This window comes from Microbacterium ginsengiterrae, from assembly GCF_014205075.1.
Classification (GTDB): Bacteria; Actinomycetota; Actinomycetes; order Actinomycetales; family Microbacteriaceae; genus Microbacterium; species Microbacterium ginsengiterrae.
This window is the reverse complement of sequence record NZ_JACHMU010000001.1, coordinates 1,519,653-1,576,967: the sequence shown is the minus strand read 5'-3', so window position 1 is coordinate 1,576,967 and position 57,315 is coordinate 1,519,653. Positions and strand designations below refer to the sequence as shown.

Genomic DNA, 57,315 nt, shown 5'->3' with positions numbered 1-57,315 from the left:
CACGCGGCCCTCCCCAGGTGTCGACAGATGCCGACAGAGCGCATGTGAACCCAAGTATGGTGGGGCCGCACAGCGGATGTCCAGCGGACTCACAGATAACTCCTGGTCCGTTACACACTCGCGACACGCGAGCGCACCCGGGGCGGAGTCTCTGCGTCAGTTCGCGGCGATCACGGCGAGCACGGAATCGCCGTACGCTTCGCGCTTCTTCTCGCCGATTCCGGTAATGCCTTCGAGGTCGCTCACGGACGCCGGACGCAGTTCCGCGAGAGCACGCAGAGTCGCGTCTCCGAAGACGATGTACGCCGGCTTTCCGATCTCGCGCGCGGTCTCCGCACGCCACACGCGCAGCGCCTCGAACAGCGACCGATCGCCCTCGGCAACCGCTTCTGAGGCCGCTGATGTCTTGCGCGCACGGCTCGTGCTGACGCGCCCCATGGTGTCTTTCCGCAGCGGAACGGGGGTCTCGCCCCGCAGGACGCCGCCCGCTGCCTCACCCGGGGCGAGGGTGCCGTAGTCCCCTTGTGCGACGAGGATGCCGCGAGCGAGAAGCTGACGCACGACGCTGCGCCAGTCCTGATCGGAGAGGTCACTGCCGATGCCGTAGGTGGCGAGGCCGTCGTGCCGCTGCTGCCGGATGCGGTCGTTCGAGGACCCACGGAGGATGTCGATCAGGTGCCCGGCACCGAAGGCCTGATTGCGCTCGCGCTTGAGTCGCACGATCGTGGAGAGGAGCTTCTGCGCGGGCACGAGCCCGTCGAAGGTGTCGGGTTTCTCCAGACATGTGTCGCAGTTGCCGCAGGGCCCTGACTCCTGCCCGAAGTAGTTCAGAAGATTCTGACGGCGACACTCGACCGTCTCGCACAGGGCGAGCATCGCGTCGAGGTGCTGCCCCATCCGCATCTTGAACGTGCGGTCACCGGGGCTCTGATCGATCAGCCGCCGCTGCTGCACGACGTCGCCGAGACCGTACGCCATCCACGCGACCGATGGCTCACCGTCTCGACCGGCGCGACCGGTCTCCTGGTAGTACCCCTCGACGGATTTCGGCAGGTCGATGTGCGCGACGAACCGCACGTCCGGCTTGTCGATCCCCATGCCGAACGCGATGGTGGCGACCATCACGACGCCGTCCTCGCGGAGGAACCGCGACTGGTTCGCCGCTCTGACCTCTGCGGGCAGACCCGCGTGATAGGGCAGCGCGTCGAATCCCTGCGCGGCGAGGTACGTCGCGGTCTGCTCGACGGACTTGCGACTGAGCGCATAGACGATGCCGGCGGAGCCGTCGGGCATCGAGCGGATGAACGAGACGAGCTGCTTGCGCGGATCGACCTTCGGCACGATGCGGTACTGGATGTTCGGCCGGTCGAAGCTCGCCACGAAATGCTTCGCGCCTTCGAGACGCAACCGCTCGGTGAGCTCGCGGTGCGTGGCGCGGGTCGCGGTGGCTGTGAGGGCCATCCGCGGCACACCGGGGAATCGCTCGCCGAGATCACCCAATGCCAGGTAGTCCGGGCGGAAGTCGTGACCCCACTGCGACACGCAGTGCGCCTCATCGATCGCGATGACGCTCAGCACACCGCGCTGCAGCAGACGCGTCGTCGCGGGAGACGACAGCCGCTCCGGCGCGACGTAGATGAGGTCGAGCTCACCGGCCAGGTAGGCGCGCTCGACCTCGGCGCGCTCAGCGGGCGCCTGCGTGGAGTTGAGATACGCCGCGTTCACACCGTTGGCACGCAGCGCATCGACCTGATCGTGCATGAGTGCGATGAGCGGACTGATGACGAGTCCGGTGCCCTCGCGCACGAGCGCGGGCACTTGATACGTGATGCTCTTGCCGCCACCGGTCGGCATGAGCACGACGGCATCCCCGCCGCCGATCACCTGCTCGACGATCTGCGCCTGATCGGCACGGAACGCCTCATACCCGAAGACGGTGTGCAGCGCCTCGGCAGCACTCGGGTACTTCGACGGAGCGGCTTTGCGAGCAGACGCCGTCGCCACGGCGCCGACGGAAGTCTGCGGGCCCTCCCCCCAGTCGAGCGGGGGCTCGTACCCGGATCCCTGCGGGGTCCAGTCCATCTCCTCCGGCGGCGGGGCGTCCTCCCACGGCTCGTCCGGCCAGGGCAGATCCTCGTACGGGTCACCAGGATTCTGCGGCATCCCTCCAGCGTAACGACCCCGGCCGACACCGGCCGCCCTAGTGTGGAACGAGAGCAAGGGAGCAGCCATGACCGAAGAGCCCACTGTCACCCGAAACGATGCCGCATCGCGCTACGAGATCCGCGTCGGCGACACCCTCGCCGGCTTCGCCGAGTTCAAGGAACGCCGCGGGGAGATCCTCTTCACCCACACCGAGGTCGACCCGGCCTTCCAGGGCAAGGGCCTGGCCCCGATCCTGGCCTCCCGCGCCCTCGCCGACGCCGTGGCATCCGGCACGACGATCGTCCCGTACTGCCCGTACATCGCCCGTTACCTCACGCGCAACGAGGTCGATGGGGCGGACATCCGCTGGCCGCAGCTTCCGACCGATCCCGCTGCGTCATCATGATCGGTCAACGGACCCTCCTGCTCGAACCGCGGGAGGTGCCGCTGGGCGGCGTCCGCGCCATGAGCGTGCTGCGGACGCTTCCGAACCGCGACATCCCGACGGTCGGCGCCTGGTGCTTCCTCGACCGGTTCGGCCCCGACGAGGTGCGCATGCGGGTCGATCCGCATCCGCACATCGGTCTTCAGACCGTCACATGGCCACTGGTCGGGCGCATCCGCCACCGGGACTCGGAGGGCAACGACGTCACCCTCGAGCGCGGCCAGCTCAATCTCATGACGGCGGGCGACGGCATCTCGCATTCGGAGTACTCCGTGGGGGACGACCCGATCCCCCTCGACGCCCTGCAGCTGTGGGTCGTGCTGCCCGACTCCGCGCGCGCCGGCGCGGCGGGATTCGAGCAGCACACGTCCCTGCCCTCGGTGACGGTGCCGGCGGAGACCGGTGCGAACGCCGCCGGCACAGTGGTCCTCGGGGAGTTCGCCGGTGTCCGTTCCCCCGCGACCGTGTACACACCCATCGTCGGCGCGGAGTTCGCGCTGGCTCCCGCCAGTCGTGTCGTCCTGCCACTCGACCCGGCCTGGGAGCACGCCGTCGTCCTCATCGACGGTGACCTGACCGTCGATGACCGGATGCCGGCACCCGACGAGATGCTCTACCTCGGCGACTCTCGATCCGGAGTGACGCTCTCGACGACAACGGGCGCGCGGATCTTCCTGCTCGGCGGAGAACCCTTTGAAGAAGACCTCGTGATGTGGTGGAACTTCGCCGCGCGGACGCACGACGAGATCGAGCGGGCGCGTGAGGACTGGGAGTCGGCGGAGGCCGCGGCGCGGTTCGGGCGGGTCGTCGACCACGGTGAGGAGCGGATTCCGGCCCCTGAACTCCCCCACGTCACGCTGAAACCCCGGCGCCGCTCGATCTGAGCACGCAAGAGGGGCACCCGCGAGAACGCAGGTGCCCCTCCCCCACCGGTTCCTACTCGGTGTCGACCGTGACGATCGTCCGCACGGCGGAGTCGCCGTACTGGACCACGCCGAGGTACCGCGTGCCGGCGGTGAGACCGGACCAGCTCAGCTCGAACGCGGTCTGCTCCCCCTGCACGACAGGAAGCGGGTTCGGCGAGGCGGCGAAGCCGCCCTCACCGTCCGCGGCCACATTGGCGTAGGTCATGTCCCACGTCATCGGCCCCGACGTGGAGTAGACGTTCGCGACGACGAGGTAGGTGCCGGTCGCCGGGGTCGGGATCGTGACCTGCTCGTCCGCCGACACGGTCGCCGACTGCCACATCTCGTAGTACCGCAGGTCATCCGCGGACACCACCCGGTACACGGTCAGATCGAGGTCGCTGCCCTCGTCATCCGAGGAGTCCAGGTCGAAGCGGGACAGCGCGGTGCCCTCCGGCACCTCGACGATCCATGCGACGTCCTTGTTCGCGTCACCGGAGTTCTCGTCGCCGGTGTGCCCGTCGACGGGGTTGTCCGGGTCCGTCAGCAACTCGAACGGCGTGAGACCGGCCGTCGTCAGCGGCAGCTCACCGTCGACCCCTGGAATGATCTCGACGACCGTCGATCCGTCCGCACCCGTACCCGACGTCTCCGCCGGAGCGTCGGCGGTCACCGGGAACACCGCGATCGGCGTGCGCACTGCTCGCGATTCGCTCGACCAGGTGAGCGACCCCGTCGCCCACTGCTCGACCGCGGCGCTGTCGTTGGCGAACGTGACGGTGTAGGTCGCCGTCTCACCCGGACCACCGAAGGAGAGCGTCGACGGCTCGACCGTGACGTCCACACCGGGCATGTCCACGGAGGCCGTGAACGCCCCCGCTTCGGTCGATGTGACCGTGCGGGTCACGGACTGCGCACTGGCCAGCGTGCCGATGGAGATCGACGCGAGGTTCAGGTCGCTGCCGTCGATCGGCTCGACGCCGTCGAAGTCCGCCAACCCCTTGCCCTCGAGGAACGCCAACCAGTCCGTCACACCGTTGAGGTACAGCATCCCCGGCTCGAAGAACCGCGTCGGGTCCACGTGGCCGGCACCCTGTGCGAACGGATCGCGGTTCGCCGAGCCGTCGGCGTTCACCGTGTCGTAGGCGGTCGTCATCATGGCCGACTTGATCTCCGCGGGTGAGGCGTTCGGACGCTCGCCGAGGTACAGCGCACCGAGTCCGGCGACGTGCGGTGCCGCCATCGACGTCCCCGAGAGGATGCCGAAGGTCGGAGCGTCCTTTCGGCCGCTGTTCGTGGCGGCGAGGATCGCCACACCGGGTGCGGCGATGTCCGGCTTCATCACGTCGCTGCCGTCCGCCTGCATCGGGCCACGGCTGGAGAACCCGGCGATCTGCGGAACCGGGGTCGTCTGGTCGGTCGTGTTCTCGCCGGTCAGAGTGATCGGACGATCCGTGCCGCCTCGCACGTAGGCGAGAACGGCCTCACGGTTCGCGGCCGCGAGGTGCACGGTCGGGATGACGTGGAAGTCGTTGTCGAGCGAGTCGGCCTCACCGGGGACGTTGACGAGCACGACACCGATCCCGCCGGCATCCGCCACGACCTGTGACTTCTCCGCGCGGGCGTTCACCCCGCGGTCGCACACGACGATGCGACCGGCGACCTTGGCCGGATCGAGCGTGCCGGGCATGCACAGAGCCGCGTCCGCCGCGCCGGCGGCCGCCGCGTCGCCGGCATAGATCGACGGGCCGGTGATGGTCTCGCCGAACGGCACGGAGACCGATGCCCCGGCCTGCGCGAATCCGTCGAAGCTGACCGTGCCCTCCCACGTGGGGATCGTGGATGCCGCGACCGTGGTGTACCAGGGCGACGCGTGGTCGGCCGTCACGGGATCGGGACCCGAGTTGCCGGCACTCACCGAGACGAAGACACCGGCGGCCGCCGCGTTGAGGAAGGCGATGTCGTCCGGCTCGAGGACGGAGGTGGCCGCCCCTCCACCGATCGAGTAGTTGATCACGTCGACGCCGTCGGCGACGGCCTGGTCGATCGCGGCGACGAGGTCGCTGAGGGCGCAGATGTCGTCGGAGCTGACGAGCGGGTCCGGTCCGACGAAACAGGCCTTGTACGCGGCGACCTTGGCCGCCGGCGCGACTCCGGAGATCGTGCCGAGACCGGTACCCTCGACGGTCGCCTCCACGCCGAACTCACCGGCCGCGGTGCTCGCGGTGTGAGACCCGTGACCGTCGCCGTCGCGGGGCGACAGGTAGTCGGACGAGAAGTCGTATCCGGCCGCCGCGGCGCCGGTCGAGAAGTACTGTCCGCCGACGAGCTTGGTCGTGTAGTCGTGCTTGTCCCAGTCCTGGCCCTGCACGATCTTGCTGCGGAACTGGGTCCCGTCGGACTTGTCGAAGTACACGTAGGAGCCGTCGGTGTACGGCTGTCCCTCGCTCTTCTTGTTGTTCTTCTTCTTGAGCTTGTCACCGGCGAAGGACGGATGCTCCGGGGCGATCCCGGTGTCGATGACGCCCACGACCACGCCCTCACCTGCACGGTCGACTCCACCGGTGGCTTCCCAGACGCCCCCGGCACCGGCCGTGTCGTCGCCGAGCCCGAGGAAGTCCGTCGAGGACTGCGCGTCAGGGTGCCGGATCTCATCGGGGAACACCTCGAGCACGTCCTTCGACGCACGAAGGGCATCGACCTGCTCGCCGCTGAGGTCGGCGCTGAAGCCGTTGAGCGTCACCTGGTACGTCGTGTCAGGGGTGACCCCCTCTGCCTTGGCGAGCTTGCGTTGTTCGTTCTCGAGGTGCGCGATGTACTTCTGCGAATCAGGGGACTGCGCGTCGAGCTGGGAGCCCTGATCGGGCTTCGTGCGCCGAAGGCCCTTCGTGTCGCCCTCGTAGGTGGCCAGCGGGTCGGCCTTCATGACGACGATGTAGTGTCCTGGCGTCCCGTCGACCGGGGTCGGATGCGTCACCTCCTCGACGCCGGCGAAGCTTGCAGTTGCCGAGGTTCCGATGACCAGTGCGGCGAGTGTCGCGCCGACTGTCAACCGGAGAGGTGATCGACCCATGTATGTCATCTCCGTTGATCGCGATGCACGGCGTCGTGGCCGCACAATCGATCAAGGTAATCCGCGATCACGGACCGCACCATTGGACTATTCGCCACTCGAAGGGCGATGTTCGGCAGGGTCGGCGCCGGAGGAGCGACCAGGTGGGCGCCCCTCTGCGCGCTCCGGCGTGTGCAGCCGCGCAAGGAATCGATCGGCGCGCGAAGGCGCGGCTCCGCCCCCCAGCAGCGAGACGCCGACGGTCACCGCGGTCGCGAGCGGAATGGTCCACGCGGCCGGCTGCGCGAGGAAGGGGGCGGCGGCCCCGACACCGCCGACGGCGGTGTGGACGAGCAGCGCGAGGGCCGGGGCGAGACCGCCGGTGACCATCCCCGCGACAGCGCCGCGCGCCGTGAGACCGGCCCACCAGACGCCGAGCAGCACGACGGGCGAGAGCATGGATGCGGCGAAGACGAACACCATCCCCACACTCGAGCCCAGCCCTGCCGGGCTCGTGAGCAGCGCGACCGCGAGTGGCACCGCGGCGCACAGGACCGCGGAGAGGCGGAACGCGCGTACCGACCCTGAGAAGACGTCCTGACTGATCACGCCGGCCAGCGACACGATCAGTCCTGCGGATGTCGCCAGGAACGCCGCGAACGCACCGGCGACCACCAGCGCCGTGAGGAGTTCACCGAACAGGCCGGGGAACACGCGTGCCGGCAGGACGAGCGCCGCCGTGTCCGCGACGGCGGGATCGGCCAAGTCGGGGGCGACGATGCGGGACACGAGGCCCATACCGCTGGAGACAGCGTAGAACGCGCTCACCATCACGATCACCAGCACCGTCGTCTGCCGTGCGGAGACGCCCGTCGGGCTGGTGTAGAAGCGCACCAGGACGTGCGGCAGCCCCATCGTCCCGAGCACCAGCGCGAGCATGAGCGACATGGTCTCGTACAGCTCGAAACCGGCAGGACCGGCCTCGGCGGGGAAGATCAGCACCGGGTCGACATCACGCGGTCCGCCGGTGAGCGCGAAGACGATGCACACCAGTGGCACGAGCAGCGCGAAGAGCTTCAACCAGTACTGGAAAGCCTGCACATACGTGATCGCGCGCATGCCACCGGCGGCGACTGAGCCCGCGACGAGGACAGCGACCGCGACCTCGCCCACCCACTCCGGGAGGCCGGCCACGACACTCAGAGTGAGACCGGCACCATGCAGCTGCGGCACGATGTACAGCCACCCGATGATCAGGACCGCCGCGCTCGTCACGCGTCGTGCACGCACACTCTCGAGCCTCGCCTCGATGAAGTCGGGAATCGTGTACGCACCGCTGCGGCGAAGGGGCGCGGCGACGAAGACGAGCACGAGCAGGTAGCCCGCGGCGTAGCCGATCGGGAACCAGAACCCTCTGGCGCCTTCGAGCAGCACGAGTCCTGACAGGCCGAGGAAGGTCCCGGCAGACAGGTATTCGCCGCTGATCGCGGAGGCGTTCCACACCGGACGCACGGTGCGCGATGCGACGAAGAAGTCGCTGGTGGTGCGGGAGACTCGAAGCCCGTACACGCCGATCAGCAGCGTCGCGACGATGACAAGACCCACGCCGATGAGGTCGAAGATCGGGTTCATTCCCGGTCCTCGAGTGTGCGATATGCGCTCTCGTTGCGGGCGGCACCGCGCAGGTACAGCACCGCGAACACGATGATCACCGGGTAGAAGCCGAACGCGTGCAGGATCCACGACAGCGGCAGACCCGCGACCACGATGTCGTCGACCGCGGGGATGAGCGCGATGGCCAGAGTCAGTGCGGCGGTGACCACAACGAAACCGACGACCGTGCCGAGGGCGAGCCGCAGCTGGCTGCGCCGAAGCGCTCGGGAGTAGACGGCATCCGCATCGTCGACGGGGGAACCCGGCAACGCGATCCCTCTGGTCTGTGCGCGCGAGCCGGGCGCCGGTGCGCGCGTCGCCGGGGTGTCGGCCGTCACGCGCACCCGGCGCGGCGGGGGCGTCGTCATCGCGCGCCATCCCGTCGCACGAGCGCTTCGCGAACGGCGGGCAGCAGTCGCCGGCTCACCGGCAGCACCACCGACCCGACCGTTACCGAAGGCTCTCCGCCCGACAGTGTCGCCTCGTCGATCGCGGACGCGGCGACGAGGTACGAGCGGTGCACACGGACGTAGCCGGCATCGGCCCAGCGCTGCTCGAGTTCCGATATCGGGATGCGGACGAGGTGTCCTGCGCCGTCGACGGTGTGCAGGCGCGAATAGTCGCCCTGCGCCTGCACCCAGCGCACGTCGTTGCGCGACACGAAGCGCACGCTGGACCCGACGGTGACGGTGAGGATCTCGCCCTCCGAGGAAGCGGCGGAGCCGCAGAGCTCGCCGACCCGGTCGATGGCCTGACGCAGCCGCTCCTGGCGCACGGGCTTCAGCAGATAATCGGCCGCCCTGATGTCGAACGCGTCGACGGCTCTGGCATCGTCGGCGGTGACGAACACGACGGCGGGAGGCCGGGCGAGCCCGGCGAGAGAGCGGGCGAGTTCCATGCCGCCGAGCCCGGGCATGTGGATGTCGAGGAACGCGATGGACACGATCCGTTCGGTGAGCATGCGCAGAGCCTGCGCACCCGACACGGCGGTGAGGATCTCGCCGATGCGAGGATCACGCCGCAGGAGGTGGGCGAGCTCGTCACGCGCCGGCTGCTCGTCATCGGCGACGAGGACATCCATCACCGCGCTGCTCCCTTCCACGCTCAGTCGCGTTCGGGGTCGTGCAGCGGCTGCGACTTCGGTATCCGCATCCGGACCAGCGTACCCGCGCCGGCATTCGTCTCCACGACCAGGCCGCCCCCGCTTCCGTACATCTGCCGCAACCGGGTGTCGACATTGCGCAGTCCGACGTGAGCGCCGTCGACCGCCGTCGTCAGCAGGGTGCGCAGCGTCTCAGGGTCCATGCCGACGCCGTCGTCCTCCACGGTGATCTCGGTATGCGTGCCGTCATCGCTCGATTCGATCCTGATCGACCCGCCGCCCTCGCCGGGCTCGACACCGTGCCGCACCGCATTCTCGACCAGCGGCTGCACCGACAGGAACGGGATGACCGTCGACAGGGTCTCCGGTGCGACACGCAGGGTCACCTCGAGCCGGTCGCCGAAGCGCGCCCGCTCGAGCGCCAGATACGAGTGGATGCTCTGCAGCTCCTCTGCGAGCGTCGTGAACTCGCCCTGCCTGCGGAACGAGTAGCGGGTGAAGTCGGCGAACTCGAGCACGAGATCGCGTGCTCGCTCCGGGTCCACGTGGATGAAGGAGGCGATCGCGGTGAGGGCGTTGTAGATGAAATGCGGCGAGATCTGCGCGCGCAGCGAGCGCAGCTCGGCCTCGGCGAGCGCCGTGCGCGATGCATCCAGGTCTCCGAGCTCGACCTGCGCAGCACACCAGTCGGCGACCTCTCCGGTCGCACGCACGAGCGCAGCGCGGACCCGCGTCGCGAAGGCGATGACGACACCGGATACCTGACCGTCGACGACGATCGGTGCGCCGACGGCCTCGATGTCGTCGCCGTCCGGATGCCGGAACACCTGACGCCGGCCGGACTCGCGGATGCGCCGAGAGATCCGCACCGCCGAGGAATCCAGTCCTTCGGTCGCTCCGTCGACGGAGACGGTGCCGTCCTGGCTGACGATCGCGATCGCCGCGCTGCCGAGCAGCGCGCGGAAATGCCTCGCAGCGCGAGCGACCTCCGGTCCGTCCAACCCGCCGCGCAGGTGCCGGGCAGCGAGGCTCGCCCGGTGCATCGCCTCGTACGACGCCCGCTCCGCGGCGCTTCCCAGATCCGCCGAGCCGCGGGCCAGGCGCCGGGCCAGGAGGAGCAGCACGGTGAGCACGACGCCGCCGAGCGCGCCGAGCACAGCGGCGAGCACGACGGCGTCGGTCATGGCGACAGCCTAGAACCCGCGCCGCAGCTCAACAGCAGCGCGCGCCCGGATTGCGATCCTGTTCATCCATCCGGTCGCGCCAGAACTGCCGCTCACTCATGGGCTCGCGGTCCGGATGCTGACGGCGCTCATGCGCGAGGTACGTCTCGTAGGCCGAGTCGCCCATGAGGTTGCGCATGTACCAGCGGATGCCGCGGCCGGCCCTGACCGTCCACCCGGCGAGCGCGCGGAGCGGGCCGGTCACGGCATCCGTCTGATTCGTCATGGCAGGCGATCCTCTCTCAGTGGTGCGCCGTGGAGCGGCGCTCCTCGTCGACGATCGGCTCCCACTCCTTCTCGAGCTCACGCTCTGCACGGGTGGGGATGAAGCCGGCCGGTGCATAGCGGTTCGACGCGACCGGGGCATCCTCGGTGTTCTCCCCGCCGCCGTTCCTGATCGCCTTGATCGTGACGATGACGGCGACGATCATCACGATGATCGCGAGGACGACGAAGATGATCGACAGCGTGCCCTGCACCGCGGTGTTGCGGATGACCGCCTCCACGACCGCGGTGTCACCGAGGCTCGTGTCGCCGCTGGCCAGCGCCTCCTGGTACTTGAAGTTGTTCGCCCAGTAGCCGATCGCGGGCACCGGGGAGAAGATCTTGTACATCGAGGCGGTGATGGTGATCACCGCGGTGAACGCGAGCGGAGCCGCGACGATCCACAACCAGCGCAGGTAGTTCTTGCCGCGCTTGGCCACGATCGCCATGACGACCGCCAGGGCGATGGCCGCCAGAAGCTGGTTCGCGATACCGAACAGCGGGAAGAACGTGTTGATGCCGCCCAGAGGGTCGGTCACGCCGAGGATGAGGATGTACCCCCAGCCCGCGACCATGATCGCCGTGCAGATCCAGACCCCGGGGCGCCACGAGACGTCGCGGAACTTCGGGAACCATGCGCCGATCGTGTCCTGCAGCATGAAGCGGGCGACGCGCGTGCCGGCGTCGACGGCCGTGAGGATGAACAGCGCCTCGAACATGATCGCGAAGTGGTACCAGAACGCCATGAGCGCCTGTCCGCCGAGGGCCTGCTGCATGATGTGGGCGAGTCCGAGCGCAAGCGTCGGTGCGCCGCCGGTGCGCGAGACGATCGACGGCTCGCCGACGTCGGCAGCGGTCCCGGTGAGCATGTCGGGGGTGAGGTTGACCCCGGTCAGCCCGAGCGAGTTCACGAACGCGACCGCCCCCTCGGCCGTTCCGCCGGTGAGCGCCGCCGGGGAGTTCATCGCGAAGTAGATGCCCTGGTCGATCGAGATCGCCGCCACCAGCGCCATGATCGCGACGAAGGACTCCATGAGCATTCCGCCGTATCCGATGAAGCGCGTCTGCCGCTCCTTCTCGATGAGCTTCGGCGTCGTGCCGGACGAGATCAGCGCGTGGAATCCGGACAGCGCACCGCAGGCGATCGTCACGAACAGGAACGGGAACAGCGGACCGGAGAAGACCGGCCCCATGCCGTTCTCCCCGAAGACCGTCACGGCCGGAACGGTGATCTCCGGGCGCACGATGACGATGGCGCCCGCGAGCATGACGATCACACCGATCTTCATGAAGGTGGACAGATAGTCGCGCGGGGCGAGCAGCAGCCACACGGGGAGGATCGCGGCGATGAAGCCGTAGGCGATGATTCCCCACGCGATGACCTCGCGGTCGAGGTGGAACATCGCCGCACCCCACTCGGTTCCGGCGACCCAGCCGCCGCCGATGATCGCCGCCATCAGCAGCACGAAACCGATGATCGAGACCTCGGTCACCTTGCCGGGGCGCAGGAAGCGCAGGTACACGCCCATGAAGAGCGCGATCGGGATGGTCATCGCCACCGAGAACACACCCCACGGGCTCTCGCCGAGGGCGTTGACCACGACGAGGGCGAGGATCGCGACGATGATGATCATGATGAGGAGCGCGGCGATGATCGCCGCCGTTCCGCCGATCCTGCCGAGCTCCTGGCGAGCCATCTGACCGATGGTGCGTCCGCCGCGGCGCATCGAGAAGAACAGCACCGTGTAGTCCTGCACCGCGCCGGCGAGGACGACTCCGACGATGATCCAGATCGTGCCGGGCAGGTACCCCATCTGCGCGGCGAGGACGGGGCCGACCAGCGGTCCTGCACCGGCGATGGCCGCGAAGTGGTGCCCGTAGAGCACGCGGCGATCGGTGGGGACGTAATCCTTGCCGTCCTGCTTGACCTCGGCCGGAGTCGCGCGCCGGTCGTTCGGGCGGGTGATGTACCGCTCGATGACCTTCGAGTAGAAGCGGTATCCGATCAGGTAGGTGCAGACCGCCGCGAACACGAACCAGATGGCGTTGACCGTCTCGCCTCTGACGATGGCGAGCATCGTCCAGGCCACTGCCCCGAGGAGCGCGATCGCGACCCAGAGCACGATCTTCGGCACGGTCCAGCGCGATTCCTTCGCGTGCTGCTCCGGTGTCAGCGCGGTGGGTGGCAGATTCGGATCACTGACGAGATCGGGTTCGCCGTCGATGACAGCGCCGGCTCGCGACTGCGAGCGGCGCGACGAGGATGATGACATGGGGTCTCCTTGTGTGCGCATCATTGCGTTTCCCCACGCTAGGAAGAGCGCGCCCAGGCCTCCGGCTCTTCGACGGGTCGATGCGACGAGCGGCATCTCGGGGGAGACGAGCGGCGGTTTTTCCCGCTCGACGCCGGGTCCCGGGGCCCGGGGGCGCCGCTAGGCTGATGGCGTGCCGAAGAACCGTGTGCTCGCGACCCGCACGCTGCTTGTCTGCGCGGCTGTCGGCGTCGCCACCGGCCTGGTCTCGGCGGGATGGGCGGGCCTGCACATCATCGCCGCGAGCGGCGCCATCCCCCTCTACGGACTCGTCCTCGGCTTCCACGTCCTCCCCGGTGTGATCGCGCAGCAGGTGCTGCGCGCGCCGTGGGTGGCGCTGATCACGCACGCCATCGCCGCCCTCATCGGCATCGCGTTCGTGCCGGCCATGGCGGGGCGTTACCTGCTCGCTGCCGTGGTCTTCGGCGGCGTCCAGGAGGCCGTCTCCGCCGCCACCCGATACCGGCACTGGGAGCCGTGGCGGTTCTTCCTGTCGTCGGCCATCACGGGGCTCGTCATCGCCGTCCCGCTGTGGTTCGCCTTCCACGTCTCCAGCCTCCCGCTCTGGGGCGCCATCGGATTCGGGGTGCTGTTCGTGATCGGACCGGTGGCCTGGACCGTCATCGGACTCGCGATCGGGTCGGCCCTGCGCCGCGCCGGCGTCATCCGCGTCTGAGCGTCGACGTGCGGCGCAGGTAAGGGCGGACTAACCTGGACGGGTACCCGTCCGAGTCTGACCTTCGTCGAGAGCGAGTGTCAGCCAGTCGAAGTGAAGGGCTGCCGTGCGCACATCCGCGCCCCTGCTTCGCGTGCGCGACCTCTCGATCACGCACGCCGGGGCCGGCCTCCCCAGCCCGCGCGGCGTCAGCTTCGACGTGCAGCCCGGCGAGGTCGTCCTCGTGCTGGGTCCGAGCGGATCCGGCAAGTCCACCCTCACCCTTGCCCTCAACGGACTGATCCCGCAGTCGGTGCCCGGCGAGGTCACCGGGACGGTCGAGGTCGACGGTCGCAGCACCGCGGACACCCCGGTGGCGGAGCTCAGCGGACACGTGGCGATGGTGTTCCAGGATCCGGACGCGCAGCTGGTCACGGGCACCCTGCTGGACGAGGTCGCCTTCGCGCTGGAGAACCTGCTGTTCCCCGTCGATGCGGTGCTCGCCCGCGCCGAGCGCGCGCTGCGCCGGGTGGGACTGTGGGAGCGCCGTAACGAGAATCCCGACCGGCTCTCCGGCGGAGGGCGCCAGCGTCTCGCGATCGCCTGCGCCATCGCGATGGGGTCACGGCTCATCGTGCTCGACGAGCCGACCGCGAATCTCGACGCGCAGGGCATCGACGACGTCTACGACGCGCTCATGGACCTCACCGCGACGGGGGACCGCGCCGTCATCCTCGTCGAGCACAACCTGGATGCCGCGATGCGCTTCGCGACCCGCACGATCGTCCTCGACCAGCAGGGCCGGATCGCATGCGACGGACCCATCAGAGAAGTCCTGCAGGAGCACACCGACGAGCTCCTCGCCATGGGCGTGTGGCTCCCCGCGGCGACTGTCGCCGGCAGGACGCTGCGTGCACGCGGCATCCTGCCCGACACGATCCCGCTGCCGCTCACCCCCGACGAGCTCGCCGCCGCCCTGGCATCCGCCCCCACCTCCCCCTCCGCCACGCCCTCCCTCTCCGCCGATCCCGTCCCTCCCCGCGCCACGGACCCGCTCCCGACCGCACGGATGCAGGGCGCGGGCACGGATGCAGGGCGACACGCCGCCGATCCGGCCGACACCCGTGCCTCGGCCCTGCATCCGTCCGGCGCTCCGGCGGCCGCCGCGACCGCGGAGCCGCCGGCGATCGTCCGGGCGCGCGGGCTGACCGTCCGGCGCGGGCGCACGGAGATCCTGCACGGCATCGACCTGGACATTCCGGCCGGCTCCCTGACGGCGATCGTCGGGGCGAACGGGGCGGGCAAGACGACGCTCATCCAGTCGCTCGCCGGCGTCGTCCCTCCTCCTCGAGGGCAGGTCACCGTCGACGGCGTGGACCCCGGCCGCGCCTCTCCCCACGACCTCGCCGCGCGCATCGGCTTCGTCTTCCAGAATCCCGAGCATCAGTTCATCGCACACACCGTCTTCGACGAGCTGGCGCACGGACTCCGTCTGCGCGGAACAGCGGATGCCGAGGTCCATGAGCGCGTCGGCGACATGCTCGCCCGCTTCGGCCTGACGGACAAGGCCGACACGCATCCCTTCCTCCTGTCCGGCGGCGAGAAGCGGCGGCTGTCGGTCGGCACCGCCCTCATCTCGCACCCCGGCGTCCTCGCCCTGGACGAGCCGACCTTCGGTCAGGACCGCGCCCGCGCCGCCGAGCTGCTGCGGCTGCTCGCCGACGTGCGGGCCGAGGGCACGACGATCCTCCTCGTCACGCACGATCTGCAGCTCGTCGCCGACCACACGACGCACACGGTCGTCCTCGCCGACGGTCGCGTCCACGCGACCGGACCCACGGCGGAGCTGCTCGCGACCGACGGGCTGTTCGAGTCCGCCGGACTCCGACTTCCCGCGCTGCACCGCGCCCTGACTCCCGAGCAGCGCGGCATGGTGACCGAGGTCGCCTCATGACCGCGCCCGTCCCGACGGTCGATCCATATGCGCCCGGCTCCTCGGCATCCGGCGGCCGTCTCCTCATCACGCTCAATCCGCTGGCCAAGATCGCCGCCGTCCTCCCCGCAGTGGTCGTGCTCGTCTTCGTCCGCGACCTCATCACCCCGCTGTGCATGATCGCCCTCGCCTACGCGGTGATCCTCATCGGCGCACGCCTCACGACCCGGACGGTCATGCTGCTGTTCCTCGTCATCCCGCTCGGCATCGTCGCGATCGGCTTCGGGTTCTCGATCTGGGTGGATGCCGCGGGCGTCGACACCACCGCGCCGTTCCTGCAGATCGGCGGGTGGACGCTGTTCACCGGGGCGGTGCAGATCGGTTTCACCACCGCTCTGCGCCTCGCCGCCATCCTCGCCCTCACCCTGATCGGCGGGCTCACCACCACCGGCCCCGACCTCGTCCGCGCCGGCATCCAGCACCTCAGGGTGCCGTACCGCATCGGCTACACCGCGCTGGCTGCCTATCGGTTCGTGCCGCGCTTCGGCTACGAGCTCAGTGTGATCCGTGCCGCGCATCGCGTGCGCGGTCACCACGGCGGACGCGGACCGTTCGCGAGGATCGCACGCGGCTGGGGCTACATCGTCCCGCTGCTGGCCAGCGCGATCCGCCACGCCGAACGCGTCGCCCTGGCGATGGACGCTCGCGCCTTCGGTGCGCACCCCACGCGCACCGAGCGGTACACGGTGCCCTTCCGGGTCCGCGACACGGTGTTCATCGTGCTGTTCATCGCGGCATCCGGGGCGATCCTCGCCCTCACGTTCCCCTGGCAGCCCTGACGTCGCGCCCCGCACAGCATGATGCCCGCCCTCCGGAGTGGAGAGCGGGCATCATGCGTCGTCGTCAGCGCTTGCCGGCGATCTGACGCGACACGATGTCGCGCATGATCTCGTTCGTGCCGCCGTAGATGCGGTGGACGCGCGCGTCGAGGAACGCACGGGCGATGGGGTACTCGGTGATGTAGCCGTATCCGCCGTGCAGCTGCACACAGGTGTCGAGGATCTCCCACTCCCGCTCGGTGGTCCAGAACTTCACCTTCGCGGCCTCCTCGGCCGTGAGCTTCTTGTCCTTGTACGCGAGCAGCGCGCGGTCGAGGTACGCCCACATGACGTCGACCGTGGTGGCGACGTCGGCGAGCTTGAACCGGGTGTTCTGGAAGTCGATGATCCGCTCGCCGAACGCCTCGCGGTCCTTCGTGTAGTCGACCGTCCAGGTCAGCGCGGCCTGCGAGGCCGCGGCGGCCGCGATCCCGATCGACAGGCGCTCGAGCGGAAGGTTCATCATCAGCTGGATGAACCCCTGCCCCTCCTTGCCGCTGATGAGGTTCTCCTCGGGGACGAACACGTCGCTGAACGACAGCTCGGCGGTGTCGTGCCCGTGCGAGCCCATCTTGTTGAGCTTCTTGCCGTGCTCGAAGCCCTCCATGCCGTTCTCGATGATGAGAAGGCTGAAGGCGTCGGGGCGATTGCCCTCACCGGTCTTGACGAACGTGACGACGATGTCCGCGGTCTTGCCCGAGGAGATGAACGTCTTCGCGCCGTTGACGATGTAGCCGCCGTCGGTCTTCTTCGCGGTGGTCTTGATGCCGCGAAGGTCCGAACCGGCGCCGGGCTCGGTCATCGCCAGAGCACCGAGGACCTCACCGGTGGCCATCCGCGGAAGCCACTTCTCCTTCTGCGCCTGCGTCCCCATGTGCACGAGGTAGGGCACGGCGAGGTCGTCCTGGATGCCGAATGCGCCGGCGAGCGATCCGGCACCTGCGCCGATGATCTCCTCGTTGACGATCGTGCGGAAGCGGTAGTCCTGCAGCATCCCCGCGCCGCCGAACTCCTCCGGGACGGAGAGTCCGATGATCCCCGCCTCACCGGCCGCGCGCATCGTGTCGCGGTCGATCTCGCCATCGGCATCCCATTTCTCGATGCTCTGCACCGAGACGTGCCGCTTGACGAAGTCCTTCACCAGGTCGCGAAATGCCTCGTGGTCTTCGTCGTAGATGTCGCGTTCCATGCCGTCCTCCCGAACGTTTCTGGCGTCGTTGCTCCGGCGAGTCTATTCGGGAGAGCGGATGCCGTCGCATGGCGTTGTGAGAATGCATCCCACCATGCATGACACCGGGTATCCCGTTTGTGGGAAGCCACAGATCCATGCGCTCGGCCGCCGGGTCAGCACGGCGCCACCGAGGATCAGTGCGGGTAATCCGGAGCCGCGGGCAGCCCGAAGAACTCCTCGAGCGAGCGGAACCCGCCCTCGTGGTACGCCGCCGCGAGGGCCGGACCGACGTAGCGCAGATGCCACGGCTCCGGCTCGTATCCCGTGGTCCCGGTCTGCCCGGGCTCGTACCGGATGATGAAGCCGTACTCCCAACTGTGCGCGGCCACCCAGTCGCTCTCGGATGTTCCGCCGAAGGCGCCGATCTCGCCGCATCCGCTGCCACAGGCCACCACGTCGACGGCGAAGCCGGTCTGGTGCTCGCTGAACCCCGGTCGCGCCGAGCTGAGGTCCACCACGGACTGCCCGGACTGCGCCACCTGATCGGAGTAGTTGGACACCTGCAGACCGTACGAGCGATAGGCGTTGTTCATGCCGAGCTCGCCGGCCCCCGCGTCGCGCAGCGCGGCTGCCATCTCGGCGAGCGCCGACGCGGCATCCTCGTCGATGAGATGCGATGCGGTCGTCATCTGGACCGATGCCTCGGTCATCCCGGCAGGTTCGTGATCCGCAGGCTCGAGGGCGCGGCTCTTGTTCACCACGACCCAGTGCCGGTTCGGATCACTCAACGACACGCATGGCGCGTTGCCGGTCACCACGGCGTCGCGGAAGGCCATGCCCCCGCCGAAGGCCGTGACGGCCGCCTCATCGTCACCGGAGGCGAGCGCATCCCGCACCGCGGCATCCGCACAGGGATCGGCAGGGTCGACGGCCGACACGTCGACACCCGGGAGGTGCGCCACGACACTCGGTGCCGGAGGCAGCGGCGCGGACTCGGCCGCCGAGGGCGCATCACTCAGCGCCCACAGCGCCCCCAGCGCCGTGACGACGAGTCCGACCGGCAGTGCGACGTGCAACGAACGAGGTGAACGTGACGCATGCCGGGGGTGCAGTGCGCCTCTCATCCGTCCATTCTCCCTTAACCTCTGCTCGAACATTTCTCGGAATCTCGGTTGACTTAACATCGCGTATTTGTTCGAATGAGTGCATGCGGTGGCAGGGACAGATGATCGAAGACACGGATGCCGCGGCGCTGCCCGGCCTCGAGAATCGCAGCGGGATGGTGCGATCGGTCACGACGCCGGAGTTCGCGGGCATGACCTTCCACGAGGTGCTCGCGAAGTCGGCTCTCAATCGGGTGCCGGGCGGTTCACGCATGCCGTTCGCGTGGACGATCAACCCCTACCGCGGGTGCAGCCACGCCTGCACCTACTGCTTCGCACGCGGAACGCACGAGTACCTCGACCTCGACGGCGGTGGTGACTTCGACTCACAGATCGTCGTGAAGACGAACGTCGCCGAGGTGCTGCGGCGAGAGCTCCGGCGCGGCAGTTGGGAGCACGAGACGGTGGCGCTCGGCACGAACACCGACCCGTACCAGCGCGCCGAGGGTCGGTATCGGTTGATGCCCGACATCATCCAGGCGCTCGCCGAATCGGGCACACCGATGTCGATCCTCACGAAGGGGACCCTGATCCGCCGCGACATCCGGCAGCTGAAGGAGGCCGCAGCCGCCGTCCCCGTCGACGTCTCGATGTCGATCGCGATGTACGACGACGAGCTGCAGCACTCGATCGAACCGGGGACGCCGTCCACTCAGGCGCGGCTCGACACGGTGAGGGCGTTGAGCGAGGCGGGTTTCCGCGTCGGGATCTTCCTCATGCCGATCCTCCCTCACCTCACCGACTCCGTCGAGGCGATCGATCACGCACTCCGCCGCATCAAGGACGCGGGCGCCGACCACGTCATCTACGGCGCACTCCACCTGCGGGCGGGGGTGAAGCCCTGGTTCCTGCAGTGGCTGGAGCGCGAGCACCCCGAGCTCGCCTCCTCCTACCGCGGGCTGTACCCCGGGGCAGCGGCCGAGGCGCCCACGCCGTACCGGAAGTGGCTCGCAGCAAGGATGCGCCCTCTCATCCGCATGCACGGACTGGACGTGCGCACGGAGGACGAGCAGCCCTCCCGGCGCCTCACCCGCCCGGCGATGCGCCCGGCATCGGTGGCGAGCGCATCGGCACCGATGCTCTTCTGACGGCGCGCGGCCCCAGCGGCGATCGGATCAGCGAGCGAGCGCGCGCACCCAGCGCGGATCGCGTTCGCGGATGCCGCGCTGCATCGTGACGATGCCGCCGAACAGCCCCGCCAGGCAGAACGCCGCCACCGCGCCGATGAGCGCGCAGGCGACACTCGTGGCGACCATGGCCTCCCGTCCGGGGAAGAACAAGATCGACAGGCCGAAGACGGCCACCAGCAACAGCAGCGCACACGCCGCCACCCGCACGAACATCACCGGGCTCTCCCGCACCGGGCGCGGAGCCAGCCAACCCGTCGCCGAACGGTCGCGCACGCCGAGAAGGTAGGGCACGCGCGACCAGATGACCGCCGCTCGCGAGAGCGCGCGTCCCGTGCGCCAGAGCCGGAAGAGGACGACCAGCCCGGCCGCCGCGAGCGCGACGCCGAGCACGACGAGCGCCACGGCCAGCGTCTGCTCGGCTGCCGTCGTGGCGTATCCGACGAGCAGGTCGACCATCATCCCGGTCAGCAGAGCCCCGACCGCGAACACGAGGAAGGCGCCGACGCCCCACAACGTGCGGCTCCAGCGCTCGTGGTCGGCACGGAGCGCCGCGGCGGCGGCATCCGCTCCACGGGTCGACTCCGGGAGCGTCCGTGCCGCATCGATGAGCGGCGTCGACTCTGGACGGATGAAGCGCATGCACTCAGGCTAACGAGCACGTGCCGCCCGGCCGCGTAGGCTCGATGATCATGGCAATCGGTTCGACCATCCACACGTTCGCAGTGCAGCTGGCCGACATGGATCGCGGCGTCTACGACGACCTCACGCTCCGCGTCGCACGGCATCCATCGGAGACCGATGCCTACATGGTGACGAGGCTGCTGGCGTACTGCCTCGAGTACGCAGAGGGCATCGCCTTCGGTGAGGGCATCTCGTCGACAGAGGAGCCCGCCGTCATCGTCCGTGACATGACCGGATCGATCCTCGCATGGGTCGAGGTCGGGGCGCCGGACGCCGAGCGCCTGCACCACGGCAGCCGTCTGGCCGAGCGCGTCGTGGTCTACACGCACCGCGATCCGGCGAAGGTCGTCGCGCCATGGGCGGGCAAGCGCATCCACAACGTCGAAGCGATCGAGGTGCGCAGCTTCGATCCGGGCTTCATCGATCAGGCCGTCGCACTGCTGGAAAGACGCAGCACCGTGACGCTGACGGTCACCGAGGCGCAGCTGTACCTCGACCTGAACGGCACGACGCTGAGCTCCGCCGTGCACACGCGACCCGCAGTCTGACGCCGCGAGACCGGCCGCGGCAGCGGCCCGCTCCCCCGCATCGGCCCGCTCCCCGGGGCACAACTCCGGAGGTTTTTCGTCGAGCCGCGGAAACTCGGCTGCAGAACGTGCGGAGAGGCCGGTTTCTCCGGAGTTGTGACGGGCGGCGGGAGCAGAACGCCCCCGCCGCCCGTACGGATCACGCGGTGAGGTCGGCGTCGGTCGGCATGCGACCGGCGATCTCCTCGATGATGTCGTCGCCGATGCGCGCCTGGTCGAACGGCGCATCGATCTCGGCGCGGCCGAGCAGCTCGGTCATCCGGCGCTGACGCTGACGCGTGATCAGGGTGACGACGCGGCCGGAGCGGCCGGCGCGACCCGTACGCCCCGACCGGTGCATGTACGTCTTGTACTCGTCCGGCGCGTCGGCCTGGATCACCAGGTCGATGTCATCGACGTGGATGCCGCGGGCGGCGACGTCCGTCGCGACGAGCACCTGGACACGACCGGAGGTAAGGCGCTGCAGGTTGCGCGTGCGCTTGGCCTGGTTGAGGTCACCGTGCAGGGACACCGCGGGGATGCCGGCGTCGTCGAACTGCTCGGCGAGCGTCTCCGCATACGCGCGGGTCCGCGCGAACACGAGCGTCTTGCCCTCGCGGTCGACCATGGACGTGAGGATCTCCGCCTTGTCGCGGTGGTCGATCACGAGCACCCGGTGGTCGATCGTGCTCGACTCCTGGTCTTCGCCTGCGACCTCGTACACCGCCGGCTCGACGAGGAACTCCTCCACGAGCGCGGCGACCTCACGGTCGAGCGTCGCGGAGAACAGCAACTTCTGGCTGCCCTCTGCCGTGTGGCGCAGGATGCGCTGGACCGGCTCGACGAATCCGAGCTCGCACATGTGATCGGCCTCGTCGAGCACCGCGATGCGGCACTCCGAGAGGTCGAGCTTGCCCTGGTTGATGAGGTCCTCGACGCGCCCGGGGGTGCCGATCACGATGTCGACGCCCTTCTTCAGCGCACCGACCTGGCGCGCCTGCGGGACGCCGCCGTACACCTGGGTGGTGAACAGACCGACGCTGCGCGCGATGGGCTGCACCGTACGGTCGATCTGCAGGGCCAGTTCACGCGTCGGAGCGAGGATGATCGCGCGCGGTGCGCGACCGAACTCGCGGCGCTTGCCGGCCTGCGACTTCAGCACGCTCTCCACGAGGGGAGCGCCGAACGCGATCGTCTTGCCCGAGCCGGTGCGTCCGCGGCCGAGCACGTCGCGACCTTCGAGGATCGAGGGGATCGTCGCGGCCTGGATCGGGAACGGCGCATCGGCGCCGAGGTTCTTCAGGGTCTCGACGATGTTCGATCCGAGACCGAGGTCGCCGAACGTCGTGCCCTCGACCTCGGGAGCGGCGACGACCTGAGCGGCGAGCTTCTCGTGGACGACGTCCTCGGTGGGTTCGAAGCGGGCCGGAGCCGTCTTGTTCCAGTCGTCGCGGCTCGGACGCTGTGCCCGGTCATCGCGCCGCGGACGGTCGCCGTACGACGGACGCTCGCTGCGGCCGCCCCTGTCGTCGCGACGGGCGCGGTCGCCGCCGCGGTCGTCTGCGCGCTGCGGACGCCCTGCGGCGCGGTCGCCAGCGAAGCGCGGACGGTCCCCCTGGAAGCGAGGGCGCTCACCGCGTCCGCTGTCGCGGCGGTCGTCGTCGCGACGCGGGCGGTCCCCATAGGAACTGCGGTCGTCACGACGCGGACGGTCATCGCGGTTGAAGCGACCCTCAGTGCGAGGACGGTCGCCGTACGACCCACGGTCATCACGACGAGGACGGTCATCGCGGTTGAAGCGACCCTCAGTGCGAGGACGGTCACCGTACGACCCACGGTCGTCACGACGAGGACGGTCATCGCGGTTGAAGCGACCCGCATCATCACGACGAGGACGGTCATCACGGTTGAACCGACCCTCAGTGCGAGGACGATCCCCGTACGATCCACGGTCGTCACGCCGCGAACGGTCATCGCGGTTGTAGCGACCCGCATCATCACGACGCGGACGGTCATCACGATTGAAGCGACCCTCGGTGCGAGGACGATCACCGTACGATCCACGGTCGTCGCGGTGGTGCGGCGCCTCGCGGCGACCGGATTCGGCACGGCTGCGGATTCCGCGGGCCTCATCGCGACCGGCGCGCTCCTGCTCGGTCCAGCGGCGCTTCGGAGCGCCGGACTCCGCCTCTGCACGGTGGCCGCGGTGGCCGGGGCTCCGGCTGCCGGGGCGACGGTCGTAGCGATCGGCACCGGCCGAACGGCCACGATCGTTCGCGAAGCTGCGCTCACCGGCATCCGCTCGGTCGTCGCGTGCCGGACGACCGGCGTCCGTGCGACCGGCTGCCGGCCTGCCGCCGGCGTGACGGTCGTGGAACGACGTCTTCTTCGCGTAGCGCGGCTCGAAATTGCGGGACGGGCGTCCGCCCTTGGGCTTGCCGTTCTTGGGCATGATGTCTTCCTGACTGTCTCTGACACGAGAACAGCGCCCGCTCACGCGCACAGAGATCAGCGCACGGCGGACATACCCGAGCATCCATCGGCCGGGGCCATTCATGTGATGGTTTATGAACCATCGGCCCCTGGGCTCACATTTGCTGAGGTCCCGCGCTGCGGGATGCCCGAAGCCGACCGGGAGAGTCTAACCGAGCCACCTGGGAGAGACCCTCGTACGATGTGCAGGTGAGCTCACTGACCCCCACCGGAACCCAGGTCCATCTGAGCCGCGGCTCCGTCACCGCGCAGATCGCCCAGATCGGCGCGTCGCTGCGCGGCCTGACCGTCGGCGGTGTCGACCTCGTCCCGCGCTACCCGGAAGACGGCCCGACGCCGTCCGCCTCCGGCATCGTGCTCGTGCCGTGGCCGAATCGCGTCCGCGACGGCCTCTGGCGAGACGGCGACACGGCCAGGCAGCTCGCGATCACCGAGCCGAAGCTCGGCAACGCCAGTCACGGCCTGCTCCGATTCTCCGCGTACGAGATCGAGCAGACGGATGCTGCGGCCACCCTCCGCGCGACCGTCCACCCCCAGACCGGCTACCCGTACGAGATCGCGACGTCGGTGACGTACGCGCTCACCGACTCCGGCATCCGCGTCACGCACACCCTGACCAACCGGTCCGATGCCCCGGCCCCCGTCGCGGTCGGCACCCACCCGTTCGTGACGATCGGAGACGTCGACCCGCGCAATCTCGTGCTTCAGGTCCAGGCGGGCGCGCAGTTCGAGACGGACGAGCGGATGCTGCCGGCGAAGGCCGTCCCCGCACCGGAGGAGCTGCGCACCGGCGTGCGCCTCGGCGGCATCACGCTCGACACAGGGTTCGCGCAATTGGTGAGGGGTGACGACGGCCTGGTCCGCCACACCCTCACCGCCCCTGATGGGCGCAGGCTCACACTCTGGCAGGGCGAGGGGTTCGACTTCGTGCAGGTCTACACGACGACGGACTACCCCGATCAGAAGCTCGCGGTCGCGATCGAGCCGATGACGGCACCGGCCGATGCGTTCAACAGTCGCATCGGCCTGCGTCGCCTCTCCCCCGGAGAGACCTGGACGCTCTCCTGGGGGATCGAACTGAGCTGAGCCTCAGCCGTTCTGCCCGCGGAGCTCACGTCGGGTGAGCGGGTGCTCCGCCGAGGTCGCGGCATCCGCCCCTGATGTGCCGCCGTCCGGGTTCTCACCGTCGGACCCGTCGCCGGCCGGGCCGGCGTCCGGCCCCGCCTTGCGCGCCTGGCGCCGCTCGCGCGCACCCTCGACGAGGTTGTAGAGCGTCGGCAGCACGATGAGGGTCAACACGGTCGACGAGACCAGTCCGCCGATCACGACGATGGCCAGCGGCTGCGAGATGAAGCCGCCGTGTCCGGTGATCCCCAGGGCCATCGGGGTGAGGGCGAAGATGGTCGCGAGCGCGGTCATGAGGATCGGGCGCAGACGCTTCTCACCTCCGGCCATGACGGCATCCGCCGTCGACAGCCCCTTCGACCGGTACTGGTTCACCAGGTCGACGAGCACGATGGCGTTCGTGACGACGATGCCGATGAGCATGAGCACACCGATGAGGGATGCCACACCGAGCGGCACACCGGTGATGATCTGCAGCAGGATCGCACCGGTCGCCGAGAACGGCACCGAGATGAGGAGCAGCAGCGGCTGGCGCAGCGACTTGAAGGTCGCGACCATCACGACGTAGACGATGAGGATCGCCGCGAGCATCGCGAGGCCCAGCTGAGCGAACGACTCCGACTGCTGCGAGGCGACACCGCCCACCTCTGCCGACGCGCCGTCGGGAAGGTCGACGGCCTCGAGAGCCGCGGTCACGGATGCCGTGGCGGTGGCGAGGTTGTCCGACGCCGGGGGCACCGTGATGGTGGCCGTCCGGCGACCCTGCTGCGTCGTGATCGAGGTGGGGCTCTCCGCCTCCTCGACCGATGCGATGTCCTCCAGGCGGACGACACCGGCCGGCGACGGGATGACGAGGTCGCGCAGTTCCTCGACCGTGGTCGGCGGCTCGGGTGCCTCCAGCAGCACCGTCAGAGAGGTGTCGTCGAGTTCGACGGTGCCGATCTGCTGCGGGCGCATGGTGTTCGAGACGAGCGAACCGACCGCGACCTCGGACAGGCCGCGCTCGGCGGCGGCGTCGCGATCGACGACGACGGCGATGTACGGCAGGGATGCGGCGAGGTTGCTCGTGACCTGGCCGATGCCATCGCGCCCCTCCAGCTCGGCGATGACGGCGTCGGTCGCCTCGGCGAGTGCGTCGCCGTTCGGGGCCGTGATGTCCACCTCGATGTCGGTCGAGCCGAAGCCGGCCGAGGCGCTGACACTGATGTCGCCGACGCCCTCGAGCCCGTCGACGGCATCCAGCACGTCAGCGCGCAGCTGCTCCTGATCGACGTCGCTCGACGTCATGATCGAGTAGGTGACCCCTGCGCCGCCGGAGAACGCGTCCATGAGCGCGGAACCGCTGGAGCCGATCGACACCTGCACGTTCTCGATGCCCTCGACATCGGCCAGCGCGTCCTCGACCTTCGCCGCCGCGGTGTCCTTGGCCTCGAGGCTGGCGGTCGGACCGAGATCCTGCGTGACCGTCATGGTGTTCTGACCGCTGTCGCTGAGGAAGTTGATCTTCATCAGCGGGGCCACCGCGAGTGTCGCTCCGAGGACGACGACGGCGATGATCACCGTGAGGCCGGAGTGCTTGAGCGTCCAGCTGAGGATCGGACGGTAGGCGCTCTGAAGGCGGGTGGGCGGGGCATCCGGGTGCTCCGGGTCGATGACCGCGCCGTTGTCGTCCGTGAGCTCCTTGCCGGGGCGGAGGAACCAGTAGGCGAGGACCGGGACGATGGTCAGGGCGACCAGCAGCGAGGCGACCATCGCGATGGTGACCGTCATGGCGAACGGACGGAACAGCTCGCCGACGACGTCGCCGACGAACACGAGCGGAAGGAAGACGGCGACCGTGGTGACGGTCGATGCCGTGATCGCCGCGGCGACCTCGCGCACGGCGAGACGGATGGCGTCGCCCTTGTCGGCATCGCCGACGTAGTGGCGCTTGATGTTCTCGATCACGACGATGGAGTCGTCCACGACGCGTCCGATGGCGATCGTGAGCGCGCCGAGCGTGAGGACGTTCAGCGAGTAGCCGAACGCCTGCAGCCCGATGAAGGTCACCAGCACGCTCGTGGGGATCGAGATCGCCGTGACCAGCGTCGACCGGATCGACAGCAGGAAGACGAGGATGACGATGACCGCGAAGACGAGACCGAGCAGACCCTCGGTCGCCAGGGTCTCGATGGACTGCTCGATGAACGGCGCCTGGTCGAACACGACGGTGAACTCCGCGTTCGGGAACGTCTCACGGAGCTCGTCGATCGCCGCGAGGACCCCCTGGGAGACCTCGACGGTGTTCGCGGCGGGGAGCTTGGTGATCGCGATCGACAGGGCCTCCTCGCCGTTGACGCGTGAGATCGACGACACCGGCTCGGACTCCAGCGCGACCGACGCGACGTCGGAGATCGAGAGGTCGGTGCCCACGAGCGGCAGCGCGGCGATCTCGTCGACCGAGGTGATCTTGGCACCGGTCTGCACGGTGAGGGTGCGCCCGTCCTCGGTGATGTCGCCGCCGGGGAAGAGCGTGCCGTTCTGATCGAGGGCATCGCGGATCGCCTGGGTGCTCAGCTGCGCCGCGGCGAGCTTCGCCGTGTCAGGCACGATGGTGATCTGCTGGCCGAGCCCGCCGACGATCTGTGCGGCGTTGACTCCGTCGACATCCTCGAGGTCGGGGATCGCGACGTTCTCGAGATCGGACAGCGCCGTCTCGGCGTCATCGAAACCGGTGACGGCGACCTGGATGACGGGGAAGTCGTCGATGGACACCGACAGGACCTGCGGCTCGACATCCGATGGCAGCTGCGAGGAGATGCGGTTGATCGCCTGCTGCATCTTCTGCTCGGCCGTGGCGAGGTTCTCGCCGTAGGTGAACGTCGCCTGGATGATCGACGCGTTGGTGGTGCTCGTCGCGCTCGTCGACTCCAGACCGGGGACCCCCTGGATCGCGGTCTCGATCGGCGTAGATACGTCGTTCTCCACGACCTCGGGCGAGGCACCGGGATACGTCGTCATCACCACCAGCGCAGGCAGCTCGAGCGAGGGGATGAGCTCCTGCTTGAGGTTCGTCAGCGCGAGCCCGCCGAACACGGCGGCGACGATCGTGACGAGCGCGATCAGCGCGCGGTTGCGGAGGCTGAGGACGGCGAGGTTCGACAAGGCTGTGTCTCTCGGTTCTGGAGTTGCGCGACGGGATGCGCGGTCAGTATTCCACAGTCGGCATTCAGGTTGCTGTGAGGGCGGCCTCAGATCGCCGTGCCGACCCAGATCCCGGCGAGCGCGGCGATCGCCGACGCCACGAAGGTCCCTGCGAGGTGGGCGAGCGAGGCGGGTCGCTCACCGCGCCCCCACAGATCGAGGGCATCGAGCATGGCCGTGCTGAAGGTGGTGTAGCCGCCGAGGAGCCCTGCCCCGACGACGAATGCCGCGTCCGGAATCGATGCCGTGGCCAGACCGAGCGCGAAGGAGCCGGTGACGTTGACGACGACGATGCCCCAGGGGAAGCGTGCGCCGACCAGCGCGGCGACGCCGGCATCGATGAGATACCGGAGGCCGGCGCCGATCCCGCCGGCGACTGCGGCGAGGACGAACACCAGCGGGGTGATCACGCGCGCCTCTCCTCTCGTCGCCGGCCGAGACGCATTCCCGCGGCGACGGCGCCGAAGCCGAGCAGCAGCGTCAGCAGCACGTACGCCGCCGCCAGGGCCGGCGCTTGCGCCCACAGCGTGAGGCTGCCGACCGCGAAGGCACTGTACGTCGTGAACCCACCGAGCACGCCCGTACCGAGGAAGACCCGCAGATCCGATGAGCGCGGCAGTCGAGCCGCCAGCACACCGATGAGCAGGGCGCCGACGACGTTCGCGACGAGGATCGACAGCGGCAGGCCCGACGCGTCGGGCACCACTTCCCCGATGCCGAGCCTCGCGGCGGTGCCGATCGCCCCGCCGAGCATGACGAGGAGCAGTCGGCGGATGGTCACGTGGGCAACTCTAGTCACGGCATCCGCCCGAAGAGACCGCAGGGCCATGCCAGCGTGCCGCGCCGATGTCAAGGAGGTGGGGGCGAGGGGTCGATCGGAGTTGACTGACCCCATGACACCGCTGTGGAAGTTGAACCCGTCCCTGCCGAAGGGCACTCCCTTCACACCGGGCGCGCGGCACGACGTCGTCGTGGTCGGCGCCGGCCTCACCGGCCTGACGACAGCGGTCATGCTCGCCAGGGCGGGCAAGGATGTCGCCGTCGTCGACGCCGGCGGGATCGCAGAGCTGTCCTCCGGCGGGAACACCGGAAAGCTTTCCCTGCTGCAGGGACAGCAGCTGGCGGAGATCCGTAAACACCACTCCGCATCGCTCGTGCGCGCGTACGTCGACGCCAACCGCGCCGGGATGCAATGGCTCACGGGGTTCGCCGATGACGCCGGCGTCCCCTATCGTCGGCGCACCGACCATTCATATGCGACCGGCCCTGAGGGCCTGGAGGCGGTCATGGCGGTGTACGAGACCGCCAAGGAGGCGGGGCTCGCGACCCGCATGCTCGATGCCGGCGATCTGTCGACGGTCGGTTTTCCCGCGACGCGCGCCGTCGCGCTCGACGATCAGGTGACGATCGACCCTGTCCTCGTCGCGCAGGCCCTCGCACAGGAGTTCCTCGCCGCCGGCGGCACGCTGCACACCGGCATCCGCGTCACCGGCGCGCATGCGCTGACGAACCCGCGCGTGACGACCCCGCGGGGCCCGCTGTTCGCCGAACACATCGTGCTCGCGACCGGGACGCCGATCCTCGACCGCGGCCTGTACTTCAGCAAGGTGCGCGGCATGCGGTCCTACTGCGTCTCCTTCCGGATCCCCGGCGCACCGCCGGAGGGGACCTTCCTCGCCGTCGACGGCCCGACGCGGTCCATCCGACCCGTCGCCCCGGAGGACGGACCGGCCGAGGTCGCACAGCTCGTCGTCGGCGGCAACGGGCACCCGGTCGGTCGCTCCGACGGGGAGACGGCCGCAGTGGACGACCTCATCGAGTGGACGCAGCAGCACTTCCCCGGCGCGGAGGAGACCCACCGCTGGTCGGCGCAGGACTACGAGTCGCACAACCTCATCCCGTTCGTCGGCGCGATGCCGCGGAGCCTCGGCCGGATCCGATTCGCCACCGGGTATGCGAAGTGGGGCCTGTCGAACGCGCCGGCGGCCGCCCTCCGGCTCACCGCGGAGATCACCGGGACGCCGATGTCCGACCGGCCCAGGTGGATGAAGCAGATCGCCACGCGGGTCACCGTGCCCGCGGACATCGCCCAGGGCGCAACAGAGGGCGGCAAGGTCGCTGCGGCCGCCACGCGCGGGTGGCTGGCGGCCGAGAAGAACCCCGTGCCCGTCGACCGGCCGGCGGAGGGACAGGGGGTCGTCGCCCACCGATCGGGACAACCGGTCGGCGTCTCGACAGTGGACGGCGTCACTCGGGCCGTCAGCGCGGTGTGCCCGCACCTCGGCGGCGTCCTGGACTGGAACGACGCCGAGTGCACGTGGGACTGCCCGCTGCACGCATCGCGCTTCGCGCCGGACGGCACACGGATCGAGGGTCCTGCGCTGCGGGACCTCACCCCGCTGCCGCGGACGAAGGGCGACTGAGCCCGCTCAGGTGTTCGGGGCGTCCCACCCGCGCTGGGGCTCGTCGCAGTTCTCCCGGAAGACGAACTGCGAGACGAGCTTGCGCTGACTGCTCGTCCAGTCGATCGCCGGCCTGCGCTGCTCCTCCGGCACGTAACCGAGCCGGTACACGGCCATGAGTTCGAGGTCGTCCGGAACGCGGAGGAGGCGGACGATCTCGTCCCAGCGCCCTGGGACCTCCATGGGGAAGGAGATGAACTGGATCCCCATGCCGAGTTCGACCGTGGTCAGCCAGACGTTCTCCATCGCCGCGCCCATGCTGAACACGGAGTAGAAGGACGACAGCTCACCCGGACGGTGCTCGTTGCGGTCCAGCATGACGCCGAGCAGCAGGGGCGATCCGGCGACGAGCTTGCGGTTCTCGGCCCCCAGCGTCTTCGGGACGCCGAACGTGTTCATGAGCGTCTGCCCGCGCTTCGTGAACACCTGGTTCGTGAAGGGGCGGAGCGGCGCGGGGAGCTTGTCGAACAGCATCCCGCTGCGCTTCTCCTCCATCTCGGCCTGGCTGAAGCGGAAGTAGGGCTTGTACCGCTCGAAGAACGTGCCGTTGGACATCGCCTCGGTCATGCTCTCGCCGGAGATGCGTGCGATCTCGTCGATCGTGTCGCGATTCTCGATCACGACGAAGCGCCACGGCTGGCTGTTCAGCTGCGAGGGGGCGCGGCTCGCGGCCTCGAGGAGGATCCGCTGGTGCTCCTCGGAGACCGGGTCGGGCAGGAACGGTCCGTTGGTCGTCTTGCGGCGTCGGATGGCATCGAGCAGTTGCATTCGGTCACTTCCGGTCGGCGGGGCGGAGCGAGCCGAGAAGGCCCGCGACGATGAAGGGGGCGGCGGCGAGCGCGATGACGGGGTGTCTGCGGCGGTGCGTCCCGGCGAACGGGATCACGGCCAGCGGCGCGGCGGCCGGCAGGAGGGTCAGCGCCGCACCGCGGCTCGCGGCGCGCGGACGGAGGAACAACCCTGCGGCGACGGCGACGGCCACGGTCGTGCACGTCGCGATGTACAGCGCGTGATGCAGCCAGCGGTAGCCGCTCGTGTCCACCACCCTCGTCGCCACGGCCGTGCCCAGGGCGCAGTTCGCGGCGTAACTGACGGCTGCGGCCACGAAGAACGGCGCCGCAGCGATCCTGTCCTGGCGTCGTCGCATGTCCCGACCTTACGCGGGAAGCGGGGCATAACTCCGGAGGAATTGCTGCGTGCGGCGTGTTCTCGGCGTGGCCGAGCCGCCCGCACCGATTTTCTCCGGAGTTATGGCCCGGACGCAGCCCGCATGCGTCGGACCCGGCGACCTAGAGGTGCGCCTCCGCGTAGATCCGCAGCGCGTCGCGGACGAACTCCGCGCCGCGCGTCGTGCCGTCTGCGGTGGCGTAGTTCGCACCGAATCGCGGGTCCGCCACGTACATCTCCCCGAGCCCGAGGACGTAGCCCTTCGTGTCACCGCCCGGTGTGGATGCCGGCGTTCCAGGAATCCCGGTCAACCACTGCACGTGTCGCCGAGCCAGGTTCTGCGCCTCGGCCGAGCCCGGCTCCGCGCCGCTCTCCGCCGCGGCGACCCAGTCCCTGGAGAGATCCGCGACGCGCTGCTGCCAGTTCCGACGATCGGCGTCCGACATCCCGCGCCACCAGCGGTCGCCGTCCGCGTAGGCCTTCTTGCCCCAGCGCTGCTCCACCTCCTCCCTGTACCGGGAGTTGTCGAACCCGTCGAACATGTCCTCTGCCATGAGGGATTCACCTGCTTTCACTGCGTGGATGGTCGATTCGACCGACGCGATCTGCCGCGCCAGCCGGTGCTGCTCCTCGCGAAGGTATGCGAGGTGCGTCTCGAGAGCGGCGGTCTCAGCGCGACCGTCGCGGGCATCGTCGAGCACGGCGAGGATCTGCGACAGTCCGAGTCCGAGCTCGCGCAGCAGCAGGATCCGCTGCAGGCGCACGAGCGCCGCCTGGTCGTAGTGCCGATACCCGTTCTGCGCGACACGTGAGGGCGCGAGCAGTCCGATGTCGTCGTAGTGACGAAGCGTCCTGCTCGTCGTCCCCGCCAGTCGCGCGATCTCCTGGATCGACCAGTCGCGTGTGCTCACGGCGTCCTCCTCTCGAATGACTCCAGGCTAGAAGTTGACGTTGCGTCAAGGTCAAGAATCTTTTCTCGCCACTCGAGATATATCGTGTTATCGTCGTCAAACGCGATATATCTTGAGTGTCGCGTCTCACACTGATCAAGGAGAATCCCATGACCGAGAAGTGGCTCATCGCCCCCGGCGAGGAACGCGTCATCGACATCGCCCAGGCGACCCGCCTCAAGGTCGGCCTCGTCGGCGGACAGGTCGATGTGATCGCGCACGACGAACCAGGCGTCCGCATCGAAGTGAGCGGCGTGACCGTGAAGGACCTCCGCATCGAGTCGGATGGGACGCAGATCGAGATCGACCACCCGCAGCTCGGCTGGGACAACTTCCTCGAGGTGTTCCGCAACTTCGGCTCCGGTGGCCCGCGCGCCGAGGTGAGCATCGCGGTCCCCCGTAGCATCGCCCTCAACCTCGGCGTGGTCAGCGCGGGGGCGCTCGTCTCCGGCCTCACGAACGACGCCCGGCTGAACACCGTCTCCGGCGACATCATCGTCGACACCCACACCGGCGACCTCACCCTGAACTCCGTCTCCGGCGACGTGCAGGTCCGCGGTCTCACCGGCTCCGCGAACGCCAACAGCGTCTCCGGCGACGTGGCGCTCACCGGTTCGGTGCGCAAGGCGACCGTCGACACCGTCTCGGGCAGCGTGTGGGTCGACGCCGGCGGGGCCATCAACACCATCAACCTCAACACGGTCTCCGGGAACAGCACCATCCGCCTCGAGGAGACCCTCCCGGCGAACTATGTCGTGCGCTCGATGAGCGGCCGCGTGACGATCGACGGCGTCGACAGAGGCAACTCGGGACCGACGAACTTCACCGGCTCCACCGGCGAGCTCGCCGGCTCGTTCGTCGACATCCGCACGAACTCGGTCTCCGGCGACACCACGGTGCTGCGTCGGCCGCTGGAGACGGTCGCCGATGATGAGGAGTGGGACTCATGAGCCCCGCCGTCTTCTCACACGGCGACCTTCGCCTCTACCTGCTGTCGCTGCTCGCCGAGGCTCCGCAGCACGGCTACGGCATCATCCAGGCGCTGACCGACCGGACCGGGGGCACTTACACGCCCAGCGCCGGCACGATCTATCCGCGTCTGGCGAAGCTCGAGGAGGAGGGACTCGTGACCAAGACCGTCGACGGACGCACCACCATTTACTCGATCACGGATGCCGGTCGCGCAGAGCTCGAGGGCCGCGAGAGCGACCTCGCCGACATCGAGTCCGGGCTCGCCGACTCCGTTCGGCTCATCGCCAGCGAGGTGCGCCAGAGCGTGCAGGAGGCCATGAAGAGCCTGCGGGCCGATCTCGCCTCCGCGGCGGCCGACGAGCGGACAGCGGCGAAGGCCCGGCCGTCGACGGCGGCGCCGATGAGCGACGACCGCGTCAGCAGCCGCGAGCAGCTGCATCGGGCCGATGCCGCCGTGAACGCCTTCCGCGCCAGGGTGCGCACGGATCTGCGGACGCACGTCGCGCGCGGCGGCGTGCTCGCCGAGTCGGTCGTCACCGAACTCGAGAACGCCCTGGATGCCGCGGCACGCGCCGTGACAAGGGCTCTGGGTTCGTCCGGCCGCTGAGCCGCCGGCGGGTGAGGGCTACTCGGTCCAGATCTCGGCCTGATCGTCCGGCACCGCTTCTTCCAGAGGAACCACGAGGACGGAGCGGTGCTGGCGGTGGGCGAGGCGAGCGGCCACGGATCCGGTGAAGAACTCCCTGATCGATTCACCCAGTCCGCGCTTGCGGGTTCCGACGACGATGAGCTGCGCGTCGAGCTTGTTCGCCAGTTGCTTGATCGCGAGCGCCGGGTCGCCGACGAGTTGCCGTGCGGTCCACTCGAGCCCGCTCCCCTTGAGGGCGGATGCTGCGGCGGCCTGCACCTGTTCGAACTCGGCGAGCCCCGCCTCGATGTTCAGATCGATCGGTGCGGAGTGCACGTAGCCGTCGGGATCCTCGTACGTCACGAAGCGCGTGACGTCGACATGCGCGATCACGAGCGGCGCCTTCAGGAGCTTCGCGTATCGCGCGGCCTCCTCGAGGACCCTGGGCGACTGATCGGGCTGCATGCCCACGATGACCGCGTGCTGCAGTGCGGCGTTCTGTCGCGTTTCGTCGGACGGAGAGGAGGTCTGGTCGGACATTCGGATCGTTCCCTTCGCCTGCCGGCGAAGGCCAGGGGGCCTGGCCCTCGTGCTATCCTGAATGCTACTCTTACCGGCTGCACGCCGGTGTCGTGAAATGCGTCGGGCGCCTGCCAGCCCGGCAGCTGAACTCGTTAGGGGGTCTCGCGCATGGGCCGTGGCCGTCAGAAGGCGAAACACACAAAGATCGCCCGCGAACTCAAGGCTTACAGTCCTTCGGTGAACTACTCCGCGCTCGAGCGCGAGCTGGCTCATCCGTCGGATGATGAGAATGCCTACGTCGACAAATGGGCCGACGAGTACGCGGATGAAGACGAAGACGAGCTCGAGAAGGCCTGACCTCTCCTGCACGTCGACCCCGCCACTTCGGTAGCGGGGTCTTCGTCGTACCTCGGCCCTGATACCGGGGCCGAGCACCACGCGTCAGAGCCTGAACGGACTCACCAGTCTCCGTGCTTGGCTTCCCACTCGTCCTCCACGGTGCGCCTCCGACCCGCGATCATCCCGAACGGCACCGAGATGAGCAGGACGCCCGCCATGACCAGGAGCGGGCCGATCCAGCTCCCCGTGGCATCGTGCAGCAGCCCGACGATCAGCGGGAACGACGCGGCCCCGAGGTACCCGACGCTCTGGACGAAGCTGCTCAGCGCCACCGCCGTCTCGGGCGTTCTGGCCCGGATGCTGATGAGCACCAGTGCGAGCGGGAACAGCAGCGGCGCCGTGCCGAGGAGCACGACCCAGAGCCAGATCAGCGCGGGGATCGGCGCGAGGAGGAGTCCGGTGATGCCGACGAGACCGCTTGCGGCGGCGATGAGCGACAGCGTCCGCGTCGCCTGGAAGCGGACGACCAGCGTCGGGACGAGCAGTGACGCGGGGAAGCCCATGAAGGCGAACAGCGACAGCAGGAGCCCTGCGACGGGCGCGGAGACCCCCGCCTGATCCACGACGATCGTCGGCAGCCACGCGAACGACACGTAGGCGATCATCGACGACGTGCCGAACACGATGCCGATCGACCACGCGAGCGGAAGCCGCACCAGTCGTGCGAACGCCCTGGCGTCGGGCACGGTGACCGCGGCGGCCGCAGCAGCGTCGTCCCCGCGCTCGCGGATGAGCATGAGGATCCAGGGGATGGTTCCGGCCAGCGCGAAGACCGCCCAGAGCGAGAGCGACAGGCGCCAGTTCGCCGCGTCGGCGACGGGAACCGCGACCAGCGGTGGGAGGAAGGTCGACACCGCCATCATCGTGGAGTACAGCGTCGTCATCACCCCGATGCGGTCGGGGAAGTACTTCTTGACCAGCGGCGGCAGCAGGATGTTGCCCATCCCGACGCCGGCGAAGATGAGGCCGGTCGCCAGCAGCAGTGTGATCGCATCCGTGGACAGACCGCGCAGCACGAGTCCCACGGTGATCGCGGACAGGGCGACGATGAGCAGGCGCTCCAGGCCCAGCCGGCGGGTGAGCATGGGGGTGAGCAGTCCGAAGACCGCGAAGCACACCGGTGGAGCCGTGCCGATCAGTCCCACCGCAGCGGACGGCAGGGGGAAATCGGCGGCGATGCGGTCGATGAGCGGCGAGAGCGACGCGACGGCGGAGCGCAGCGAAGCCGCCGCGAGCACGATTCCGAGAACCGCCAGGACCCGCCCACGCCACACCGGCAGCGGGGCCGTCACGAACTCTGCGAGCTCTCCACCCAGTCGAGGTACTCCTCGGAGACGGTGCCGGTGACGTAGTGCCCGTCGAAGCAGCTCATGTCGAGGTCGGTCACGCCGGAGCCCTCGATGATCGCGGCCTTGAGGTCCTCGACCTCCTGGTAGACGAGGTGATCGACGCCCAGCTCCTTCGCGATCTCGGGGATCGTCCTGTCGTGCGCGATGAGCTCGTGCTTGGAGGGCATGTTGATGCCGTACACGTGCGGGTACCGAACCGGCGGAGCGGCCGATGCGAAGGTGACCGAGAGCGCACCGGCATCCCGCGCCATCTGGATGATCTGCTTGCTCGTCGTGCCGCGCACGATCGAGTCGTCGATCAGCAGGACGTTCTTGCCCTGGAACTCGCTCGACATCGCGTTGAGCTTCTGGCGGACGCTCTTCTTGCGCACCGCCTGCCCCGGCATGATGAACGTGCGGCCGACGTAGCGGTTCTTGTAGAAGCCCTCGCGGTATTCGATGCCCAGCTTCCTGGCGACCTCCATCGCCGAGGGGCGCGCCGAGTCGGGGATCGGCATGACGACGTCGATCTTCTCGCGCGGGACGTGCTTGTCGATCGTGTCCGCGAGCCGCTCGCCCATGCGAAGGCGGGACTCGTACACGGCGATGCCGTTCATGATCGAGTCCGGACGCGCGAGGTAGACGTACTCGAAGGCGCACGGCGCGAGGGTGGGGTTCTCGGCGCACTGCTGGCTGAACAGCTCGCCCTCATCGGTGATGAAGACGGCCTCACCCGGCGCGACCTCGCGGACGACCTCGTAGTCGCCGTTCTCGAGGACGAGCGACTCGCTGGCGACGATCCACTCGTCGTGCTCGGCGCCGTCGCGGCGGCCGAGGATCAGCGGACGGATGCCGAAGGGGTCGCGGAACGCGAGAAGGCCGTAGCCGGCGATGACCGCGATGACCGCGTATGCGCCCTCGATGCGTGCGTGCGTGCGGCCGACGGCCTCGAAGATGCGCTCGGGGTCGAGATCGACGTCGGATGTCGTCGCCTGCAGCTCACCGGCGAGGACGTTCAGCAGCAGCTCGGTGTCGCTGGACGAGTTCAGGTGACGACGGTCGCGCTTGGCCATGTCGGCGGTGAGCTCGCGGGTGTTGGTGAGGTTGCCGTTGTGGATGAGGACGATGCCGTACGGCGCGTTCACATAGAACGGCTGCGCCTCCTCCTCACTGGATGCGGTGCCCTTGGTCGCGTAGCGCACGTGTCCGAGCCCGACGTTGCCGAGCAGCGAGCGCATGTCGCGGGTGCGGAAGGCCTCACGGACCATGCCCTCGGCCTTGGCCATGTGCATGACGCCGTTCGGCTCCGCTGTCGCGATGCCCGTGGCGTCCTGGCCTCGGTGCTGCAGCAGCAGCAGGGCGTCGTAGATGTCCTGGTTGACGGGGCCGCCTGCGACCACTCCGACGATTCCGCACATGGCGTGTTACTTCGCTCCATCCCGGTACGACCCGACCAGTCGCACCGCACCACCGTCGACGCCCTTGGCGCCCTCTTCGAACTCACCGACCGGGCGGGTGCCGGTCGAGACCGTCGCGACCTGCCAGGCGTCGATGCCCTCTGCGGCGAGGGCGGCGATCGCGGCATCCTTCTCGCTCGCGTCGATGACGGCGAGGAAGCCGATGCCGAGGTTCCACGTGCCCTCTGCGGACTCCAGCGTGGTACCGGCGATGTCGCTGAGCACCCGGAAGACGGGGCTCGGGGACCAGGTCGACCGGTCGACGTCCGCCCAGCTGCCCACCGGCAGCACACGGGCGAGGTTCGCGGCGATGCCGCCACCGGTGACGTGGCTGAGCGAGTGCACGGCGCCGTCCTGCAGCGCGTCGATCAGGCGCAGCAGCGGACGGGTGTAGAGGCGGGTGGGCTCGAGGAGCGTCTCACCCCAGGTGGCGCCGAAGTCGGCGGCGTTGTCGGCGTAGCTGATGCCGGCGCCGGTGATGATGTGGCGGACGAGCGAATAGCCGTTGGAGTGCAGCCCGCTGGAGGCGAGGGCGAGGACGACGTCGCCGTCGACGACGCGTTCCGCACCGAGGACGGCATCCGCCTCGACGACACCGGTCGCGGCTCCTGCGACGTCGTAGTCGCGGGGGCCGAGGAGCCCGGGGTGCTCGGCGGTCTCTCCGCCGACCAGCGCCGTGCCCGTCGCACTGCACGCCTCGGCGATGCCGCGCACGATGTCGGCGATGCGCTCGGGGACGACCTTGCCGCAGGCGATGTAGTCCGTCATGAACAGCGGCTTCGCGCCCACCACGACGATGTCGTCGACGACCATGCCGACGAGGTCCTGCCCGATCGTGTCGTGCTTGTCGATCGCCTGCGCGATGGCGACCTTCGTGCCGACGCCGTCGGTGCTCGTGGCCAGCAGCGGCTTGGTGTACCCGAGCAGCGCGCTGGCGTCGAAGAGACCGGCGAAGCCGCCGACACCCCCGAGCACTTCGGGGCCGTGCGTCGCGCGCACGGACGACTTCATCAACTCGACGGCGAGATCACCTGCAGCGGTGTCGACGCCGGCTTCGGAATAGGGATTGGTGGGGGAGGCAGCCACGAGACAAGACTACCGGCCGCGCGGGCATCCGAGATCCCTAGGATGGGGGCCATGGCCGACAAGCCGCAGTGGTTGATCCGCGAGGACGCTGGTGTCCCCGTGCTCATCGCGCTCGCCCTGCGGCAGATGCTCGGCATCCGGCAGCCCGAGGACCTCCCCGCCCTGCGCGATCTGCCCGTCCGTGCGCCGGACGCCACCGACGCGACGCCGGCGCTCGAGGCGCAGTGGCGGGAGTACTGGGACATGACCGTCGAGCCGCGTGCGCACCGATCGGATGTGCCGCTCGAGCTCATCGACGGCTTCGACACGCTGGTCGCCCTCCCCGCCACCGGGGCCGAGGAGCTGCGCGCGGCGGTCGAACCGCTCGCCGAGGCGGCGCTGCGCTATGCGCAGGGCGCACGCAGCCGGTATTTCGAGACCATGAAGACGGCCACCGGCGGCGGCGCGTACCGGGCGTACGCGAGCGCGATCGCGGAGTTCGAGCGCGAGGTCGGGCGGCGCGCGCACTCGTTCGAGCTCAACGTCCAGGTGCTGCCGTTCTCGCAGCGCGGGATCTGGTGGGTCGGAGCATTGACGGTCGCAGTGACCGACGGACTCCGCCGGGACGTGGTGGCGTTCGACGGCGCCATCCGCCCCATCATCGGCGAACTGGCGTAGGGGTCAGTCCGACTCGGTGATGGTCTCGTGGTCCACCCGGACGACGCGGTCGTGGCGACGCGCGATCCGCTCGAGCAGGACGGCGACCATGCCGCCGAGGGCGATGCCGATCGGCACGGTCCACAGCAGGGCGAATCCGAAGACCTGGCCGGGAGGGTAGACGACGTCGAGCGTCGCCGACGGTTCGTAGCTTCCCACCATCGTCAGGATGCCGGCGGCGATGATGCCGAGCACGACCCCGATCCCCATGAACACGCCGTAGCGCGGGACGCGCCGCACGGTCGCTTCGACGGTCTCGCGGGATTCGGAGGAGGACATGTCTCCATTGTCCCACGGTCTTCCCTGGGCGCTGACGGTACGGTCAGATCTGGCCGACCGCCTCGCGCTTCTCGGCCTGGAAGGCATCTTCGCGACGACCGTGCGCCCAGTACGCCGACAGCGACAGCTGCGTGCGGTCGAGCCCGCGCTCGTCCGTCAGATGCGGACGGAGCTGCTTCATGGCGCCTCGCTCGCCGTGCGCGAAGACCTGCACGCGGCCGTCGACCCATTCCAGGTCGCGCACGGCATCGATGAGAAGCGACGTCGTCCCTGCTTCCCTGTCGCCTCGGTGCAGCCAGCGCACGTCGATTCCCGCAGGCGCGACGAGCTCGATCTGCTCCGATGCGTCCTGCACCTCCAGAAGCGCGACGCCTGCGGCATCCGCCGGCATGGCCTCGATCGCCGACGCGATGGCGGGGATCGCCGACTCGTCGCCGACGAGCAGGTGCCAGTCCGCGGTGCCGTCCGGCGCGTAGCCGCCGCCGATGCCGCCGAGCACGACCGGATCTCCGGGTCGTGCGTTCGCCGCCCAGGGGCCGGCGAGCCCCTCGTCGCCGTGCGTGACGAAGTCGACCCAGATGCGACCGGCGTCCAGGTCGAATCGACGGATCGAGTAGGTGCGGGTCGACGGCAGCATCTCGATCGGCAGCTGCTCCCGCAGCTGCTCCATGTCGTACGGGGGAGTGAGCCCCGCCTCGGCGGGCGCGAAGAGCATCTTCGTGTACGCGTCGGTGAATCCGTTGTCCTCGACGGCGGAGATACCGGGGCCACCGGCGATGATGCGCACCAGGTGCGGGGTCAGGCGGATGCTCTCGATCACCTCGAGGACGACCTGCGGACGCTGGGGCCGCCGAGGGCGGTCGGTGACGGTCAAGAGTGCTCCTTCTTCCATGCCGGTACTGCGTCAGTGCTCATAACCGACGATACGAGGGATGCGACCCGAGCCGGGCCGCATCCCTCGTATCGGTCAGTGCGTCAGCCGGTCACACCGCCTGCCGGCGACGGTGCCACACGAGCGCACCGGAGCCGAGCAGCAGCAGGATCGCGGCCGCCCAGACGGCGTCGAACGGCGCCGGCCCACCTGTCGTCGCCAACGAACCGTCCGTCGTGGTGTCGCACGGCACCTCAGCACCGAGCGGGAACGTGAAGCTCACCGCATCCAGTGCCTCACCGGCCTCGTAGAAGCCCATAAAGGCCGCGGCCCCCGCGGAGGTCAGGGATGCCGAAGCGCCGCTCCACGAGACCTGGGTCGCGGATTCGCTCGCCGCCGGCAGCGAGAGCGATGCGAATGCCACACCGCTCGCAGCGACCGACTCGTGCGATCCGTAACCAGCGGACTGCGCATCGAGGTACAGCATCGCCGTCGTGGCGCCGGTGACCTGGATCCGAGGGTTCGACAGGGTGATGTCGAGCAGACCGCTGTGGCCGGTGTAGTGGATCGACCCGCCGTAGCCGACGGAACCGCTGTCGTTCCCGGTGCTGTACGCACCGGATCCGGCTCCCCAAGCACCCGAGATCTCGCCCTTCGCGATCGGTCCCTCGATGTAGTTGCGGAAGGATTCCTTCACGCCCCACGAGATCGTCGCACCCGACACAGACTGCGCGGTGCAGACCTCGACCGCGGCCCCTCCGCCTGCGACAGCCTCGCCGCCGCCACCGCTTCCCCCGGTCGTCGCCGCGGAGACGGTGAAGTAGGCCGTGGCCACGGTTCCGTCTGCGCGGGTGACGACGAGCGAGTGGGATCCGGTGGCGAAGTCCGCCGGGATCGTCCAGCGCACATTCACTGTTCCGGATGCCGACGCCGTGAAGGTTCCAAGGTCCACCGGGTCGGAGTGCACGACCGCGGTGAGCTTCTCACCGGACTCGAACCCGGATCCGCTGACGGACAGCACCCCGCCCTGCGTGATCGTGCTGCTGCCGTCGATGCTCAGAACCGGAGCCACCGGAGCGTCCTCGGTCAGCGGGAACGTGAAGGTCACGGGGTCGAGTGCCGTGCCGGCGGAGTAGAAGCCCGCGAAGGCCGCTGCACCGTCCTCGGTCAGCACCGCGACAGCATCCGTCCAGGTGATGGCCTCACCGTCGGATGCCGTGACACCTGCCGGAAGCGTCAGCGTCGCGAACGCGACATCGGTCTCGTTCACGTCCTCCGTGCCGTTGTACCCGGCTGAGACGACGTCCACGAAGAGTGTCGCCGACAGCGGTCCCGTCACCGCGATGCGCGGGTTCGAGATCGTCATGTCCAGTGCCCCGGCGTGACCGGTGAAGTGGACCGAGCCCGAGTACGACACCTCCCCTGTGTTGCTGTCGACCGCGTAGGCGCCGGAACCGTTCGACCACACGAATTCGCCGTCGCCGTTCAGCGCAGTCCCATCGAGGCTGATCGAGCCGTGCGCGATCGGGCCGGTGATGTAGTTGCGGAAGCTCTGCTTCAGGCCCCACTCGAGCGTGGCGCCCGACACGACACCGGGTTCGGGCTCTGGCTCGCCTTCCGGAGCGGTCCAGCTCAGACCCAGCGGCGCGGGCGGCTTCGTGGCGTTGCCGGGAGTCTCGCCGGACTGGTAGTAGAAGGACTGGATGGCGCTCGGCACTGCGAGCACGAAGGCGTTGGGCCATGCATTGCCGTAGTCGGCGTTCCACGTGCCTTGCGCTGTCGTGCCCTCGTAGTCGAAGGCGACCGTCGCATCGACGTCGCCGGTGAAGTCGGGGACGTCGATACCGGCGGCGGTGGCGACCACGAGGTGGGTCGTCGCGGCACTGGAGTCGTACGCACCGACGCCCGTCCGCACGTCGCCGCTCCAAGTGGCGGCGCCATCCGCCGAGATCGTCAGAACAGGGTCGACGAGTTCGATCCACTGCCCGTTCGGCGGGAAGAACCCGGCGTAGGCCTCGACGCGCAGCGCGCCGGTGAAGCGGACGACGGTGGCATCGTCTGCGACGACCCCGGTGCCGCCGCTGAGGACGAACGAACCGTCTGCGACAGAGACGTCACCCGAGGCGACCTTGGTCCATCCGTTCGCGTATTCCGACCATGCCCACCTCGCCGTGACATCCGTGATCTCGGTGCCATCGGTGGGCGCAGCGATCTCCACGACGGCGGGATCGACGATCCCGTAGTTCGCGGTGGCCTCTGCCTCCGACGGCTGGAAGGCGTCATCTGCAGGCGTGAACTCCGCCGTGAACGCGTGACCGCCCGCCGCCAGAGCCGACGTCGTCAGCTTCGCCGCGCCATCGGCGACATCCTCGGAACCCAGCGAAACCCGGTCTGCGGTGCCTGCTGCGGTCGAGAAGAACTCCACCGAACCGGCCGGAACGTCAGAGCCCGTCGCGTTGGCCACCGTCGCCGTCAGAGTTACGTCCTCACCCAGGAGCGTCCGCGTCTGCGGCTCGACAGTCAGCGTGGTCGACGTCGCATCCGCATCCTGATCGGGGTCCGGAGCCGCCGTGATCGTGTAGCTGTACGGCTCCGATGTGGATCCTCCGAACGCGGTCGCGTCTGCCGGCGTGAACTCGGCCGTGAGCGTGTGCGGCCCGGCGGCGAGCGCGCTCGTGGCGATCGATGCCGCGCCGTCCGCGACGTCGTCCGTACCAAGCGAGGCGGTGCCGTCGAAGAACTCGACACTGCCCTCTGCGGCAGGAGCGACCGTGGCGCTGAGCGTCACTTCATCGCCTTCCGCGGCCGTCGCCTCAGGCGAGACCGAGAGCGCCGTCGTCGTGCCGACGGGATCCGGCGTCTGCACCGTGTACGGAAGCGTCACGGTCAGACCGTCCGCGTACGGGTTCGAATCGTACATGCCGCCGAACATCGTCAGCGCGGCGGCCGTGAGGGTGCCCTGGCCGGTCGTCCAGCCGATCGTGCCTGCACCAACGGAGGGTTCGCCGAGCCCGAACGTCGCGACCGCCATCTGCGTCGCGTCGGTGGCCGGGAAACCGCCGTACTCGACGCTGGTCACGTCGAAGTAGAGGGTCGCGGTGCTCGCACTGTCGACCGAGAACGTCGGGTTGGACATCGTCAGATCGAGCGCCCCGTCATGCCCGTAGTAGTTCACGCTGCCGCCGAACGAGACCGAGCCGAGGCGGGTGTCCGGGTCGATCGTGCCGGCGCCGCCGCTCCACGACACGATTCCGCTCGCCACCGATGCCGGCGCGACCGGAGTCACGGAACCGTGCGCTATCGGACCGGTGATGTAGTTGCGCCACGAGTCGCGCAGACCCCAGCTGACCGTGGCATCCGCGACGTCCGCCTCGGCCGCCTGCGCGGGTGCGGCCACGCCGACGAGCGCGGCTGCTGCGATGAGCGCGCCGATCAGCGTGCTCGCAAGCGCCCTCCGCGGCGCTCTCTTCGTTCTCTCCACGAACTTCCTCCAGGGTAAGGGGCGGGAAATCGGCACCGCAGCGCGACGTATTCGATCACGAAGCAAGGGCAGCCTAATTTAGCTAAGGCTAACCTATGCTGAACCTGAAAGACAAGTGAGAGCCCGAGCGTCACGCACGACGCGGCAGCACGACGGGTCGCCCGGTCTCCGGGTCGGCGATGACGCGGACCGAGATTCCGTAGACGTCGGAGATGCGGTCTTCGGTGAAGATCTCGTCCGGGGCGCCGAGTGCGTTCAATCGCCCCTCCGAAATGATGGCGACGTCGTCCGCGTACGCCGCAGCGAGCGAGAGGTCGTGGAGCACCACGATCACCGCACGCCCGAGCGCGGCAAGTCGTCGCGTGAGCTGCAGCACGTCCTCCTGGTGGCGCAGATCGAGCGCCGCCGTCGGCTCATCGAGCATGATGATCGCGGTGTCCTGTGCGAGCACTCTCGCGAGCGAGACACGCGCCTTCTCGCCACCGGAGAGTGACGAGAAGGCGCGGTCGGCGAGGTGCAGTACATCGGCGCGCACCAAAGCCTCGCGGATCGCGGTCTCATCGTTGCCGTGATCCAGGCCGGTCCACGGTGCTCGCCCCATCTCGACCACCTCGCGCGCAGTGAACGAGAAGGCCACCTGGTTCGACTGCAGCAGCACGGCGCGGCGTCGGGAGAGCTCCCGCGCCGAATAATCGTGCACGGGGCGCCCGTCCAGTTCGATCGATCCGGCGGCGGGCCGGGCATCGCGAGTGAGCAGGCTGAGAAGGCTCGACTTGCCCGCACCGTTCGGTCCGACCAGCGCCAGCACACGGCCGTACTTCACCTCGAGCGTGATGCCGGACAGGATGTCGATGGAGCCGATGCGATAATCGACCCCCGCGAGTGCGAACGCGGCGTCGGACGCGTGGCCGCTCATGCCCACCCTCCCGCTTTGCGTCTGTTGCGGCGGATGAGCCAATAGAAGAACGGTCCGCCCACGAGCGAGGTGAGCAGGCCGATCGGGAGGTCGGCCGATGCCACCAGAGTGCGCGCCAGCAGATCCGCATAGACCAGCAGCGCCCCGCCGGTGAGAAATGACAGCCCGATCAGCGTGCGGTTCAACGGACCGACGATCATGCGGATCATGTGCGGAACGACGAGGCCGACGAACGAGATCACGCCGACGAATGCGACGGCGGCTCCGGTGAGCAGCGCGATGAGCAGGATCGACACGAGCCGGAGGCGCTCCACGCGGATGCCGAGGTGCGCGGCCGTGCGGTCGCCGAGGGCGAGCAGGTCGTACTGCCGTCCGAGCGAGAGGATCACGACGGTGCCGATCGCGCCGGCGAGAGCCACGACCAGGACCTCGCTCCAGCGCGAGCCGTTCATCGAGCCCAACTGCCAGAACACGATCTGCTCGCGTGAGGCCGTGCTGCCGGCGAACATGAACACCGCGAGCCCCGCACCGGCGAACGCGTTGACCGCGACGCCGGTGAGGATCAGCGTCACCGTCTCGGTGCGTCCCTGCGCGCGGGCGGCCGAATACACGATGAGCGTCGCTGCCAACCCGCCCGCGAAAGCGAAGATCGCGGTGGTCCAGACGCCGAAGAATGTGACCCCGAGGGTGATGGATGCCGCCGCCCCAAGGGCCGCGCCGGATGAGACCCCGACGACGCCGGGTTCGGCGAGCGGATTGCTGAACACCGCCTGCATGACGGCGCCGGTCACGGCGAGCAGTGCTCCGACCAGCAGCGACATCATGACGCGGGGGAAGCGGATCTGCCAGAGCGTCTGTTCGATGAGGGCATCGGCGGGTGCCCACTCGTTGTCGACGCCGAGTGCCCGCAGCAGCGACCCCACGACCTGCGCGGGCCCGATCTGCAGCTGTCCGCTCCCGGCCGAGAGAACCACGCCGAACACGAGCAGCGCGATCACGACCGCGTACGCGATCGTGCGCCGTGAGCCGGTGCCCGAACGGCCTGTGCCCGAACGGCCTGTGCCCGAGCGGCCGGTGCCCGAGCCGGCCGATGGCGGCGCGCTCACGAGCCGGTCGGCTCTGGAGCGTAGACCGCCCGGGCGAGCGCGTCGAGCACGTCGGCTGCCCGCGGACCGTACGACAGGACCACGCCGTCGTCCATGTCGACGAAACGACGGTTCTCCCCCGCGGTGGTCAGCGCGATCGCAGGCTTGTCGGCGAGCAGGCCGTCCACACCCCCGACCGACTCGAGTCCGCTCGTCATCACGATGATCAGGTCGGGGTCGGCGGCCACGATGGCCTCATCGGTGAGCGGGGTGAGCTCACCCCATCCGAGCTCCGTGGGGATGTCAACGCCGCCCAGCCCTTCGATCAGCTGGCTCGCCCCGGCTTCCTCTCCGAACAGGTAATAGACGCCGGCGGACCCGCGCAGGTACAGGAACACCATGCGCAGGCGGTCGTCGCCGGTCGGCGCGATCATGCCGATCTCAGCCGTCGTAGCCGCCACCTCGTCAGCGATCCGGGCGGCCAGCTTCTCTCCGGCCTGCGGAGCACCGTAGACCGCCGCCACATCGCGTGCGAGCGCGGATGCGCCGTCGAAGGATGCGCCGTTGTGCACGGTCACGACAGTGATGCCGACGTCGCGCAGCTGTTCCACGACGTCGCGGGGGCCGATGGTGCCGTCGGCGATGACGAGCGTCGGTGCCAGTGCGATCACCGACTCTGCGTTGATCGTGTGCCCGCCGGATGTGACGACCGCGAGATCCTCTGTGCCGGGGAAGGTGGCGGACTGATCGACGCCCACGAGCGTCTCGCCGAATCCGAGACCCCACACGGTCGCGGCGATGGAACCGGCAAGGTCGATGGCAACCACCCGGGACGTGTCGACCACCTCCACCTCGGTATCGCCGCCCAGGTCGTGGGAGGTGACCGTGGTCGGCAGCGCCTGCGCCGGGCTCTTCTCGACCGGCACGATCGCGGCATCCGAGAGTGCCGCGGTCGAGGCGCCGACGTACGACTTCGGGTCATCCAGCAGAGTGTCCAGCAGCGGCAGCGGCACTTGCGCGGCGACGGGTGGCCCCACCGGAGTCTCGGCATTCGCTCCGGCGACCGCATCCGTGCAGCCCGTCAGGAGCGCGGCGGCCAGCGCGAGCAGGGCGGCGGCCGGGACGATCCGTCTCATCGCGACGAGCCCTCCCCGTCGGCATCCGTGGAAGCGGAGTCAACAGAGCCCGGGTCAGCGGAATCCGGGTCAGCGGACCCCATCGCCGCCACACGACGACGACGCAGGACCAGCCACACGACGACGGCGATGAGCGCCGCCGCCAGGGCGATACCGACCAGCCATCCGATCCAGCTCGCATCGGGGGCGCCGCCGGGTGTTCGCGGCGCCGCAACCGGCTCGTCGGTCGGGGCGGCGGTCGCGACGACCTCGGCCTCCTCCTCCGGGCAGTCGAGCGTGAGCGTCACACTGATCGGGTCGAACGCCGTACCGGTCTCGTAGGTGCCGAAGGCGTCGAACCCCTCCTGCGTGATGGTCGTGGGCACGGCGGTCGCCGTGAGAGTCGTGCCGTCCTCGCCGAGCTGAAGCGGGGCGGCGGCGAGGTCGAGCGCGACGAACGACGCCTGCGTGATCGTCTGCACGTTGTCGGTGTTGCCGGCGAGAGCGTCCTCCATGGTCAGGTTGCTCAGATCGAGCAGGAGCGTCCCTGTGCCGTCCTCGGCGAAGACGAGCGTCGGGTTCGCGATCACGGTGTCGAGCAGGCCGTCGTGCCCCGTGAAGTGGACGGCACCGCTGAACTCCGCGGCACCGGACGTCGTCTCGGGATCGAACTCTCCGGAGACATCGGACCAGCCGAACGACGGCGTCTCATAGGTCGCACCATCCGTCGCCTCCCAGGTGCCGTTCGCGATCGTGCCGGAGATGTAGGACCGGAACGACTCTTTGAAACCCCACGTCAGATCGCCGCCGGCGATCTCGCACTGCGTCACGGATTCGACTGACGAGTCGGGTGCCGCGGCGGACGCAGGGGATGCGGGCGCGACGAGCGCGATGACGGTGAGGAGCGTCGCCGTCGTGGAGGCGAGTGAGAAGGAGGGCCGGCGCATGCGGATCTGACCGATCTGACGAGGGGAAGTTAGGAATGCCTAACCATACTAGCCGTCGGCTCCTCCGACTCAAGGCCGCAGCGGCAGCAACCCTTCCAGGTCGGCGCGGGTGCCGGATGCCTGCACGCGGCCCGCCGCGACAGCAGCCGCCCATGTCTCCTGGCCGGTCGCGAGCGCGATCCAGGTCGCAGCATCCATCTCGATCACGTTCGGAGGCGTTCCTCGCGTGTGGCGCGGACCCTGCACGACCTGCGCGGCGCCGAACGGAGGCACGCGCACTTCCACGCTGTTTCCCGGTGCCTTTTCGTCGAGCAGCTGCAGCAGATACCGGACGGCAGTCGCGAGCGCTGTGCGCGGGGGCTTCTCATCCGACGCGGTCGCGGCTCGCACGGCATCCAGCGCCGTCCGTCCGTCGGCGATGTCGATCTTTCGGGCCATCCGCTCAGCCTATGCAGCCGCGGGCGGGGAAGCGATCACGGCGTCGTCAGAACGCCCAGGGGTGACGTCCACTCCTCACCGCCGCGAAGCGTCGAGGCGACGAGCCGTTCCAGACTCGAGCGCGGCACGACGACCGCCGGATCCCGCACCTCGGACAGCGACCGGCGGAAGACGAACTTCGCGACCGCGGCACTGGCTTCTGCACTGGCCGCACCGGGGTCGAGGATGCAGAAGCGCGCGGCGAACCCCGCGATGTTCGAGGCGGGAATCGCGGAGCCTATCCGAGGATCGAGCAGCCAGCTCTCGCAGGAGAAGGTCTTCGCTCCTGTGATGGCCGCTGCACGGTGCAGCGAGTCATCGACGAGCGCCGGCGACAGGGCACCGCTCTCGGGGATGTGCAGCGCATGCCCGTGCGCGCCGGCTCGCCGCTCGACCTGCAGTCGCCCGACCTGGATGACGTCGCCACGGAGGATGCCGACGAGCCAGGGCACCACCGTTTCGGCGCCGTAGAGCCGGTGCTTGCGCCCGATATCGCGGAGGGTGGCGAGAGTGACGGCCTCGGGGATGCCGATGCCGCGCTGTCGCGCCATGGCTTCCGGCACCAGCGCCGCCATCGCCATCGCGATCTCGTCTCCCGCCGCGGAGATGACGAGATCCTCCGCCGGCTCGCGAGCGGCATGCACGAGTTCTCGGAGCACGGCGACCAGGAGCAGGTCGGCCTCTGCGGCCGGCTCGATGCCGACGATCGCAGCGGCGTCGTGGTCCGTCATCCGATGTGGAGGAGGCGCAGCAGACGCTCGATCTCGTCCGCGACGACCGCGCGGCCGGGTGCGACGTACTTGCGCGGATCCACCAGACGCGGGTCGGCGGCCAGGCGCTCCCGGACGGCACCGCTGAACAGCGCGTTCAGATGCGTGGAGATGTTGATCTTCGTCATTCCGGCACGCACGGATGCCTCGAGCTGCTGATCGGGAAGCCCCGACGACCCGTGCAGCACGAGGGGCACCCTGACCGTGGAGGCGAGCTGCTCGATGAGCGCACGATCGACCGCTGCCTCACGCGTCGTCATCGCGTGCGATGTGCCGACGGCGACGGCGAGCCAGTCGACGCCGGTCGCCTCGACGAACCGGTGCGCGTTGGCCGGGTCCGTGCGGGCACCGGGGGCGTGCACGCCGTCCTTGCCGCCGACCTCGCCCAGTTCCGCCTCGACGAGCACACCGTGGCCGTGGCAGAAGTCCGCGATCTCCCGAGTGAGCGCGACGTTCTCGTCGTAGGGAAGGGTCGATGCGTCGAACATGACGCTCTGGATACCGAGATCGACGGCTTCGTGCACGAGATCCACGTCGTCGGCGTGATCGAGATGCACGAGCGTGGGGACGCCGATCGCGTCCGCGATGCTCAGAGTCGCCCTGGCGATGGGTGCCAACGCGCCGTGATACGCGACGCAGTTCTGGCTGATCTGGAAGATGACCGGCCGCTGAGCGCGCTCGGCGCCTGCGGCGATCGCCTCGGCGTGCTCGAGGAGGACGACGTTGAAGGCGCCGAGTCCTGTCTCGGCGCCCTTGGCGTCCGCCACGATGTCGAGGACGGTGGAGTGGGTCACGACTGACTCCGTTTCTGGTGAAGAGGATCGAGGGCTCCGTCCACAGGCGCGAGACGCTGCGCCAGTTCGGGAAGAACATCGGGGTCGATCTCGCCCGCGCCGGGGCGGAGAACCGCCGCGGCGCCGCAGATCGCTGCCCACGCCAGCGCGATCGGGGTGGAGTGCCCCTCGGCGAGCGCGGCGACAAGCCCTGCGGTCGACGCATCGCCGGCGCCGGTGGGGTTGCCTGCGATACCAGGAACCGCCTGTTGCTCGATCACGGAGCCACCGGGCTCGCGCAGCACCGAACCGTCGGCGCCGCGCGACATCATGACCGTGGCACCGCCGACCGAGAGAAGCCCCATGCCTTCGACGGCATCATCGGCGCCGGTCGCATCGAGGATCTCGCCCTCGTTGGCTTTGATCAGATCGGCGCGTGCTCCCACAGCGGCCCGCAGCATCTCACCACTGGTGTCGACGGCGACCAGGGCACCGCGGTCGTGCGCCGCGTCGACGATGAGCTCGAGATGCTCGGCACGGCTCGCCGGCGGGAACGATCCGGCGATGACGACCCAGTCACCGGGATTCGCCGTCTCGGCCACGGTCGCGGCCAGCCGCGACCACTCCGCAGACGTCAGCGTCGGACCCGGCTCTGCCAGGAGCGTTGGATGGTTCATCCCGTCGACGACCGCGACCGTCGTACGCGTCTCGCCCTCGATCGGGCACGGCACGGACGCGAGTCCGGCTCCGGCGATCGCGCGAGTCATCCAGCGGCCGGCATCGCCGCCGAGCGGTTGCAGGGCGACGACGTCGCGCCCCAGCGCCGTGAGTACTCGCGCGACGTTCAGTCCCTTGCCGCCGGGTAGACGTCGAACGTCGCGCACGCGGAGAGTCTCCCCCACCGTCTGGCCGTCCACCGTGTAGGTGACATCGACGGCCGGGTTCGGGGTCACCGTCACGAAGCGAGCCGTCACCGCGAATCCGATGCGTTGGGGCCCGATGCGCTGGAACTCGATCCGCTGGAACCCGTTGCGATGAGGGCGGCGCCGAGCGCCGCGGCACGGTCGCCGAGCATCGCGGTACGCAGGTCGGGTCGACGAAGAGGGCCCAGTCGCGCATCCAGCGCCGCAGCGAGAGGCGAGGTGAGGGTGTCGCCGGCCAGTGCCACACCCCCGCCGAGCACGATCGTCTCGGGCGCCAGGTTCGCGGTGAGCCCCGCGAGCACGTCGGCGAGGACCTCGATCGTCTCGTCCCACACGATTCGCAGGGCAGGATCACCGGATGCCACGCGTTCGGCGACGACGCGTGCATCGGCGAGTCCGGCTCGCCGGGCGATGCCGGTGGCCGAGGCGATCTCCTCGACGCGCGCTCCGGCGTGCGGTCCCGTGCTCAGTCGCACCTGTCCGATCTCCCCGGCCCATCCCCCGCCGACGACAGGACGCCCGTCGATGAGGAAGGCTGCGGCGATCCCGGTGCCGATGGGGACGAATGCGATGATGCCGGATGCCCCGGAGGCCGCTCCCCACCGCGCTTCGGCCAGTGCGCCAGCGCGCACGTCGTGGCCGAACCCGACGCGCCGGCCCAGACGCTCGCTGAGCATGCGTGCGAGCGGAACGTCCGACCAGCCGAGGTTCGCGGAATAGACGGCTTTGCCATGCATCTCATCGACGATCCCTGGCACGACGACGCCGACGGGTGCGGTGGGATCCGCATCGAGAGCCGCGACGACCTCCGCGACGGCATCCACCACCAGCGCACCGGTCGGATCGGGCGATGGGGTCGGCCGGCGCACCTCTGCGATGATGAGCCCGTCACGATCTGCGACGACGCCCTTCACGGTCGTGCCGCCGACGTCGATGCCGATCACGGGGGACGTGTTCACGTCAGGATGACGGAGCGCGTCAACGAGCGCGGGCGGTCGGGGTCGAGACCCTTGGAGACTGCGAGGGCCACCGCGAAGCGCTGTGCGACGACGAGCGCTGCAAGCGGGTCGAGGTCGTGTGAGACGTACTCGGCACCGGTCGCCGCGACTTCTTCCGCGAGTCCCTTGGGCGCTCCCCCGAGGTTCCAGACCAGCCGGCCGGGCTGTGCGATCGCGATCGGGCCGTGACGGTAATCCATGGCGGGGTAGGACTCCGCCCAGAACTGTGCGGCCTCGCGCGTCTTGAGCGCTGCCTCGCTGGTGAGGCCGACGGCCCAACCCGTCGCGACGAAGGTGCACTGATCCACGGAGACCAGCCGTTCGACATCTATCGTGAGCGCCGTTCGCGCGTCGGCGATCGCCTCGGTCAGGTCGTCCCCGAAGTGACTGCGCAGAAGCGCGATGACGCTCGTGGCGAAGCGCGTCTGCACGACGGACTGCTCGTCCGCGAAAGCGAGCGCGACCGTGGCGTCGGCAAGAGCGGTGGCTGGCGAGTCGGGCACCGCCGTGATCAGCGTGGTCGGTGCGTCGACGGCGCTGAGGAGCTCCATGACCTCGGTGGTCGTTCCCGAGCGCGAGATCGCCACGACGCGGTCGTACGCGCGCCCGGCGGGGAACTCACTGGCTGCGAACGCATCCGACTCGCCGAGTCCGAGGCTCTCACGTCGCACAGCGACCGCCATCGCAACGAACCAGCTCGTGCCGCATCCCACGAAGGCGACGCGTTCGCCGGGAGCCGGCAGGGAGGCGGACACCGAACTCGCCAGCTCGGCAGCCTCAGACCAGGTCTGCGGCTGGGAGGCGATCTCGTCCTCGACGTAGGTGCGGGTCATTTTGGGTTTCCTTCAGCTTGCGATCGATAGTGACCGTTTAGAGATTATTTGATCAGAATCAATCACGACCGTCAACCTGTGATGTGACACCATATGTGAAAAGGGACGGATCGACATGCAGCAGCAGCAACGACTCAATCTCGTGCTCGAACTCATCAGTGAACGGGGCAACGTCTCGATCGCCGATATCGGCGAGCAGCTGGGAGTCTCGACGGCAACCGCACGGCGCGACCTGAACATGCTGGCGGAGCAGCGGCTCGTCACGCGAACGCATGGTGGTGCCTCGGCACTCGGGTCCGGCTACGAACTCCCCCTCCAGTACAAGATCGCGCGCCAGGCGGACGCGAAGCTGGCGATCGCCCGCGCCGTCGAAGGACTCATCGAACCGGGCGCCACGGTCGGGATGAACGGCGGGACGACCGTGACCGAGGTCGCACGAGCACTCGGCCGCAGCGAGCGCATGTCGTCGATCGCCGGTGAGCCCGGCGTCACGATCGTGACGAACGCGCTCAACATCGCATTCGAATCCTCGGTCCGCGAGAACATCAAGATCGTCGTCACCGGCGGCGTCCCTCGCCGCCAGTCGTATGAGCTGATCGGCCCTCTCGTCGCCGCGTCTTTGCGCGACTTCTCCCTCGACATCGCGGTGCTGGGCGTCGACGGACTCACGGCAGAACTCGGTGCGACGACGCTGCACGAAGGCGAGGCGGACGCCAGTCGCCACATCGCCTCCGTCGCACGCCGCGTGGTGGTCGCCGCAGACCAGACGAAGATCGGCCGCAGCACGTTCGCCCGCATCTGCCCGCTCGACGACATCGACGTGCTCGTGACGGACGCGCCGCTCCCGGCCCGCGTGGCAGCGCAGTTCGAGAAGGAGAACGTCGAAGTCGTGATCGCTCCCACCGGGCGGGCGACTGCAGCCCAGTAACGGTTCCGCGGTGCCCACGCCGGCTCCTGCGCCCGTGCATGTTTCGCTCTGATTAAAAAGAGCGCGGACGGTTGCGCTGCCACCCCGGGTCATGTCTAGTGTTTGATCATGCTTGATTTAGGACTAGAGATGACAAAATCGCTCACACGATGCATGATGGATTGCAACACAGAGAAGTGAGGGCCGCCATGACGCACACGTCTCCGGCATCCGGATCGCGCTCCGTCCGCGTCGCCGTCGTCGGCACGGGCGCCCGCAGCGTGATCGCGCATCACGTGCCCCTGGCCTGGCCCGGTGCGCAGATCGTCGCGGCCGTCGACCCCTCGCCGCGCGGCCAGGAGCGGGCGCGCACGCTGTTCCCCGACGTCCCCGTCTTCGACGACGTCTCGGCGCTCCTCGCCGGCGACCGTCCGGATGCGGCGATCGTGACCTCACCGGACGACACGCATGCCGACATCGCCGTCGAACTTCTTCGCGCGGGCGTCGCGGTGTACCTCGAGAAGCCTCTGGCCACGACGCTCGAGGATGCGGACCGCATCCTCGTAGCGGCCGCGGAGTCCGGTTCGGTTCTCTACGTCGGCCACAACTTCCGGCACGCAGGGGTCGTGCGGCGGATGAAGGAGATCATCGACCGCGGTGAGATCGGCGCGGTGAAAACCATCTGGGTGCGGCACTTCGTCGGCAACGGCGGCGACTACTACTTCAAGGACTGGCACGCCGACCGCGCCCGCACGAACACTCTTCTGCTGCAGAAGGCCAGTCACGACCTCGACGTCGTGCACTACCTCGCCGGCTCCTACACGCGACGCGTGGTGGGGATGGGCGATCTCATGGTCTACGGCGAGATCCAGGACAGACGCGAGCGTCCGGACGAGACGATGCCGGACTGGTTCTCGTTCGACAACTGGCCACCGGCAGCAGCGACCGGACTCAATCCCGTCGTCGACGTCGAAGACGTCTCGATGATGCTTATGACACTCGACTCCGGCGTGCTCGCCAGTTACGAACAGTGCCATTTCACGCCGGATTACTGGCGCAACTACACGGTCATCGGCACGGAGGGACGCCTCGAGAACATCGGCGACACCGGAGGCGGCGTCGTGAAGGTGTGGAACCGCCGCCGCGAGTGGGAAGTCGCCGGAGATCTCGAATATCCGATCGACGGCGTCGCGAGCGGGCATGAGGATGCCGACCTGGCGACGATGCGCGAGTTCCTCGCTCTTGTCATGGATGGTACGCCCACCGTCGTGTCGCCGCTCGCCGCCCGCGCCGCCGTGGCCGCGGGAGCGCTCGCCGCGGAATCCATCCGCTCCGGGTCCCGCCCGCTCGACGTCCCCCCGCTTCCGCAGCACGTGGTCGAACACTTCCGTTCGCCGCATCCCTCCCTCACGCACGACCCGTTCGAAAGGAACACCCGATGAGAAAGTCCCGATTCGCCGGTCGCATGTTCGGCGCTCTCGCCCTCACGAGCGCCGTCGCCCTCACGGCCGCCGCCTGCAGCGGCGGCGGTGGCGCAGGCCCATCCACTCCGGCCGAGTACGCCGCACCCGACAGCGACCTGACCGCCACGATCACCTACGGTCTCTGGGATCAGAACCAGGTTCCCGCCATCGAGGAGAGCATCGAGGCGTTCAACGAGCTCTACCCCAACATCACCGTCAACCTGAGTGTGACCCCGTTCAGCGAGTACTGGACGAAGCTGCAGACGCAGGCGTCGAGCGACACGCTCCCCGATCTGTTCTGGATGAACGGTCCGAACATCCAGCTCTACGCCCTCAACGACAAGATCGAACCCATCACGGGCGCAGTGGATGCCGGTGACATCGACCCGTCGAAGTACCCCGAGTCGCTCGTCGACCTCTACACGGTCGGCGACACGAGCTACGGCGTGCCGAAGGATTTCGACACCATCGGCGTCTGGGTCAACAAGGAACTGTTCGAGCGCGCCGGAGTCGAGTTGCCGGCCGCGGACTGGACGTGGGACGACTTCCAGGCAACAGCCACCGAGATCTCGACCAAACTGGCCGGCGAAGGCAGCTACGGCGGCGCCGGCGGCATGGACGGCCAGACGACCTACTACAACACGATCCTGCAGGCCGGCGGCGAGGTCATCGAGGGCGACAGCTCGGGTTACAACACGCCGGAGGCCCAGGCCGGCATCCAGTTCTGGACGGATCTGATCGCGTCCGGAGGGTCCCCCACGATGTCGCAGCTCACCGACACATCGGCCGACCAATGGTTCACCTCGGGAAAGCTCGCAATGTACTGGGGCGGCAGCTGGTTCCGGTCCGCGCTGACCGATGTGCCCTTCGCCGACAGCGTGGACGCACTCCCGCTCCCGCAGGGCGAGGAGCAGGCCACCGTCATCCACGGTGTCGCGAACGTGGTCGCCGCGTCGTCGGAGAACAAGCAGGCAGCACAAGCGCTGCAGGTCTTCCTGGCCGGCGAAGAGGCACAGCTCGCGCAGGGCGAATTCGGTTCGATCATGCCCGCATACGAGGGCACGCAGGAGGCCTTCGTCGCATCCATGCCGCAGGCGAACCTGCAGGTCTTCGTCGACGCGGTGGACTACTCGCGCCCCCTCCCGGTGAGCGCCAACACCGCTGCGTGGAACGCCCTCGAGTCGGAACTGCTCCCGCAGGCGTTCTCCGGTGAGCGACCGGTCGCCGAAGTGACCGCAGAACTCGCGGAGCAGATGGATGCGGCGCTGGCTGAGGAGCCGCGTTGACCCTTGCCGAGCGCACGGCCGCTCCTCCCGCTCCCTCGCGGAGCGGGAGGAGCGGCCCCACCACCCCGCGCCGCCGGACCAATGACGGGTGGTGGGCGCTGGTGTTCGTCGGGCCGCTCGTGCTCGGGATCGGCGTCTTCTACATCTGGCCGATCATCCAGACCGCCGGTTTCTCGTTCACGAGCTTCGGCGTCTTCGGTGATGTCGCTTTCGCGGGGATGGACAACTTCGTTCGGCTGTTCGGCGAGTCCGAGTTCTACCTTTCACTCGGCAACACGCTGCTCTACACGGCGATCGTGCTTCTCGGTGTTCCGATCGCGGTGCTGCTGGCGAGCCTCCTCAACCTTCCGGGCCTCCGCTTCGCCTCGCTGTACCGGGTGCTCTTCTTCCTGCCGTATGTCGCGATGCCCACCGCGATCGCGTTCGTCTGGCGGATCATCTTCAA

General features: G+C 69.0%; 52 protein-coding genes (1 of these 52 cut by a window edge). 17 read left to right on the top strand and 35 right to left on the bottom strand.

The genetic code is table 11. From position 1 onward, the window contains the following. Positions 1-156: 156 nt before the first annotated feature. Positions 157-2,163, bottom strand: a complete 2,007-nt coding sequence (recQ, locus tag HD600_RS07840) for a DNA helicase RecQ (RefSeq protein ID WP_184282778.1) — start codon at positions 2,161-2,163, stop codon at positions 157-159. Between the two features lie 67 nt (positions 2,164-2,230). Between recQ and HD600_RS07835 the strand changes: the two genes are divergently transcribed. Further along, positions 2,231-2,551, top strand: coding sequence for a GNAT family N-acetyltransferase (locus tag HD600_RS07835; protein WP_184282776.1), 321 nt, complete (start codon positions 2,231-2,233; stop codon positions 2,549-2,551). Next, positions 2,548-3,474 (top strand): pirin family protein, encoded by a 927-nt coding sequence (locus tag HD600_RS07830; RefSeq protein WP_184282774.1) that lies wholly within the window; start codon positions 2,548-2,550, stop codon positions 3,472-3,474. Before HD600_RS07835 ends, HD600_RS07830 begins: the two co-directional genes overlap by 4 nt. 52 nt (positions 3,475-3,526) lie before the next feature. On the opposite strand, the gene HD600_RS07825 is transcribed toward HD600_RS07830, so the two are convergent. The 7 genes from HD600_RS07825 to HD600_RS07795 form a co-directional block, all read right to left on the bottom strand. Continuing rightward, a complete protein-coding gene (locus HD600_RS07825) occupies positions 3,527-6,568 on the bottom strand; it encodes a S8 family peptidase (protein ID WP_184282771.1) in 3,042 nt (1,013 codons plus the stop codon). An 87-nt stretch (positions 6,569-6,655) separates the two neighbouring features. Continuing rightward, the gene (locus HD600_RS07820) at positions 6,656-8,179 is read right to left on the bottom strand and encodes a sodium/solute symporter (RefSeq protein WP_184282769.1); all 1,524 of its coding nucleotides are present in this window, start codon (positions 8,177-8,179) and stop codon (positions 6,656-6,658) included. Beyond that, positions 8,176-8,568 (bottom strand): heavy metal transporter, encoded by a 393-nt coding sequence (locus HD600_RS07815; RefSeq protein WP_184282768.1) that lies wholly within the window; start codon positions 8,566-8,568, stop codon positions 8,176-8,178. The genes HD600_RS07820 and HD600_RS07815 overlap by 4 nt, the downstream gene beginning before the upstream one ends. Next, positions 8,565-9,281 (bottom strand): LytR/AlgR family response regulator transcription factor, encoded by a 717-nt coding sequence (locus HD600_RS07810; RefSeq protein WP_184282766.1) that lies wholly within the window; start codon positions 9,279-9,281, stop codon positions 8,565-8,567. The genes HD600_RS07815 and HD600_RS07810 overlap by 4 nt, the downstream gene beginning before the upstream one ends. 23 nt (positions 9,282-9,304) lie before the next feature. Next, entirely contained in the window at positions 9,305-10,486 is a 1,182-nt protein-coding gene (locus tag HD600_RS07805) for a sensor histidine kinase (protein WP_184282763.1), read from the bottom strand. A 28-nt stretch (positions 10,487-10,514) separates the two neighbouring features. Further along, on the bottom strand, positions 10,515-10,751 hold the full coding sequence (locus tag HD600_RS07800) for a YbdD/YjiX family protein (protein WP_144794533.1): 237 nt from the start codon (positions 10,749-10,751) through the stop codon (positions 10,515-10,517). A 16-nt stretch (positions 10,752-10,767) separates the two neighbouring features. Then, the gene (locus HD600_RS07795; RefSeq protein ID WP_184282761.1) at positions 10,768-13,062 is read right to left on the bottom strand and encodes a carbon starvation CstA family protein; all 2,295 of its coding nucleotides are present in this window, start codon (positions 13,060-13,062) and stop codon (positions 10,768-10,770) included. A 172-nt stretch (positions 13,063-13,234) separates the two neighbouring features. Between HD600_RS07795 and HD600_RS07790 the strand changes: the two genes are divergently transcribed. From HD600_RS07790 to HD600_RS07780, 3 genes are all read left to right on the top strand, one after another. Continuing rightward, positions 13,235-13,777, top strand: a complete 543-nt coding sequence (locus HD600_RS07790) for an ECF transporter S component (protein WP_144794529.1) — start codon at positions 13,235-13,237, stop codon at positions 13,775-13,777. 106 nt (positions 13,778-13,883) lie between these two features. Next, positions 13,884-15,710 (top strand): energy-coupling factor transporter ATPase, encoded by a 1,827-nt coding sequence (locus tag HD600_RS07785; protein ID WP_184282759.1) that lies wholly within the window; start codon positions 13,884-13,886, stop codon positions 15,708-15,710. Continuing rightward, entirely contained in the window at positions 15,707-16,528 is an 822-nt protein-coding gene (locus HD600_RS07780; RefSeq protein ID WP_184282757.1) for an energy-coupling factor transporter transmembrane component T family protein, read from the top strand. Before HD600_RS07785 ends, HD600_RS07780 begins: the two co-directional genes overlap by 4 nt. 64 nt (positions 16,529-16,592) lie before the next feature. On the opposite strand, the gene HD600_RS07775 is transcribed toward HD600_RS07780, so the two are convergent. Together HD600_RS07775 and HD600_RS07770 are read right to left on the bottom strand one after the other, a co-directional pair. After that, complete coding sequence (locus tag HD600_RS07775) at positions 16,593-17,756, bottom strand: acyl-CoA dehydrogenase family protein (RefSeq protein WP_144794523.1); 1,164 nt, start codon at positions 17,754-17,756, stop codon at positions 16,593-16,595. Positions 17,757-17,932: 176 nt separating this feature from the next. Further along, a complete protein-coding gene (locus tag HD600_RS07770; RefSeq protein ID WP_184282755.1) occupies positions 17,933-18,862 on the bottom strand; it encodes a M15 family metallopeptidase in 930 nt (309 codons plus the stop codon). 83 nt (positions 18,863-18,945) lie between these two features. Between HD600_RS07770 and HD600_RS07765 the strand changes: the two genes are divergently transcribed. Next, entirely contained in the window at positions 18,946-19,989 is a 1,044-nt protein-coding gene (locus tag HD600_RS07765; RefSeq protein WP_184282753.1) for an Rv2578c family radical SAM protein, read from the top strand. Positions 19,990-20,016: 27 nt separating this feature from the next. Here the strand turns inward: HD600_RS07765 and HD600_RS07760 are convergent, their stop codons facing one another. After that, positions 20,017-20,670: a hypothetical protein gene (locus HD600_RS07760; protein WP_184282751.1), complete on the bottom strand. Its 654-nt coding sequence runs from the start codon at positions 20,668-20,670 to the stop codon at positions 20,017-20,019. A 50-nt stretch (positions 20,671-20,720) separates the two neighbouring features. Here HD600_RS07760 and HD600_RS07755 point away from each other — a divergent pair, with 50 nt between their 5' ends. Then, positions 20,721-21,260: a YaeQ family protein gene (locus HD600_RS07755; protein WP_184282749.1), complete on the top strand. Its 540-nt coding sequence runs from the start codon at positions 20,721-20,723 to the stop codon at positions 21,258-21,260. Positions 21,261-21,438: 178 nt separating this feature from the next. Here the strand turns inward: HD600_RS07755 and HD600_RS07750 are convergent, their stop codons facing one another. Next, entirely contained in the window at positions 21,439-23,730 is a 2,292-nt protein-coding gene (locus HD600_RS07750) for a DEAD/DEAH box helicase (protein WP_184282747.1), read from the bottom strand. Positions 23,731-23,960: 230 nt separating this feature from the next. On the opposite strand from HD600_RS07750, the gene HD600_RS07745 reads away from it, so the two are divergent. After that, the gene (locus tag HD600_RS07745) at positions 23,961-24,857 is read left to right on the top strand and encodes an aldose epimerase family protein (protein WP_184282744.1); all 897 of its coding nucleotides are present in this window, start codon (positions 23,961-23,963) and stop codon (positions 24,855-24,857) included. 3 nt (positions 24,858-24,860) lie between these two features. On the opposite strand, the gene HD600_RS07740 is transcribed toward HD600_RS07745, so the two are convergent. The 3 genes from HD600_RS07740 to HD600_RS07730 all read right to left on the bottom strand — a co-directional run bounded on the left by HD600_RS07740 (position 24,861) and on the right by HD600_RS07730 (position 28,860). Further along, complete coding sequence (locus HD600_RS07740) at positions 24,861-28,040, bottom strand: efflux RND transporter permease subunit (protein WP_184282742.1); 3,180 nt, start codon at positions 28,038-28,040, stop codon at positions 24,861-24,863. An 86-nt stretch (positions 28,041-28,126) separates the two neighbouring features. Beyond that, on the bottom strand, positions 28,127-28,489 hold the full coding sequence (locus tag HD600_RS07735) for a fluoride efflux transporter FluC (RefSeq protein WP_338402182.1): 363 nt from the start codon (positions 28,487-28,489) through the stop codon (positions 28,127-28,129). Then, positions 28,486-28,860, bottom strand: coding sequence for a fluoride efflux transporter FluC (locus HD600_RS07730; protein WP_338402181.1), 375 nt, complete (start codon positions 28,858-28,860; stop codon positions 28,486-28,488). Before HD600_RS07730 ends, HD600_RS07735 begins: the two co-directional genes overlap by 4 nt. Before the next feature lie 112 nt (positions 28,861-28,972). Between HD600_RS07730 and HD600_RS07725 the strand changes: the two genes are divergently transcribed. After that, positions 28,973-30,502: an FAD-dependent oxidoreductase gene (locus HD600_RS07725; RefSeq protein ID WP_184282738.1), complete on the top strand. Its 1,530-nt coding sequence runs from the start codon at positions 28,973-28,975 to the stop codon at positions 30,500-30,502. 6 nt (positions 30,503-30,508) lie between these two features. On the opposite strand, the gene HD600_RS07720 is transcribed toward HD600_RS07725, so the two are convergent. The 3 genes from HD600_RS07720 to HD600_RS07710 all read right to left on the bottom strand — a co-directional run bounded on the left by HD600_RS07720 (position 30,509) and on the right by HD600_RS07710 (position 32,619). Continuing rightward, entirely contained in the window at positions 30,509-31,309 is an 801-nt protein-coding gene (locus HD600_RS07720; RefSeq protein ID WP_144794503.1) for a nitroreductase family protein, read from the bottom strand. A 4-nt stretch (positions 31,310-31,313) separates the two neighbouring features. Next, a complete protein-coding gene (locus HD600_RS07715; protein WP_184282736.1) occupies positions 31,314-31,688 on the bottom strand; it encodes a hypothetical protein in 375 nt (124 codons plus the stop codon). A 142-nt stretch (positions 31,689-31,830) separates the two neighbouring features. After that, complete coding sequence (locus HD600_RS07710) at positions 31,831-32,619, bottom strand: TipAS antibiotic-recognition domain-containing protein (protein ID WP_184282734.1); 789 nt, start codon at positions 32,617-32,619, stop codon at positions 31,831-31,833. A 149-nt stretch (positions 32,620-32,768) separates the two neighbouring features. Here HD600_RS07710 and HD600_RS07705 point away from each other — a divergent pair, with 149 nt between their 5' ends. Next, complete coding sequence (locus tag HD600_RS07705) at positions 32,769-33,608, top strand: DUF4097 family beta strand repeat-containing protein (protein ID WP_144794497.1); 840 nt, start codon at positions 32,769-32,771, stop codon at positions 33,606-33,608. Further along, positions 33,605-34,237 (top strand): PadR family transcriptional regulator, encoded by a 633-nt coding sequence (locus tag HD600_RS07700; protein WP_144794495.1) that lies wholly within the window; start codon positions 33,605-33,607, stop codon positions 34,235-34,237. Before HD600_RS07705 ends, HD600_RS07700 begins: the two co-directional genes overlap by 4 nt. An 18-nt stretch (positions 34,238-34,255) precedes the next feature. Here the strand turns inward: HD600_RS07700 and HD600_RS07695 are convergent, their stop codons facing one another. Next, a complete protein-coding gene (locus tag HD600_RS07695) occupies positions 34,256-34,798 on the bottom strand; it encodes a universal stress protein (RefSeq protein ID WP_184282732.1) in 543 nt (180 codons plus the stop codon). 150 nt (positions 34,799-34,948) lie between these two features. On the opposite strand from HD600_RS07695, the gene HD600_RS07690 reads away from it, so the two are divergent. After that, positions 34,949-35,137: a DUF3073 domain-containing protein gene (locus HD600_RS07690; protein ID WP_144794491.1), complete on the top strand. Its 189-nt coding sequence runs from the start codon at positions 34,949-34,951 to the stop codon at positions 35,135-35,137. 101 nt (positions 35,138-35,238) lie between these two features. Here HD600_RS07690 and HD600_RS07685 read toward each other — a convergent pair whose 3' ends face one another. From HD600_RS07685 to purM, 3 genes are read right to left on the bottom strand one after another with little or no spacing between them, the layout of a single operon-like run. Beyond that, positions 35,239-36,471 carry an MFS transporter gene (locus tag HD600_RS07685; RefSeq protein WP_184282729.1) on the bottom strand — a complete coding sequence of 411 codons (1,233 nt, stop codon included), beginning with the start codon at positions 36,469-36,471 and terminating at the stop codon, positions 35,239-35,241. After that, positions 36,468-37,925, bottom strand: coding sequence for an amidophosphoribosyltransferase (gene purF / locus HD600_RS07680; protein ID WP_144794487.1), 1,458 nt, complete (start codon positions 37,923-37,925; stop codon positions 36,468-36,470). The genes HD600_RS07685 and purF overlap by 4 nt, the downstream gene beginning before the upstream one ends. Positions 37,926-37,931: 6 nt before the next feature. Further along, entirely contained in the window at positions 37,932-39,050 is a 1,119-nt protein-coding gene (gene purM, locus HD600_RS07675; protein WP_144794486.1) for a phosphoribosylformylglycinamidine cyclo-ligase, read from the bottom strand. A 51-nt stretch (positions 39,051-39,101) separates the two neighbouring features. Between purM and HD600_RS07670 the strand changes: the two genes are divergently transcribed. Next, positions 39,102-39,707, top strand: a complete 606-nt coding sequence (locus tag HD600_RS07670; RefSeq protein WP_144794485.1) for a zinc-binding alcohol dehydrogenase — start codon at positions 39,102-39,104, stop codon at positions 39,705-39,707. Positions 39,708-39,710: 3 nt separating this feature from the next. Here HD600_RS07670 and HD600_RS07665 read toward each other — a convergent pair whose 3' ends face one another. The 13 genes from HD600_RS07665 to HD600_RS07605 all read right to left on the bottom strand — a co-directional run bounded on the left by HD600_RS07665 (position 39,711) and on the right by HD600_RS07605 (position 53,214). After that, a complete protein-coding gene (locus HD600_RS07665; RefSeq protein WP_144794483.1) occupies positions 39,711-40,025 on the bottom strand; it encodes a potassium transporter Trk in 315 nt (104 codons plus the stop codon). Positions 40,026-40,068: 43 nt separating this feature from the next. After that, positions 40,069-40,899 (bottom strand): siderophore-interacting protein, encoded by an 831-nt coding sequence (locus HD600_RS07660; RefSeq protein ID WP_241731646.1) that lies wholly within the window; start codon positions 40,897-40,899, stop codon positions 40,069-40,071. 109 nt (positions 40,900-41,008) lie between these two features. After that, positions 41,009-44,377, bottom strand: coding sequence for an HtaA domain-containing protein (locus HD600_RS07655; protein ID WP_184282725.1), 3,369 nt, complete (start codon positions 44,375-44,377; stop codon positions 41,009-41,011). 130 nt (positions 44,378-44,507) lie between these two features. Next, positions 44,508-45,293 (bottom strand): heme ABC transporter ATP-binding protein, encoded by a 786-nt coding sequence (locus HD600_RS07650; protein ID WP_184282723.1) that lies wholly within the window; start codon positions 45,291-45,293, stop codon positions 44,508-44,510. Continuing rightward, positions 45,290-46,306, bottom strand: a complete 1,017-nt coding sequence (locus HD600_RS07645; RefSeq protein ID WP_338402257.1) for a FecCD family ABC transporter permease — start codon at positions 46,304-46,306, stop codon at positions 45,290-45,292. The genes HD600_RS07650 and HD600_RS07645 overlap by 4 nt, the downstream gene beginning before the upstream one ends. Positions 46,307-46,395: 89 nt before the next feature. Beyond that, positions 46,396-47,514, bottom strand: coding sequence for a heme/hemin ABC transporter substrate-binding protein (locus HD600_RS07640; RefSeq protein WP_184282718.1), 1,119 nt, complete (start codon positions 47,512-47,514; stop codon positions 46,396-46,398). Beyond that, on the bottom strand, positions 47,511-48,440 hold the full coding sequence (locus tag HD600_RS07635) for an HtaA domain-containing protein (RefSeq protein ID WP_184282716.1): 930 nt from the start codon (positions 48,438-48,440) through the stop codon (positions 47,511-47,513). Before HD600_RS07635 ends, HD600_RS07640 begins: the two co-directional genes overlap by 4 nt. Before the next feature lie 69 nt (positions 48,441-48,509). Continuing rightward, positions 48,510-48,878, bottom strand: coding sequence for a sterol carrier family protein (locus HD600_RS07630; protein WP_184282714.1), 369 nt, complete (start codon positions 48,876-48,878; stop codon positions 48,510-48,512). A gap of 35 nt (positions 48,879-48,913) precedes the next feature. After that, positions 48,914-49,648: an acyltransferase domain-containing protein gene (locus HD600_RS07625; RefSeq protein WP_184282712.1), complete on the bottom strand. Its 735-nt coding sequence runs from the start codon at positions 49,646-49,648 to the stop codon at positions 48,914-48,916. Then, entirely contained in the window at positions 49,645-50,481 is an 837-nt protein-coding gene (locus HD600_RS07620) for a class II fructose-bisphosphate aldolase (protein ID WP_184282710.1), read from the bottom strand. Before HD600_RS07620 ends, HD600_RS07625 begins: the two co-directional genes overlap by 4 nt. Then, positions 50,478-51,434 carry a hexose kinase gene (locus HD600_RS07615; RefSeq protein WP_221421528.1) on the bottom strand — a complete coding sequence of 319 codons (957 nt, stop codon included), beginning with the start codon at positions 51,432-51,434 and terminating at the stop codon, positions 50,478-50,480. Before HD600_RS07615 ends, HD600_RS07620 begins: the two co-directional genes overlap by 4 nt. Beyond that, on the bottom strand, positions 51,431-52,342 hold the full coding sequence (locus HD600_RS07610) for an ROK family protein (RefSeq protein WP_184282708.1): 912 nt from the start codon (positions 52,340-52,342) through the stop codon (positions 51,431-51,433). Before HD600_RS07610 ends, HD600_RS07615 begins: the two co-directional genes overlap by 4 nt. Continuing rightward, positions 52,339-53,214 carry an SIS domain-containing protein gene (locus HD600_RS07605; RefSeq protein WP_184282706.1) on the bottom strand — a complete coding sequence of 292 codons (876 nt, stop codon included), beginning with the start codon at positions 53,212-53,214 and terminating at the stop codon, positions 52,339-52,341. Before HD600_RS07605 ends, HD600_RS07610 begins: the two co-directional genes overlap by 4 nt. Before the next feature lie 115 nt (positions 53,215-53,329). Here HD600_RS07605 and HD600_RS07600 point away from each other — a divergent pair, with 115 nt between their 5' ends. The 4 genes from HD600_RS07600 to HD600_RS07585 all read left to right on the top strand — a co-directional run. After that, a complete protein-coding gene (locus HD600_RS07600; protein ID WP_184282704.1) occupies positions 53,330-54,142 on the top strand; it encodes a DeoR/GlpR family DNA-binding transcription regulator in 813 nt (270 codons plus the stop codon). Between the two features lie 188 nt (positions 54,143-54,330). After that, positions 54,331-55,563, top strand: a complete 1,233-nt coding sequence (locus HD600_RS07595) for a Gfo/Idh/MocA family protein (RefSeq protein ID WP_184282702.1) — start codon at positions 54,331-54,333, stop codon at positions 55,561-55,563. Further along, complete coding sequence (locus HD600_RS07590; RefSeq protein ID WP_184282701.1) at positions 55,560-56,870, top strand: ABC transporter substrate-binding protein; 1,311 nt, start codon at positions 55,560-55,562, stop codon at positions 56,868-56,870. Before HD600_RS07595 ends, HD600_RS07590 begins: the two co-directional genes overlap by 4 nt. After that, positions 56,867-57,315: the 5' portion of a carbohydrate ABC transporter permease gene (locus HD600_RS07585; protein WP_184282699.1), read on the top strand. It continues 508 nt past the right edge of the window; only the first 449 of its 957 coding nucleotides appear in the window; its start codon is at positions 56,867-56,869; its stop codon lies off the right edge, out of view. The genes HD600_RS07590 and HD600_RS07585 overlap by 4 nt, the downstream gene beginning before the upstream one ends.

Coding starts and splice junctions, on each gene's coding strand:
- recQ (WP_184282778.1), bottom strand. CDS start 2,163: ATGCCGCAGAATCCTGGTGACCCGTACGAGGATCTGCCCTGGCCGGAC.
- HD600_RS07835 (WP_184282776.1), top strand. CDS start 2,231: ATGACCGAAGAGCCCACTGTCACCCGAAACGATGCCGCATCGCGCTAC.
- HD600_RS07830 (WP_184282774.1), top strand. CDS start 2,548: ATGATCGGTCAACGGACCCTCCTGCTCGAACCGCGGGAGGTGCCGCTG.
- HD600_RS07825 (WP_184282771.1), bottom strand. CDS start 6,568: ATGGGTCGATCACCTCTCCGGTTGACAGTCGGCGCGACACTCGCCGCA.
- HD600_RS07820 (WP_184282769.1), bottom strand. CDS start 8,179: ATGAACCCGATCTTCGACCTCATCGGCGTGGGTCTTGTCATCGTCGCG.
- HD600_RS07815 (WP_184282768.1), bottom strand. CDS start 8,568: ATGACGACGCCCCCGCCGCGCCGGGTGCGCGTGACGGCCGACACCCCG.
- HD600_RS07810 (WP_184282766.1), bottom strand. CDS start 9,281: ATGGATGTCCTCGTCGCCGATGACGAGCAGCCGGCGCGTGACGAGCTC.
- HD600_RS07805 (WP_184282763.1), bottom strand. CDS start 10,486: ATGACCGACGCCGTCGTGCTCGCCGCTGTGCTCGGCGCGCTCGGCGGC.
- HD600_RS07800 (WP_144794533.1), bottom strand. CDS start 10,751: ATGACGAATCAGACGGATGCCGTGACCGGCCCGCTCCGCGCGCTCGCC.
- HD600_RS07795 (WP_184282761.1), bottom strand. CDS start 13,062: ATGTCATCATCCTCGTCGCGCCGCTCGCAGTCGCGAGCCGGCGCTGTC.
- HD600_RS07780 (WP_184282757.1), top strand. CDS start 15,707: ATGACCGCGCCCGTCCCGACGGTCGATCCATATGCGCCCGGCTCCTCG.
- HD600_RS07775 (WP_144794523.1), bottom strand. CDS start 17,756: ATGGAACGCGACATCTACGACGAAGACCACGAGGCATTTCGCGACCTG.
- HD600_RS07770 (WP_184282755.1), bottom strand. CDS start 18,862: ATGAGAGGCGCACTGCACCCCCGGCATGCGTCACGTTCACCTCGTTCG.
- HD600_RS07765 (WP_184282753.1), top strand. CDS start 18,946: ATGCGGTGGCAGGGACAGATGATCGAAGACACGGATGCCGCGGCGCTG.
- HD600_RS07760 (WP_184282751.1), bottom strand. CDS start 20,670: ATGCGCTTCATCCGTCCAGAGTCGACGCCGCTCATCGATGCGGCACGG.
- HD600_RS07755 (WP_184282749.1), top strand. CDS start 20,721: ATGGCAATCGGTTCGACCATCCACACGTTCGCAGTGCAGCTGGCCGAC.
- HD600_RS07750 (WP_184282747.1), bottom strand. CDS start 23,730: ATGCCCAAGAACGGCAAGCCCAAGGGCGGACGCCCGTCCCGCAATTTC.
- HD600_RS07725 (WP_184282738.1), top strand. CDS start 28,973: ATGACACCGCTGTGGAAGTTGAACCCGTCCCTGCCGAAGGGCACTCCC.
- HD600_RS07720 (WP_144794503.1), bottom strand. CDS start 31,309: ATGCAACTGCTCGATGCCATCCGACGCCGCAAGACGACCAACGGACCG.
- HD600_RS07715 (WP_184282736.1), bottom strand. CDS start 31,688: ATGCGACGACGCCAGGACAGGATCGCTGCGGCGCCGTTCTTCGTGGCC.
- HD600_RS07705 (WP_144794497.1), top strand. CDS start 32,769: ATGACCGAGAAGTGGCTCATCGCCCCCGGCGAGGAACGCGTCATCGAC.
- HD600_RS07700 (WP_144794495.1), top strand. CDS start 33,605: ATGAGCCCCGCCGTCTTCTCACACGGCGACCTTCGCCTCTACCTGCTG.
- HD600_RS07695 (WP_184282732.1), bottom strand. CDS start 34,798: ATGTCCGACCAGACCTCCTCTCCGTCCGACGAAACGCGACAGAACGCC.
- HD600_RS07690 (WP_144794491.1), top strand. CDS start 34,949: ATGGGCCGTGGCCGTCAGAAGGCGAAACACACAAAGATCGCCCGCGAA.
- purF (WP_144794487.1), bottom strand. CDS start 37,925: ATGTGCGGAATCGTCGGAGTGGTCGCAGGCGGCCCCGTCAACCAGGAC.
- HD600_RS07670 (WP_144794485.1), top strand. CDS start 39,102: ATGGCCGACAAGCCGCAGTGGTTGATCCGCGAGGACGCTGGTGTCCCC.
- HD600_RS07665 (WP_144794483.1), bottom strand. CDS start 40,025: ATGTCCTCCTCCGAATCCCGCGAGACCGTCGAAGCGACCGTGCGGCGC.
- HD600_RS07650 (WP_184282723.1), bottom strand. CDS start 45,293: ATGAGCGGCCACGCGTCCGACGCCGCGTTCGCACTCGCGGGGGTCGAT.
- HD600_RS07640 (WP_184282718.1), bottom strand. CDS start 47,514: ATGAGACGGATCGTCCCGGCCGCCGCCCTGCTCGCGCTGGCCGCCGCG.
- HD600_RS07635 (WP_184282716.1), bottom strand. CDS start 48,440: ATGCGCCGGCCCTCCTTCTCACTCGCCTCCACGACGGCGACGCTCCTC.
- HD600_RS07630 (WP_184282714.1), bottom strand. CDS start 48,878: ATGGCCCGAAAGATCGACATCGCCGACGGACGGACGGCGCTGGATGCC.
- HD600_RS07625 (WP_184282712.1), bottom strand. CDS start 49,648: ATGACGGACCACGACGCCGCTGCGATCGTCGGCATCGAGCCGGCCGCA.
- HD600_RS07605 (WP_184282706.1), bottom strand. CDS start 53,214: ATGACCCGCACCTACGTCGAGGACGAGATCGCCTCCCAGCCGCAGACC.
- HD600_RS07600 (WP_184282704.1), top strand. CDS start 53,330: ATGCAGCAGCAGCAACGACTCAATCTCGTGCTCGAACTCATCAGTGAA.
- HD600_RS07595 (WP_184282702.1), top strand. CDS start 54,331: ATGACGCACACGTCTCCGGCATCCGGATCGCGCTCCGTCCGCGTCGCC.
- HD600_RS07590 (WP_184282701.1), top strand. CDS start 55,560: ATGAGAAAGTCCCGATTCGCCGGTCGCATGTTCGGCGCTCTCGCCCTC.